We start from the raw sequence: 57671 nt of genomic DNA, 5'->3' as shown, positions 1-57671 counted from the left end.
CCATTCTAACAAGAGGTTTATCCTTTACACTTTTTGAAAGGCTATTGGAAGGCAATTCTAGTTTATCTGATGTAGTAACATTATCTACCTCTTCTTTATTTATATTTAGCTCATCTAATTGCTTTGCTTCTCCTACTCTTAACCCAGGAGCAAAATAGTACACCGCACCTAAGATTGCACCAAGTAAAATGATTACAATGATAAGCTCGGATAATGTAGTGAGTTTTTTTGTTCTTAAAATTTTACCCATTTTTAATTTTTATTATAGTTTTTATTTCGGTTAGTTAGTCAAACATATTCCCAAAACCACCACTAGCTTCTTTATCCTCAGCTGTTAGTTTGTAGTTAGGGTTTTTATATTTTTCAGAATCAGGAATATAGTCTTTCCCTGTTTTAATATTATCTGCCAAAGTATCTAATTGCGAGTATAGCTCATCACTATCCATATCATACTTAGACGTTAGCATATCGATATCTGTTAGATTTTCCTGAGTTTTAGCTATATCCATCGCAATAGTTTCTGTGATCACATCTAATGCATATTCTAGTTCCCAATCTTTAGTAAATAACATAGCAGATTTTGCTCCATCTGTGGCCGCTTTTGCGGATTTTGCAAATTGATATTCTTTTTCCAGCATTTTGATAGTTACTTCAAAATCAGAAATCTTAATATCTATTGCTGTACCAGCAAGAGTTAGTTTTCTATCCAGTTTACCCATTACATTAGCTCTACTACCATATTTCTGGATAAAACTTTTACTTTGCTTTAATTGATGAGCAACTTGCTGTGATTGTGATAATTTTTTTGCTAAAGCACTATGCAGCTCTACGTATTCATCGGTATCCTTACCTGCACTACCTTTTTCAGACACTATCGCTTGCATTTTATTTCTAATCTTCTCTGCCTGTTTTTGTAATGTCACTACATGATCCTGAAATTCTTTAGATTCTTTTTCTGCTTTAGAAGCTTCAAGCTCCATATTACTTTTTAATGCTCTTATTTTGGCTTTAGAATCTTTAAAAACCTTTCTATTCATTAGCATTTTTTGTTTTTGCTCCTGCAATTCTCCGAAAGGGTCATGTTTTATTAAGGACTTATGAATTCCTCTTGTAACTCTACGTAAGAATTTTAATATTACAGGTAACATCATGATAAAAAATATCACAAATACTGCTACTCCTGCAAGTGCTATTACCTGTCCTAATGCTGTAAATAAAGGAGGTAATACATACACCCATGCAGCGTATCCTAAACCTGCGAACAATGCTATTTTAAGAAAAGCATTTAGTCCCTTTTCTCCATTCCTCCAATTATTAGGGTTTAAAGAAATTTCCCCTTTTTCATCATCAAAATGTTTTAAAATAGGTAAGTCTAATAAGTGGCTTTTTGATTCTTGATCCATTAATGTATTGCTTATATATTATTTTTAATGCCCTCTACTACTGCTACTATAGTTTCCAAAATTTTTGATCTTGCTTTATCATTAGCAACAATTTTTTGATCTATCTCTGATACTTCAATATCTGTATCGACCGATTGAAGTAAATTCTTTTTAACACTGATTTGATTCTGAATCTCAATTAATTTTTTTTCTAAGTCAGAAATTTCAGTATTTAAAGTGTCTTTTCTGCTTTTTTGAGAACTCAGAATCTTTGATTTCTTAGAATTTCCTTGATTCTGATACTGCTTATGTACTTTCTCGATTTCTTTAATGTAAAAATCTGCTTGTGTAAGAAGTGTATTTTTGGATACGGTTGAATCTACTCCCTGGGCCATTGTAAAAGCCATTTTGTATACCGATGGGTCATTAGACCCGACTGCTTTTATCGCCTTAAAAAATTCGTAAAAATCATATCCCGGTTTATTAAGAGATTCAAAACCGGATTCGTACATTTCTATAATTGTAGTAAGTACACTATCACTTACCAAAGTTGTTTTTGGAGGGTGTACTGGAAATTTCGAAACTGGTTTACCTGATTCTGGAAAAGAATTAGAACTAGGTTGTACTGGAGTTGTTTCTCTAGGTTTTTCTGCCTCTGAAGTTTCGTCGTTAATAAAAAGACCTTTCCAGTTAAATTTTTCTTTAGCCATTTAAAATGTTTTTGATGAGCTCATTATTGCTAAAATACTGATCCAGGAGGTAAATTTATATAAATTCTTATAAATATTATTGTTTTTTTTAAACCTTACCAAGCCATGAATTAAAAGCATTTAACAAAACAAATGATTTTGTATGATTCCCTTATTGATTAATAGACTTCATTATATTAGTGTAATTAGAACACAATTTGTTACAACTCATATACGATACTCTTAAAATTCTAAAATACGCCTTTTTACACTATTATAACAATAAAAAGGATTACAAATGTCCTAATTCATTTTTATAAACATACTTCAAACAACACTGTATTTATTCTAAAACATATCTAAATCACATTTAATAAAATATTGTTTTTCAAATATTTACATAAACTCCCTGTCTATTTCATCTATTTAAAACCTGAACGTTGACACTTAAAAAAATCTACATATTCTGATTCTTAAATTTTTCACGGTTTACAGTGAAAAATTAATATCATATTCTCTTTATTTTTATCATATCATGATACAATCACTTTTTGATGATCCATTAAAAAAGCAATAAAAGTATATCCATGAAACAAAAATTCATCTATAAAAACACCCCAAAAAACATCTTAAATTCTCGATTAGAATCAATTAAAGATTTTTAAAAAAATGCATGAAGATACAATTGAACTGGTTACCAAAAGAAAAAAACAATGGGTAGATGTAGTTCATGATTTTTACAAAAGAATGTACAATGAGCGTGATATAGAAAGTCTTGAAAATATCTTAAAATTCATTTTTGGAGAATCTGATGAGTTACCGCAAATAACGAAATTAAAAGTAGATACTTTTAATCATTTATCTACTTTACTTAATCCAATACAAGAATGGAGGGTTATTGATCAGCGTCTTCTTGTATTTATATGTAATGATACTTTTTTCTATAAAAAAGGCACCCAATTTGATGGTTATTACGAAGTTTTTTTTAGAGAATGGTTTCTACCTCAACTAAAGACAGAAAAAGAAGGAGAAGACCTCTTTGGTTTAACTTTAAAAGAATTAGACCATTTTAATATAGATATATGGACTGCTCTTTCTGCTTATTTAAATGCAACCAAACAAGTATCTTTCTTAAGAGAAGATAAATCTGTTAATTCTGTAGGAGAAATAATACTCAAACTCATCAAAGAAAATCAGACAAGAACTATACAATTATTAGATAATGAAAACTACATAAAACCACTAATATCATTACTGGGTACTGCGCAACAAAGTTTACTCGATACACTTTTAGAAAACCTTCCTCTATACTATACAAGAAAAGAAGCTCAGAAACATATTCGATTTAGTTGGTTAGAAGAATTATGCAAAATCAATCTAAAAAAATTTGAATCCTTTGTAGTAGAAAAAATGGAAGGTTCTGATTGTATAATTTGTGTGATGGAATGTTACAGGATTCTATTTGCCAATGCTAGAAAAAAATACAGGAAACCAACTGTAATACATATAAAAAAAATGTTGCCCTATATTTTGGAACGCAAAAACTCAAGTGAAGATGGTTATACATTTAATTGGTCTCCTGCTACAGAATTGTTTCGTGATGATACTCCTAAATTTATTGGTTGGGTATGCAAATATTTTAGAAAAGAAATGAAAACCGAATTGTTTTCATATGTAAAAGAGACCAAACAGTTAAATCTTGAGATTGTTAGTCATATTGTTGGTTGTTACAAACAGAGCGCTATAGAAATTGCAATAGAAGCCATAATGAATATAAAAGATAATACCCCTATTGCACATTACAAAGAGGCTTTTGCATTACTCGAGGGGTTGGATTTCTCAAAATATAACGATCTGGTATGGGAGATCGCATGTTCTGAATATCAAGATCTGGCAGATACAGCCGCTTCTTTACTATCCAGATATCCGACAGAAGATATTTTTTATAAGGCAAAAGAATTAACGCTGTCAGAAAAAAAAGAAGAGAGAAGAGCTGGAGTATATGTCTTAAGTCAAATAAGATGTGAAGAAGCTATCGCGTCGTTACAACCTATTGTCGAAAAAGAGGGTTTAGAAGATGTGCGTAATATTGCTGTGCGTTCTTTTTATAGTCACAAAAATCAAAGTAAAGTATCCATTGAAGATATAAAAAAACGTATCAGCCTTGCTTCTCTAAGAGGGAAATTAGAGAAACCCATCGCAGAATGGGCAGGGGAATTACCAGAATTACAATGGAAAGACGGTACTACAGTATCAAAAACTGAATTAAACTACTTGTTTTACAGACAGATAAGCTCTAAAAAGATTAATGTCGATATAGAAGCTGAGCCTATGTACACCCTACTCGATCAAAAAAAGGGAGCTGATTTTGCATATGCTTTGTTTCAAAATATGATAAAAAATACAGGTATAAAAGCAGTTACAAAACCAGGCTTTGCAATTTTAGGAAAATTAGGGGATCAACGATTGGTTATGCCTCTGCAAAATATCGCCATACAGGATAAAAATCTAAATGCCTGTGCTATTCTGGGAATTCTAGGAACATATAAAGCCGCACTAGCATTAGAAAAGGTTATTCAACACTTTAATGTAGAGTACCTCAATGTTCGTGGAGCCGCAGAAGAAGCATTTGAATCCATTGCAGAGCAATTGGGATTGACCTATTTTGAACTGAAAGATAATATGATGCCAGATTTCGATTTTATAAATAAAGAAAAAGTAATAAGTAACAGGTATATAATATTTATAAGTCCACAGCTTAAGTTTAGTTTTAAAAATCTACAAGGAAAACAGGTAAAATCAATTACCAAAGCATCTGAAGATATCAAGAAAATGTTGAAAAATCTAAACACTACACTTAAGCAAACAATACAACATTTTAGGCATAGTTTAGAGAATTATCTGGTTATACAAAGGTTTTGGAAAGGAAAGGATTGGAAAAAATTCTTCTTAAACCATCCTATTGCTTTTGCTTGTGGCCAGACTCTGATTTGGCAACAGAATAATGAGAGTACCTTTACTATAACAGCAAGTGGTGAATTAAAAAACCACAAACAACAATCCTTGGATATTAACCATAATGACCAAATACGGCTGGTACATCCCATTCTTATAGGTGCCAAAATAAAAATGAAATGGAAAGAATATTTTGAAACTCAAAAAATAATTCCAGTTATCCAACAATTAGATAGGGATATAATCCAACTTCCCAAGAAATTATATAAAGTAACATTATCCAGAAGTTTTGAAGACAGAACCTTACCAGCAGGAAAATTTAAAAACAGAGCACAAAAAAGAGGCTGGAAAAAAGGAAGTATTGGGGACGGCGGAAGTATTTTATCCTATAAAAAAGCTTTTAAGGAAGGTAGAATAGAAGTTTTTGTAGAAACTGATAATTTGCAAACCCAAGGGATATTTGATGAAGAAATGGTTTTAGGAAAGTGTTTTTTTACACCATTGGGGTTTGTTCAAACCGATAGCTTTTGGTTTTCAGAACCCAGAAATGAAACAGATAATCGTCTTATCACATTACGGGATGTCCCTAAGGTTATTTATTCTGAAGCAATGAATGACCTGAAAGAAATCATGAATGACGTTTCATGAATAAAAAGCAAATTTACAAATAGAAATCAGAAAGCTTTTTAGAGCTAAAATAACAAAGGTATAGTATTAGGGGTCGCCAATTTTCACAACTTTTACTTACAAATCCAATAGAAACCTTTACATAAATCGTTACTCTTCTTCATCAAAAAGAATAATTTCTTTTACTGTTTTTAATATTTCCGGGATATCTTCTTCGGTCAAAGTCATCAATATTTCTTCAGTAATCGGAGTTATCGAAACAATTCTATTGGCTTGGCGTTCTATAATTTTCTCAAACAGATTTCGTATTGTTCTTGCATTTCCAAAACCTCTGTGCCTCTTTTCATATATTCTATCGAGGATTTCCATTAGTTTTTCTTCGGCATCTTCGGTAAGTATAAAATCGGCTTTTTTTGCAAAAAGCTTAAAAATGCTTAACAATGCTTCGGCAGTAAAATGATCAAACTCAAAATATCTGTTAAATCGAGATTGAAGTCCTGGATTAGTCTGTATAAACTCCTGCATTTCATCTGGATACCCCGCTACAACAATGACTAAATCATCCCGCTGATCTTCCATTCGTTTTAGTAGAACTTCTATCGCTTCGCTTCCAAAATCATTAAACCCACCAGAAGTAAGTGAATATGCCTCATCGATAAACAAAACACCACCAATGGCAGATTTTATAATTTCGTCTGCTTTGATTGCTGTCTGCCCTACATAACCTGCTACCATACCTGCCCTATCTGTTTCTACCAAATGTCCTTTCTCCAGGTAACCAAGGTGTTTATATATTCTTCCCAGCATACGTGCAACTGTAGTTTTACCTGTACCAGGTGGCCCCATAAAAACAGCATGTAAAGAATTAGAAGAGGTTTTTAATCCTTTTTCTTTTCTTATTTTTTGAATCTTTAGAAAATTCGTAAGATCTTCAATATTCTTTTTGATATCCTTAAGACCAATAAGTTCATTAAGCTCCTGAAGTACAATCTCGAGTGTATCATTTTCTGGTACTTCATTATACCCTGCTTTTTTCACAACTATTTTTGGATGATTTGTCTTATGTGATACACGTTTTAAAAAATCTCGTTCTTTCTCTGTAATTATTCCATCTGCATTAACAACCAGTGAAGCTATTCTACTTAAAAAAGAACCTATACTTAGTAATTGCTCACTTTTGAATTTTGCCAAAATTACAGGTAAGGCAAATTCGGTTTTAACCTCATCAATAGGTTCAAAAAAAGAGGTGTTTCTAACAGTAGTAACATTTTTACTAAACTGAGATGATAAAGGAAGTTCATTAAGCTTTTTTAGATCATAAGCTTTACTCAAATCTTTACCTTGTAATTTTTCATAAAAATAAACCAGAATAAATTTCACTTTTGCTGATACTTTGGCGGCGTCAACATGTATATCTTCAAAATCATCAAATACCTTAACAATATCATGCAAAAGGATATGTTCTGCTTTATAATTTACACCTCGAAAACCATCATCTACAATAGTAGTAACTGTGTTTCTAAATTCTTTATTTGTATTTAAATTTTGACAAATTGCCAATGCTTTATTTCCTTCTTTTTTAAGGATGTCAAGATATGCTGAAGAAATTTCCAATACCCCCTGGTTTTTTTAAATAAATGTATACTACTTTTTGAATCTTTTTACCAAAGATAATGAACTGATCCATAATATTACGTTATCCTTCATTCTCTAACCATACTTACTGGTAAAACCCCAGTAACGTAGAACGTAGTATTTCATTTAAAATGGAATGGTGAAGAAAAAGGTACTTCCTCCTTTTACTTTGGATGTAAGCCATATTTTCCCTCCGTGAGCTTCTACGATTTTTTTACAATGAGCCAAACCAATACCTGTGCCTTCATACTGATCTCTAGAATGTAACCTTTGAAAAATTGCAAATATTCTTTCCTGGTGTTCTTCTGGTATCCCAATACCGTTATCTTTTACAGAGAATTGCCAAAAACCTTTTGATGCATCTTCTGGGTCACTTTTTTTGACACATCTAATCTCTATTTCAGGAATAGAACCTGAAGCATTAAATTTAATACCATTACTAATAAGGTTTTGAAACAATAATCGAAGCTCTATTTCTGAACCTCTAACTACTGGTAAATTCTCCATCTTAATTTTTGTCCCTGTTTTTTCGAGAACAACTTTTAGATCCTTTTTTAATTCTTGTATAACAGTAGCACAATCAACATTATCATACTCTTTACTTCTTCCTAATCTGGAATATTCTAATAGAGCATCAATCAGTTTTTTCATCCTTATACTTGCATCCTTAATAAAGGACATACTCTCTTTTCCTGCTTCATCAAAGTTTTCTCCATAATCTTCGGCTAATAACCCTATAAAACTTGATATTGTATTAAGAGGTTCCTGGAGATCATGACTTGCTATATATGCAAATTGTTCTAACTCTTTATTTTTTGCCTCCAGCTCTACAGATTGATTATAAATCTCAAGGTTTTTATCCTCTAACTCTTTATTATATTTCTTCTTAGCCAGGTAATTCCTGTAAATGAAAAAACTAACGATAAGAGTAAGAAGTACCAGAGCAATGAGTAAAAAGTTTACTTTTTTATGAGCATCAAGTTCTGAAGCTTGCTGGTTTAACACACGCTCCTGTTCTTTGATCTTTTCTTTCTGCTCTCCAAGAAATTCATTTTGCATACTAATTTCCTGGTTGCTTTGTATAATTTTTTCTTCCTGACTTTTTATAAAAGCAACTTGCTCCTGGATGTTTTTTTCGAGTTCCCTTTCGATTACAACCTTTTCTTTATATTTTTTTTGTTGTATTTCACTCTCAGTATAAAGGCTTTCTATCTTTTTATTTCTTTGGTTAATTTCCCCTTCCTTATTGTCAATTTTTTCTAATTGATCTGTTATTTTTTCTTCCTGAGATTGTATTTGCTGTTCTTTATCTTTTAATATAGCCTCTTGTTTATCTTTATCCTCTTGTACTTTGTTTAAGGTTTTTTCTGTTTTTCGGTATAAACGTTTCCATTTTTCTGAAGAAGTAATAGCATGTTTTCCTAATGAAGAAGCAATAGTAAATCCTTCTTTTTCTATTCGGCTTTCATTAATCTCATATTCAAAAGAATCCCCTACATTAACCATATTAATCATAGAGGCATTAAAGTTATAATCCTCTCCAACAAGCATTATGTTTTTTCCCGAGATCTTACTAAGGATATAATGCATATCATAGTTATACTTATGATTTACATATAATAGCTGAACATCTTTTACATTTTTAACAAATTGAAATCGAACAATCTCTACAGGTTTACCTTGGATCTTACGCCTTAGAGACATGGCTTTCAGATCTAGTATTGTTCGGTCAGGTCCCAGTACACCTATTTTAAAATTTGGTTGTTCTTCTATAGTTGGCCAACCTATTTGCTGTGCGAAGTTAAAAACAAATATAGCGCGCTGTAATCTTTTTACTTCTTCATTACTTGTTTCCTGAGCTTTTATTTGTAACGAAAAACTCATTGCAATAACATATAAAAATATAGCTATCAAATTAGTATATGCTGTCGATATATATTGACGCCTATACATCATAACCTAAGTAATAATCTTAAATAATAATTGGATCCATTAACACCAAACTGCTGCACTCTCCTACTATACATAAAATTTCCATCTTCTGTATTAGCGGCATGTTTATGCTTATCTGGATAGACATTAAAAACATTATTCCCTCCCAGAGTACATTTCATATAATCACTAATCTGATATGATATTGCAATATCTGTTACGAGTTTAGGAGAAAACATCTGATCTCTGGACTCTATATTTCCTGTAAAATCATTTACCACCCAATTTACAGAGTCTCCATCATTTGGGTGAATAAATTTAACCTTTCCAAAAAGTGTATTTACTACCTGAAATCCAAACTGTTCAAAATCATAAGAAAGCAATGAATTTATTTTATAATTTGGTTGTGCAAACTCTACTCTGGCGATTTCTTCTCTGTTAAACAGTACTTCCTCTTGTCCTTCTAATGTTTGTGAAACCTTAATTGGACCTTTTACTTTGGTCTTAGTAAAATTACCTGCTAATGAAGCATTAAATTCTCCTGTACCAAGAGTTGTTTTAAAAAATAATGATAGATCAACACCAGATGTTCTGGAATCTATTGCATTTGTAAAGAATTGAGCAGCACCAACATTAAAGGGTTCCAGTATTTCCTCATATCCTTCTGCAAATCTTCCTGAAAGAACAATTCTATCCTGTATATTAATTAAATAATAATCTAAACTAAAAGTAATATTATCGTTTAGTTTCCCACTGAAACCAGTATTAAAATGACTAGATAATTCGGGTTTTAATTTTTTGATATCAAAAGCTTCTGTAGCAACAGCACTTTCGTTATTAAAGGTACCTACTTGTACACTTTCTCCATTAATAAACTGTGTACTTATATTCTGGAAAAATACCTGATGAAGAGAAGGCGCTCTAAATCCTGTAGAAAACCCTGCTCTTATGCTAATTTCATCTCTAACTCTGTATCTACCCGACAATTTCCAGATCGCCTGACCTCCAAAATCATTATATGCTTCATATCTGGCTGCTCCTCTAATTAAAAGTTTCTCTGTTATATTTGCTTCTATATCCAGATAACCAGAGCTATTTGTTCTAAAACGATTTAATGCATTTTCTGGCTGAAAACCTGGGAAAACCTGTGCCCCAACAATTCTAGGCAATTCTATTCCTAAACTATTGGTATAAGTACTTCCTCCATCAACATAAGAAGCTTCTTCTCCTGCAACTATCTCATAATTCTCTACTCTTAGTTCTGCCCCAAAAGCTACATTTACACCCTCAAGCCAATCAAATGTTCTTGAAAGATCAAGATTTGTCGTATTTTGCTTGTAGATAAACCCTCCTGTATAAAAAGTTCTAGGGGATGTTACTCCTAAGGAGGCATTATTAGAATTATTTACAGTATAATCTAACCTATTAACCCCAATAGAATGGCTAAAATCCACATCCCATTCATTTTTAATTCCTCTTATTCCTCCCGTAATTGCATCATCCTGAATATCGGTAAGGATCTCTGGAGAAAAACCATTTGGAAATAACTCTAAAACTACCCTGTTTTGATCTTTAGGAAAACGATAGAATCCTTTTGATGTTCCTTCTCGGTAGTTTCTACCACCATGCATATAAAATGTTGCATAGTCAGACATTATTATTTCACCATTAAATGATAATGCAAGGTTCTGGGTTTCTGCGCTTCCGATCTCCATTACTCGTTTGTTAGAATACCCTGTCTGTTCAAAAAAATTATTTTCCTCGATTAGCGTTTGATCAGTTGTTATATCATTAGAATATACTGTACCTGTATAGTCTCCGGCTCTGTTTATAGATTCTCTATCTCTATATTCTGCTGTAACATTTATATAACCTTCTTTTCCTATTTTTAACCCAAAATTTGCAGAAGAATACACATTAAGCCCATCTCCCTCGGTATTTATTGCTACTCTATTATCGAGTTGAATAATTTCTGTTTGCTTTTTTAGGATAATATTAATTACTCCCGCAATAGCATCAGAGCCATATTGAGAAGTCGCCCCATCTCGTAATATTTCGATACGTTCTATTGATGCTATGGGTATTGCATTAAAATCAGTCCCTACCGATCCTCTGCCCACAGTACCATTTACATTTAATAAAGAGCTATTATGCCTGCGCTTACCATTAACCAATACAAGCACCTGATCTGGCCCTAATCCTCTAAGTGTTGCTGGATCTATATGATCTGTACCATCTGCTATCGTTTGGTGTGTAGAATGAAAAGAAGGAATCAAATAATGAAGAATGTGACTCAATTCTACCTGAGAAGAATTTGTTAACTGTTGCGGTGAAATAATATCTACCGCCGCTGTATTCTTTAATATTGATTTTGGCTTGGCCCTTGATCCCAAAGAAACTGGTTGATCTATTGAGAATCCAGTTTCTAGAACAAAATCTACCTTTGCAGTATCTCCAACCTTAACTAATACTGTTTTAGAAACAGAAGTATACATCAAAAATTCTGAAGTAACTATATACTCTCCCTCATCAACATCGAAGTTATAATTACCATTAACATCTGTTGTTGTATTTTTATCTGTACCTTCTATAACTAATCTGGCTCCTGGCAGATTACCAAATTGGTCAGAAACATTACCTGATATAACCGCCCTTGATTGAGAAAATGCTCCAGAAATAAAACAAAGAAATAGTAAACCAGTAAGGTATAACCTATACTGAACTAACAAAATAGGGGGGCTTTTTTTAGTCCGCGTCTTAATATGTTTTTTAATTTAGATTTTAAATAGATTGCTTTGTGTGTAGCCAAAACTATCATAAGTTCATTCAAAATACAAATATATATGGGGGCAATATCTGAAGTTATATAATCTTTTTATAAGATTCTGAGCAAGAATCCGACTCTGACCGTTTAAAATACTTTGTCACAATCTTGCAAACACTCTCTTTAGTCAACATTTTTTGTGCATATTCTTTTATTTCCAAAATACGCTCTGCTCTTTCTTCATCTTCCTTACTTAAATCTGTTCCCAGCATAAGTATTATAATAGATCCCTTATATCTATCATCTAATTTCTGATATTCGGCAATAAACTCCCAACCATCCATGACCGGCATATTAATATCCAAAAATATAATCTCAGGAATAATTTCGGATTGGATATGATCTAACGCTTGTTTTCCATTTTCTGCAATAAAAACCTCTTCTACACACTGTACTTTTTCTATAATTGTTTTATTAAAAAAGTTAGTTGCTTTACTATCATCAATGAGAAGAAAACGTTTTAATTTTTTCATAATCAAAAATGGTTTTTTAGCACATCATCCAATAAATCCATAGATAAAGGTTTATTGATAAAGTCATCGACCGAATGATTTTTGGCAGATGCTCTTACATCATCTGGATTAGACGAAGTTGATAACAAAATCACTTTAATACCAGCTGTTACTTTTTGATCCAGTTTAGAAAACTCGGTCAAAAATTCCCACCCATTCATTGCAGGCATATTGATATCCAAAAAAATAAGGTCAGGTTTTATTGCTGCATTATTCTCTACAGCATTAAGATAATCTAGAGCTGCCAAACCACTTTGCACAGTATTAACCTGATAAAAGTCTTCGTGTCTAGTAACAACTCTTTCGTTAAAGAAATTTGTGGCCTTGTCATCATCTATAAGCAAGACACAATCCACCAATGTATTCATTTAATTTCCCAATTACACTCAAAGGAAATAAACTTATTTGATATGACCATAACAAAACTAAATTTTATGAAATAGTTTTCGTTTAACAACACAAATTTAACGGTAAAATGTATTCTCTAAAATTAATTTTCTGAAATAAAGCAATTTATGCTTTAAAAAAACTAATACAAAAACATGTAGTTTTAACTAAATTTTAAGTCAATAAAAACATAGCCACTTATTTCTAAGAAATAAGTGGCTATGTTTAAGCTTATGTTGTCTGTTTTTTTTATTCTATAATAAGCTTTTCGAACTGTTTTTTTCCTCCCGATTCAACTTGAACCAAATAAAACCCTGGTTTCAGTTTATATGAATTGAATTCGAAAACATATTCTGTATTTCCTACTTTTGTATCTTCAAGTATTTTTCTCTTATCTACCAAATCAAAGATTTGTATTAGTACAGGTAATGGTTTAACAGAAGAGACATTCACACTAAATCTTCCGTTTGGTGATGGATTGGGATAAATTGAAGTTTCAAATAGCTTTGATTCTTTATCCGATAGCACACTTAATAACTCTTGATTATCTGTCAAGACAATATTCTCATTCGATTTATTAGCATCTATGCTTTGAGTAACAGTTATAGTTGCATAACCACTATTTATTCTCCGTTCGTAGATTTCATTTTTTGTAAATTCTTTGTAAAAAGATGGAGAACTAACACTTACTAGTTTTTGACTTCTTCTACTTCTACATCTAAAAGCTTTTCTAATTCTAGAAACAGATTTAAACTTTACTCCCACCAAACGTTTACTCTCACTATATATCTGAGAAAAGGAATAATTTCTATTTATAAATCGTATTCCCTGTGAATTACTAAACAAGAAATCTTCTGAACCATCATCAAATACGGCTGTTATTGATTGTAAACCTTCTAATGATCCACAAGAAGATGGACCTGAACCTATATACCCACTTACGGTCAATTGGTAGTTCTGTGCAAATGTGGTAAATGTGATGGATAACATCACTAATAATAAAAATTTTCTCATGGTTTTAAGTTTTAAAAGTTATACTAAATTAATTTGTTTACTCTTTCATTACACTTCTCAAGATATGTCTATAATGTAATCTCATATTCTTCAGTAGTTTCAAAAATACTTTGAAACTTTTATGAAGATCTCACTGTTTTCAGGGGTTTTCACTTCTAGAGAAAAAAAATCATAACAACCTGATTATAAACAAAATCCTATTTTTTTTATTTTCTAAAATGAAATAATAAACTAAACCCTCCCTACACTAAAAATCAAGGAATTTCATCCTAATCTAAGGTCAACAGAGTCGTATAAGATTTAAAAAACTTATTTTCCTATTCAATATCAGTTTTGACATACTTTTAATAAAGACTATAAAAAATAAATGTAAATTTGAAATACATTCAGATGATGGTTTTACTTGTCAAACCTATGGGAATAAAATTATATGTAAGACACACCGACCCGATTCCAAATAGATTTTTTAAACCTTTGATTAAATTGATTTCGAACAGTACATATGAAATCAGAAACTCTTTTAAACTTCAATAAGATTAATGGATTCATTAACCCAAATTGTATTAGGGGCTGCAGTAGGAGAAGCTACTCTAGGTAAAAAAGTAGGCAACAAAGCTATGCTATGGGGAGCTATCGCAGGAACTATTCCCGATCTAGACGTGTTATCCAAACTTTTTGTTGATCATGTTACGGCAAACGAATTGCATCGCGGGTTTTCGCACTCCATACTCTTTAGTTTGCTTGCCGCTCCGGTATTTGGTTGGATGATCTCTAAAATCTATCGCAATAATGAAGCAGACTGGAAAGATTGGTCAAGACTTATGTTTCTGGGTCTTTTTACACATCCCATATTAGATGCATTTACCACATGGGGGACTCAGCTATTCTGGCCTTTTGATTATAAAGTTTCTTTTAAAAATATCTTTGTTGTAGATCCTTTGTATACCATACCATTTTTGATGTTTGTGACTTTGGCTATGTTTTATAAACGTACACATCCTAAAAGAAGAAAGTTCAATACCCTTGGATTATACATTAGTAGTATTTATATGTTTATAACATTGGGATTAAAATGGTATACGTATGGGGTGTTTCAGACCAATCTCGAAAACCAACATATTCGATATAAAGAGATTCAAACAAAACCAACTCCTCTCAATAGTATTTTATGGACTGCTAATGTAGAAACCGAATATTCTTTTTTAATAGCATATTACTCCTTATTAGAAAAAGAAGATATTATTGTTTTTTCAGAATTCCCAAAGAATCATCACCTGTTGGGTAAGATGATAGATGATCCTCTTATTCCTAGATTAATTAAATTATCAGAAGGTTGGTATACTATCGAAAAAACGAATGACAAATTATTTTTTAATGACCTCAGATTTGGGCAAATGGGAGTAGGTGAAGAAGCAAATAGATTTGTATTTAGCTATGAACTATTTTATGATGATAATGGTATTCTAACCGCTAAAGAAATAGAAAGAAATATGGATGATGCTTCTCCCCTGCTTAAAAAATTATTTAGCAGAGTATTAGGAAATAAATCATAAAAAGAACGTATCAAAATATCCCCAACCCTATTGCGTAACCTTCTATAAATGACATGAGCATAAATATGAGTATAAAATTCTCGTAAATATAATATCTATTTTTATCTTGCAAATCAAATATTCACACTTATGAGTAGCGCATATAAAGTTAAGGTAAATAAGATTTTTGATTTTGAATTTACCGAAGAAGATATTTCAAAAATAGATATTGTAAGTAATTCAAAATCGACCCACCACATTCTTCAAAACAACAAATCTTTTCATACAGAAATTGTACAGTCGGATTTCGATACTAAAAAATATACTGTAAAAGTAAACAACAACAGCTATCAGGTTAGCATTACTAATGAATTAGATACCAGAATTGCAGCAATGGGATTCTCTTTAGGGTCTTCTAAGCAGGTAAATGCTATCAAAGCTCCTATGCCAGGTTTACTGTTAGATATTCAGGTTGAAATAGGTCAGGAAGTAAAAGAAGACGATCCTTTACTTATTTTGGAAGCCATGAAAATGGAAAATATTATTCTATCTCCCAGAGATGGAGTTATTAAGTCTATTTCTGCCACTACAGGAGATGCAGTAGATAAAGGACAATTATTAATTGAATTCGCTTAGCCTATCATAGGCATTAAACAGAACCATGTGTTCTAATATAGTTTAATATGAAAAAAATACTAGTAGCAAATAGAGGTGAGATTGCAATTCGGGTGATGACAACAGCTCGCAAAATGGGAATCAAAACCGTTGCCATATACTCTACCGTAGACAGAAACGCTCCACACGTAAAATTCGCAGATGAAGCTGTCTGTATTGGTGAAGCTCCTTCTAACCAATCCTACTTATTAGGATCTAAAATCATTGAAGTAGCTAAACAACTACATGTAGATGCCATACATCCTGGATACGGATTCCTTAGTGAGAATGCAGATTTTGCAGAAGAAGTAGAGAAAAACAATATTATATTTATAGGTCCAAAATCCAAAGCTATACAGGTTATGGGAAGCAAATTAGCAGCCAAAGATGCTGTTAAAGCCTATGATATCCCTATGGTTCCCGGTATAGACGAAGCCATTACAGATGTTGCTAAAGCAAAAACTATTGCTTCAGAAATAGGGTATCCTATTTTAATTAAAGCTTCTGCCGGTGGTGGCGGAAAAGGGATGCGAGTGGTAGAAGAAGAAAAAGACCTCGAATCACAAATGAATCGGGCCATTAGCGAAGCTACCTCGGCTTTTGGAGATGGCTCTGTATTTATCGAAAAATATGTTGCCTCACCACGACATATCGAAATACAAATCATGGCAGATAATCATGGCAATGTCGTACACTTATTCGAAAGAGAATGTAGTGTACAACGACGACATCAAAAAGTGGTTGAAGAAGCTCCTTCTGCTGTGCTTTCTCCAGAACTACGTTCTGAAATGGGAAAAGCAGCCGTTAAAGTAGCCAAAGCCTGTGACTACCTTGGTGCCGGGACTGTAGAATTTCTTTTAGATGAAAATCACAATTTCTACTTCCTCGAAATGAATACCCGACTACAAGTAGAGCATCCGGTTACCGAATTGATAACAGGAACAGACCTTGTAGCATTACAAATAAAAGTAGCCAGAGGCGAAAAACTACCAATACAACAAGAAGATCTAAAAATAAAAGGACATGCTCTGGAGCTACGAGTATATGCAGAAGATCCGCTAAATGATTTCTTACCTAGTGTGGGGCATTTAGAAACCTACCAAATACCAGTTGGAAAAGGGATTCGGGTGGATAATGGTTTTGAAGAAGGAATGGATATTCCTATCTACTACGACCCCATGCTTTCAAAGTTGATTACCTACGGAAAAACTCGTGACGAAGCCATACAATTGATGATAAAAGCAATTGACAATTATGATATCAAAGGAGTACAAACTACATTATCATTTGGTAAATTCGTGTTTGAACATGAAGCCTTTAAATCTGGTAATTTCGACACACATTTTGTAAAGAAATATTTCACTACAGATATCATACAATCAGCAATGGAAGAAGAAGCTAAAATTGCCTCCCTAATTGCTATGAAACAATACATCGAAGATCAAAAAACGTTACGCATACCAACACTCTAATATTATGGATTCAAAAATAAAAACATTACAAGATAAAATTGCTCAGGCAAAATTGGGTGGTGGTGAGCAACGTATCGAAAAACAACATCAAAAGAAAAAATTAACTGCCCGTGAGCGTGTAGCGTATTTGCTAGATGAAGGTTCTTTTGAAGAAATTGGTATTTTGGTGACACACCGTACTACTGATTTCGGAATGGATAAAGAGATCTATTATGGAGATGGTGTTGTTACCGGATACGGAACTGTAAACGGACGATTAATCTATATTTTTGCTCAGGATTTCACCGTTTTTGGCGGTGCCTTATCAGAAACTCATGCCGAGAAAATCTGTAAAGTTATGGATATGGCTGTAAAAATGGGAGCACCAATTATTGGACTTAATGATTCTGGTGGAGCCCGAATCCAGGAAGGAGTTCGCTCTCTGGGTGGATATGCAGATATTTTTCATAAAAACGTACAAGCCTCTGGAGTGATCCCTCAGATTTCAGCTATTATGGGACCCTGCGCTGGTGGTGCTGTATATTCTCCGGCAATGACAGATTTTACCATGATGGTAGAAGATACCAGTTATATGTTTGTTACCGGACCTAATGTAGTAAAAACAGTAACCAACGAAGAAGTAACATCAGAAGAATTAGGAGGGGCCAGTACCCATTCTACAAAATCGGGAGTAGCGCATATTACTTCTGCCAATGATATAGAATGCCTCGAAGATGTAAAAAAACTACTAAGCTATCTGCCACAAAGTAATAAAGAACAACCAAAAAAATTAGAGTACACTTTAACCGATGAGGTAAGAGACAACCTCTCTTCTATCGTTCCTGATAACCCTAACAAACCTTATGACATGCACGAGGTAATCGGTGGGGTTATCGATACAGACTCCTTTTATGAAATTCATAAAGATTATGCCGAAAATATTATTGTAGGTTTTGCCCGTCTGGGCGGAAGAAGTATTGGGATTGTAGCCAATCAACCTCAATTTCTGGCTGGAGTTTTGGATGTGAATAGTTCTAAAAAAGCTGCACGATTCACACGTTTCTGTGACTGCTTTAACATCCCTTTATTAGTATTGGTAGATGTTCCCGGATTCTTACCAGGAACCGATCAGGAATGGAACGGTATCATTGTACATGGAGCCAAACTACTATACGCATTAAGTGAAGCTACTGTACCTAAAGTAACCGTGATTACACGTAAAGCCTATGGTGGTGCCTATGATGTGATGAATTCTAAACATATAGGAGCTGATCTTAACTTTGCATGGCCTTCTGCAGAAATTGCAGTAATGGGTGCCAAAGGTGCCAGTGAGATTATTTTTAGAAAAGAGATCAAAGCAGCAGATGATCCAGCCGCAAAGCTTGCCGAAAAAGAAGCTGAATATGCAGAGAAATTTGCTAATCCATATCGAGCTGCACAACGTGGTTTTGTAGATGAGGTTATCTTACCAGAAAATACTCGAAGAAAACTAATTAAAGGATTTAGTATGCTCGAAAATAAAATAATTGAGCGTCCTGATCGAAAACATGGGAATATCCCTTTATAAATACATATACAAGCCCTCATAGGCTTGTACTGAACTTGATTCAGTATCCTTGTGAGGGTTCTACTTATTCGAATTTATTTTGAATATGTAATATCAACTGGATTACTCATATCCAGAATTAGAAAAAATGCCATAATAATCATTCTTCTTTCATATAAATCTTTCCTTTTTCCTATAATAAAGGCTATACTTTACCTGTTCTAATTTCAGTAGATCCCATCAAATCGTCAACCTATTTTTTCACTGAAAACAGGGGGTTTTTTGAGTATTAATTCATTTAATTTTACACTTTGTCCCTTTATTTTTTGTAAACAAATCTGTAGAAGAAAAAGTTAACTTCTATTGATTTAACGACGTATCCCAACATTAAATGAAAAGTCAAATGAAAAAAATACTATTATTCTTAATACTTATTATCTCCATTTCTTTAACAGGCCAAACTACCTACTACGTAGCTATAAACGGAGATGATTCTAGCGGCAATGGTTCTAACGATACTCCCTGGGCAACGATCCAACATGCTCTTAATACTGTTACGGACGGGAGTACAATTTTGGTAAAACCCGGCACATACAATGGGCGTGTTAGAGTTCGTGGAAGTTTTACTACTGGTGTTTTGGTAAAATCACAAGTGCCATATATGGCAAAATTACGCAACAATACTGCCGTTATTACCGCATATATAAACCCTAATGGTTGCCACGGTATTACTTTTGATGGTTTTGATATAGCCCATGATAGTTCGGGTGCTGGTCCCTTAGTTATTCATATTGATGGAAATGGTAATGGTGATGTACATGATATTACATTTCAGAATTGTATTATACATGATAGTTATAATAATGATCTTGTAAAGGTAAATGCAGCTTGTTACAATATCACTTTCCAGGGAAATTTATTTTTTAATCAAACTGGATTTGATGAACATATCGATGGTAATAGTGTCGAAAACCTAATTATACAGGATAATATTTTCTTAAACGATTTTGCAAGTAGTGGTCGTATAAATAATAATTCTACAGGTAGTTTTATTGTCATCAAAGATAGTGGTGGCAGTAATGATATTTATACCGGTTCAAGAAATGTAAAAATCCGTAGAAATGTATTTCTGAACTGGGAAGGAACGAATGCAACAAACTTTGTTCTTATTGGAGAGGACAGCGAACCTCACTACCAGGCCTTTGATGTTATGATCGAAAATAACTTAATGCTAGGAAACAGTAGTAATCCTATGCGAGCACCATTTGGTATTAAGGGATGTAGAGATATTACATTCAGAAATAATACTGTTACAGGAGATTTACCTGCTAATGCATATGCTTTTAGATTTAACAGAGAACCTACGAACCCTATTATCAATAATATTAATATTTACAATAATATATGGTCTGATCCTACCGGGACTATGAATGATTTTTCGGATTGTCCTATATCCCATACAGATACCTATACTTTAGACACTAATTTATATTGGAATAATGGTACTCCTATACCTCAAGATAATAATGATAAAATCAATAGTGCAGACGATGCTAATGGTATAGTAGCAAATCCATTGCTAGAAAATCAAAATAATGTAATCATTCCTCATTATAATTCTTCGTTAAACCAATTTAAAGATGGTTCGACAACCATAAGAGAAGCATTTGAGCGTTTGGTAAACGCTTACGGAACACCCGAAGCCAATAGCCCTGTTATTAATATGGCAAGGGCAGATCAGCTTCCTGCAGATGATATCTTAGGTAGGTTACGAGTAAATGCTGATATCGGTGCAGTAGCTCCAGGTGCTGTAGAAAATAATGACCTAGCATTAATACGCCCAAGTAATGCTTCAGAAAATATCTCCACTACTCCTACTTTAGAATGGTCAGGGTCTGCAAGTTCTTATACTTTAGAAATAACAGATTGTAGTCCTATAGATCCCCCTCCTCCTCCAAATCCTACAACCGGTTTGGGTCTGGATAAATTTAATCTTATCGAGGGTCCTAAAACGATTACACAGATTCCTGATGACCTATCCGGGTTAACCTACAATAGTTCTACTAATACAATTTTTGCAGTGATTAACGATCCTCCCAGACTGTATGAATTGAGTTTAGATGGTGATGTTATAAGAGCTATCCCCCTACAGGGTTTTAATGATACAGAAGGCTTGGTATGGGTTAATGGTACAGATTTTTTTGTTATTGAAGAAAAAAGAGGGCGAGCTGTTAAAATTACCGTAGAAAATACAACAACAACCATTTCTTACCCAACAAATTATATTCAACTACCCGGTAATTGGGGAGCAAATAATGGGCTGGAAGGAGTATCTTATAACCCAAATACAAATGAATTGATCCTGGTGAAAGAAAAAAGCCCCTTAACTATATACTCTTTAGAGATACCTGTAGATTTATCAACTCCTCCTACGGTTATCAATCCATTCAATATTGCTACAAATAATTTTGGATTTAGAGATTTGTCTGGTTTACATCATTTGGGAAGTAATACCATACAGCAAGAAACTCATTTTCTTGTATTAAGTCATGAATCCAGAGCATTAGTAGAAACCGATATGACAGGAAAAGAATATAGTCGTTTAGATCTTGGTACTAATGGTGCAAATGGTACATTACCCAATAGAATTCTCCAGGCAGAAGGCGTAACTGTAGATAATCAAGAAACAGTCTATATCGTAAGTGAACCCAATACTTTTTACAAATTTTCTAAATCAGCTTCTGCAAATGCTAACAAAATGGCTCCCATATTTACAGCGTCTAACATATCTGAAAAATCATTTGTTGTTCCAGAAAACACACTTACTATAAATACAGAATACTGTTGGAGAGTAAAAGACAATGATACAGGAGATTGGACTTCTTATTTTTCGTTTACTACAGGAAGTAATGAAAATCCACCTCCTCCATTGCCTGTAGAAACTACCAATACTATCCAAGTTTTTCCTAATCCGGTAGATACCTACCTTAGTGTTTTATTTGATTTTGATGAGCTTCCAGAAAATATACAAGTTTTCATGTATGATATTTCAGGAAAAGAAATATTGAGGCAATCTTCTGTTAGTATTTTAGACAATGAATTACATATAGATGTTAGCCGCTTCTCTAAAGGCTGTTATTTCATAAAAATCAAATATCCTAAAGAGGATATCGTTAAAAGTTTTATAAAGAAATAATTTAGGTAAATACTTTAAACCTGAGTTCGGTCTCTAAGCTATACTGTTATAAAAAAGCGTCAATTCGAGTGGTTTTTCAGAATGAAATGGAGAAAAACTGTATCGAGAATAGCTTTTTTAGATAGAAAACCACCATTCTCGATACAATCTTCCAGCCCGTACTGAGCTATATCGAAGTATCAGATCACTCGAATTGACGTGATTTTCTTACGTCGAACTCAGGTTTTAAATACATCTAAAAGACATCACCAACGAGGCTTTCTAGAATAGCTTTTTTGATTCGAAATCTTTTATAAGATATAAAATCACCGTATACAAATATTAGTAATCTATTGCTATTACTAGCCCCCGCACAGGATTGATGTGTCCCTGCAGCGAGGGAGCCTCATCATGTTGCGGGGATTGGTTTCCTTCTTGCGGGGGAAAGTATCGATATGCCGATGGTCGATAAAAGGAGTGTGGGGAAGGGTATTCCTATTGTGCTGATCCGTATCTATGTACCTATGGCCGATAAAACTACTGTGCGGAAGACATTTTTGCTCCGATGCTAGATGCTAGTATACCGCAATCGCTAATACTATGTCCTAAAAACAGTATGATTATTATGTTTGAATTATCTAACATGATACACTACCTGAGTTAAAGTTAGATACGTTATGAGTTAGAACACCATTTATCGTATATCGTATCGCTATCAAAAAGGTAATCTTTATTTTGAATATTAAATTTTAGATTTTACCTTAACCGCCACAATTAATCATATTAAATAAAGAATAGTTGCCCTACTATGAGTAATCGACAATCCACCAAGTATGCTATCTACGCAGTAGCCGTTTTATCTGCAGCATTAATCAATGAGTATATCTTAAAATATGTAAAGAAACATATCGATCAACAGGGGTATCTTCTGGTATTAATAGATATGCTAGTTATCGTTTTAATTTTTGCCCCAGCTTTTGCTCTGGTTACCAATTATGCAAAAAAGATTTCTAAGGCATATCTAAAGACTTCTAAAAAGATTTCGAGCAAGAATAATGGAATCTTTTTAGGGTTTATAGTTGCTATACTTATTTTATTTATCCTCTATGCAAACCTTAGGCATAATATCAACGTAATTAGTGATTTAAAATCTTTAGTTTCATAGTAAAACCTATTTTTTACAGCATATTCTTATACACAAACACCCGTCAGATTTTTGAAATTTGACGGGTGTCTATATATAAAAACAACCCCCAGTGGTTAACAACTCCTCTGGGGGTCTAGGCTGAAGCGAAAAAATCAAACTAACTCAACTTACACTCAATTAAATATACTTCAGCTTCTCTTCAATATCATTAAGATATACCTTTTTATTAACATTTTCAATTTTTTATTTAAGAACTATAAACTAATCCTATAGAGTAGCTTGTGTTCCAATATAATTCACTTGTTTTTCGAAAGTATTGTTCCCTCAAACTTCCTCTAATTTCTTTTTTATTTTGTTAAGACATAAATTATTAATACTACCACTATGGCTATGTTTTGTATTCTTTTCGGGGGTATATTGTCCATTCTCAATGTCTAACCCTATTTTTACATAGGCATCTCTAAACGACATACCCTGCATCACTAATTCATTTAATGTATCTACGCTAAACAGATAATCATACTTATCGTCATCCAAAATATTTTTGTTCACCTTTATATTTTTGAGTGCATACATAGTCATCTCAAGAGATGCTTTTAAATCCTGAATAGCAGGTACAATTCCTTCTTTAAGCAATTGTAAATCCCTGTGATATCCACTCGGTAAATTATTGATTAGCAAATTTAGTTCGTAAGGCAGTGCCTGAATTTTATTACATTTTCCTCTTATTAATTCAAAGACGTCTGGATTCTTCTTATGTGGCATAATACTGGATCCAGTAGTAAATTCTGATGGAATACTCATAAAATCAAAATTCTGACTCATATACAAACACACATCCATTGCTAATTTAGATAAAGTCGCGGCTACACTGCTCATGGCAAAAGCGGTAGATTTTTCAGACTTCCCTCTACTCATTTGCGCAGCAACTACATTATACTTAAGAGTTTCGAACCCTAACTCTCTTGTCGTAAACTCTCTATCTATTGGAAATGAACTACCATATCCGGCAGCACTTCCCAAAGGATTTTGATCAACAACTTTTAACGCTGCATTTACAAAATACAAATCATCAACAAAACTTTCTGCATAGGCAGAAAACCAAAGTCCAAAAGAAGAAGGCATTGCTATTTGCATATGCGTATATCCAGGAAGTAATACATCCTTATACGTTTCTGCACTAGTTAGTAAATTCTGAGATAGTTCATTAACAAGAGATTTAATTTGGAGTAATTCTTCCTTCATATATAGATGCATCGCTACCAAAACCTGATCATTACGTGATCTGGCGGTATGTATTCGCTTACCCGCATCTCCTATTCGTTGAGTTAATTCATACTCAATTTTAGAATGTATATCCTCAAATCGGTCTTCTATCACAAAAGCTCCTTTTTCTATTTCCCGCCCCAATATATTCAATTCTTTTTCAATTTCAGAAATTTCTTTGTCAGAAAGTAAATTAATCTTATACAGCATCTTAGCATGTACCAATGTCGCCTGTACATCATACTTGGCAATTACCAAATCCAATTGCCTGTCATTACCCACTGTAAACCTATCTATTTTTTGATCTGTCGGTAATCCTTTATCCCAAAGTTTCATTAGTTATTTTTTTATTGAAGCGGTTTAAACCTCTTCATTATTTATATTATACCTTCTAAAATTTTTATATATAATTCTACTCCTTCTTTGATCTCATCTACATAAATAAACTCATTTGCAGAATGTGATCTGGTCGAATCTCCCGGTCCTAGTTTTAATGAAGGGCAACTCAATACTGACTGGTCAGATAATGTCGGTGATCCATACGTATTTCTTCCTAGTGCAATCCCAGATTTTACAATGGAATGATCTATAGCAATTGATGAAGATCCTAAATCCAGAGATCTGGGGGTTACCTCTGCACACCGAGGCATTTGTTTTTTTACAATTTCCAGAATCTCTTCATTATCATACTTATCATTTACTCGTATATCCACCACCAGGTCACAGCTTGCGGGCACCACATTATGTTGTTTCCCAGCATTAAGCTGCGTTACTGTAGCTTTTACTTTACCCAAAGTTTTTGATGTTTTTTCAAATTCATATGTTTTAAACCACTGAATCACTTGCAGAGCATTATAAATTGCATTATCCTCATTAGGATGAGCAGCATGACTTGCTGTTCCTTTTACCGATACATCTAATACCAATAAGCCTTTTTCTGCAACGGCTAATTGCATTAGTGTTGGTTCTCCTACAATACCAAATTCTACATTTTTAAGGTATTTTAATACGCTTTTTAATCCCAAGGGACCACTACTCTCTTCTTCTGCAGAAGCGACAATAACAAAATTGTATTTTAATCCTTCTTTACTATAGAAATAAGTAAATGCAGCTAACAAAGAAACCAGACACCCCCCTGCATCATTACTCCCTAAACCAAACAGTTTTTCATCTTCTACAAAAGCTTTAAATGGGTCATTAGTATAGTTTCCATTTGGTTTTACCGTATCATGATGAGAGTTTAATAAAATAGTATGTTTAGATTCATCAAAATACTTATTGTATGCCCATATATTATTATTTTCTCTCTCGAAAGGAATATCATTTTGGATGAACCAATTCTCGATCAATTGAGCTGTTTTTTCCTCTTCTGAAGAGAAAGATGGCGTTTCTATTAAATGATGTAAAAGCTTAATCGCTTCATTTGTTAGTTTTTCCATTATTATTTATAGACTTAAAGTCGTATGTTTAGTTGTGTTATCCTTTATAAAATCTGCATTAGCAATATGTACTTTACTTACTTTTTTTTGTAAAGCATCAAAGCAATTCTGAAGTTTTGGAAGCATTCCTTCTGTAATTATTTGTGCATCCCTCAATTCGGTATATTTTTCTAAATTAATATGTTCGATTACAGAATCTTTATCTTCTATATTTTCAAGAACACCTTTTAATTCGAAACAATAAAATAACGACACTTCATAATCAGCACTCATTTCAGAAGCAATTTCTGAAGCAATAGTATCTGCATTTGTATTAAACAATTGTCCATGACTATTATGGGTAACGGCACAAAAAACAGGTGTAATCTCTTGATCCAAAAATGTTTTTATAATGTTACTATTTACCTTAACCACATCACCAACATATCCATAATCCACAAATTGCACAGATCTTTTCTTTGCAAGAATCACATTTGCATCTGCCCCTGTTAATCCCAAAGCATTACAATCATAATGCTGTAAACCAGCAACAATGGTCTTATTTAATAACCCGGCATAAGTCATCACAACAATATCCAGATTCTCTGCAGAAGTAATTCTTCGACCATCGATCATTTCGGTCTTTACTCCTAATTGAGCTGCAAGTCGAGTAGCAGATTTCCCTCCTCCATGAACCAAAATTTTTGGACCTTCGATTTTAGAAAAACCTTCTAAGAAAGAAGTCAATGCTTCTGGATCTTCTATTATATTTCCGCCAATCTTGGCTACCAATAATCTCTTTTTCACATGTTCTCTCATCACATTAAGATTTTTCAAGTATTTTCTTTAAAACCAACTGAGCAGCATATGTTCTGTTATTTGCTTGTTCGATAACAATAGAATTATTACTATCTAATACTACATCATCTACGACTACATTTCTCCTTACGGGCAAACAGTGCATAAGCTTAGCGTCATTGGTCAATTTCATTTTTTTGTTTGTAATTTTCCAGGAAGGATCATCATTTATGACTTTACCGTACTCTTGATAAGCACTCCAGTTTTTCACATATACAAAATCAGCATCTTTTAATGCATTTTCCTGGTTGTAATCAATGGGCACCTGTTTAGTAATCTGACTGGCTAACTCAAATCCCACAGGATGGGTAATTACAAAATCTGCGTCCATACGCTGCATCATCTCTACAAAAGAATTAGCAACTGCCTGTGGTAAGGCTTTTGGATGCGGTGCCCATGATAGTACAACCTTTGGTTTGTCTGTTTTTTTATATTCGGTAATAGTTATGGCATCTGTTAGTGCTTGTAATGGATGTCTAGTAGCACTTTCCATATTGATAACCGGTATTGAAGCATGGTTTATAAAACCATTAAGTACTTTTTCGCTGTAGTCATCATCTCTATCTTCTAATTTTGCAAAAGCTCGTACTCCTAGTATATCGCAATATTGAGAAACTACCTGAGCAGCTTCTTTTACATGTTCAGAATTTCCCTGATCCATTATGGTTCCGTCTCCGTACTCGAGCGACCAGCCTTCTCCTGTAAAGTTCATAACCATGACATTCATTCCCAGGTTTAAGGCTGCTTTTTGGGTACTCAAACGTGTACGAAGGCTTGGGTTAAAAAATAACAATCCTATCGTCTTATCTTTACCCAAAGTCTTATTGGATAAAGGGTTTTTCTTTATCGCTATAGCTTCTTCTACCCAACCGGGTAATGAATCTATATCTTGTATTGAAAAGTAGTTGTTCATTTTTATCTTTTAAATCATTGGTTTTTCTACCAATACACTTTGTAATGCTTTAATAAATTGATCGATTTCTTTTTTCCCAATAGTCAAAGGAGGAAGAATTCGCAATAGTTTTTTATTCATTGCTCCTCCTGTAAAAATATGTTCTTCATAGATCAGTCTTTTTCTAAGTTCGCTAACTTCAAAATCAAATTCTAATCCTAACATTAGTCCTTTTCCTTTTACTCTTTCCACTCCGGGAAGATCATGTACTTTAGACTCAAAATATGCTCCTGTTAATCTTGCATTATCAATAAGATTTTCAGTTTCAATTACCTCAAGAACCGATAATGCTGCAACGCAAGCCAGATGATTACCTCCAAAAGTGGTTCCCAGCATCCCATAATCGGGTTTTATATGTGGGGCAATTAATATGCCTCCTATCGGAAAACCGTTACCCATACCTTTTGCTATAGAAATAATATCTGGCGTAATCTCATGGTATTGATGTGCAAAAAAATTACCACTCCTGCCATAGCCAGATTGCACTTCATCAACTATTAAAACAGCACCAAACTCATGACATAAGGTTTCTAAAGTTGTAAAAAAGGCAGTAGTTCCTTCATCCAGTCCTCCTACTCCTTGTATAGGTTCTATAATCACAGCACACACGTCACCTTTTTCTAATTCAGTTCTTACGAGCTCAATTTGGTTTAACGGCAAAAAAGTGACGTTTTGCTGAGTATTTAATGGTGAATTGATTCTAGGATTGTCTGTTGCAGCTACAGCAGCAGATGTTCGTCCATGAAAACCATTATGAAATGCTATAACTCTTGATTTTCCTGTATAAAAAGAAGCTAATTTCAGTGCATTTTCATTGGCTTCGGCACCAGAGTTACATAAAAACAGTTGATAGTCATCATACCCCGATAATGCTCCAAGTTTTTTTGCTAATTTAGTTTGTAAACTATTTTGAACAGCATTAGAATAAAAGCCTATTTTTTCTATCTGTTCTTTTATTTTTTTCACATAATGAGGGTGGGAATGACCTATTGAAATCACAGCATGCCCTCCGTACATATCCAAATACTCTGTTCCATTTTTATCCACTACGATAGCGTCATAAGCATTTATAGGCTCTACATCATATAAAGGATATACGTCAAATAATTTCATAGTATTAGTTATTGGTTGATCGTTGCCAGTGAATATCTATCTACAGGCAACTATCAACTATTTAATTGTATTTATTTTTTCATAAGAAGCCATCACTCCTTTTATTACAGATGAGCTTAAGCCTTGATGCTCCATCTCATTTAGACCTTCTATAGTACATCCCTGAGGCGTTGTAACCTTATCGATTTCGCGTTCGGGATGAGTTCCATTCTCTGCTACTAACGTGGCGGCTCCTATTGCGGTTTGCACAGCGATAATTTGAGCCTCATGAGGGTGAAACCCCATTTGAATCCCTCCTTGTATCATAGCTCTTAAAAACCTAAGAAAAAAGGCTATTCCGCTAGCTCCTAAAACTGTAGCAGCCTGCATTAGACGTTCTTCTATAACCAGCGTTTTACCAATAGTATCAAACATCTTTTGTACTGTAGCTAATTCTTCTTTTACATCTTCATTAGCAGCAATACAGGTCATAGATAGTTTTTTGGCAGCCCCTGTATTTGGCATTACCCGTATTACTTTATTATTTGGGACTACCTCATTGATTTCGGTAATTGACGTACCGGTTACAGTAGAAATCAATACTTGATCTGTTGTTACTATATTTTTTATTTCCTGTAAAACAACATCCAACTGTCTTGGTTGTACGCAAAGAATTATCCATTTTACATTTTTTATGGATGCTACAATATTTTGCGATGTAGATACACCTAGCTTTTCTTCAACTTCTTTCAGGTTATATTTTGACTTATCTACTACTGTAATGTCCGTAGCTTCAAACAAATCACTATTAACCAATCCAGAAATTATTGATTTGCCTAAGTTTCCTCCTCCTATAATTGTTATTCTATTCATTTTATATTTTGTTTTGTCGGTCTTAATCTGTTAAAGATTCCTCTTCATCGTGGATTCTTAAACACTCTGATAAGCCTGCATGACATTCATCTGTTAGTATTAAAATGCACTCGCCTTTAATTCTAATCCTGTTTTTTCCTTTAATCCTAGCATTAAATTCATATTATGAATAGCTTGTCCAGATGCTCCTTTAATCAAGTTATCGATTACTGATGTGATAAGTAACACTCCATTTTTCTTACTAATGTGTAGTATGCATTTATTCGTGTTTACTACTTGTTTCAAATGAATTTCTTCATCAGAAATCACAGTAAACTCAGCCTTCTTATAATATGATCTATACAGTTCTTTTGCTTCTTCTTCGCTACCTTCATATTTTGTGTACATAGTGGCATAAATTCCTTTACTAAAATTTCCTCTATTTGGGATGAAGAAAACCGGAGCTTCAAAATCATTTTGTTCCTGTTTAAGGCTTTGTTTAATCTCTCCCAAGTGCTGATGTGAGAATACTTTATAACTAGAAAAATTATTATCTCTCCAGCTAAAATGAGTGGTTCCTCCTGGCATCACACCTGCTCCCGTACTTCCGGTAGTAGCATTAATATGAATTGTATCCTTAAGTTTACCTGCAAAAGCCAATGGTAATAACCCTAACTGTATGGCAGTGGCAAAACATCCCGGATTTGCAATATTCTTTGCTGATCTAATCTTTTCTTTTTCTAATTCTGGCAGACCGTATACAAAATCTCTTTCCAGAAATTCCTGATCATCATTCAATCTAAAGTCATTTCCTAAATCAATTACTTTAGTCATTTTTGAAAACGTATTGGTTTCTAAAAACGATCTTGATCTACCATGACCCAAACACAAAAACAGTACATCTACATTTGGGTTTATCGTATCTGTGAACTTAAGATCTATTTCTCCTATTAAATCAGGATGCTGTTTATGAATCAATACACCAGCATTTGTTGTACTGTATACAAAATCCAGCTTTACTTCTGGGTGATGAACTAATAGCCTTAACAGTTCTCCCGCTGTATATCCTGATCCTCCTATTATTCCTACTTGTATCATGATTCACTTGGGTTTACATTATGATATATCTTATTCGCATTACCATAGATTTTTATAAACCCTTTAGCATCATCAGATGTCCAGGAATTATTCATCTCGCCATACTGCCCAAAATTCGATTTCATCATGTCAAAATCTGATTCGATTCCTTCTAAGGTAAAATGGTAGGGTTTCAATTTCACTTTTACATCTCCTGTTACTGATTTTTGAGAATCTTCCATAAATACTTCTATATTTCTCATTACAGGATCCAGGTAATTTCCTTCATGTAACAACATACCATACCAGTTAGCTAGTTGCTCTTTCCAATATTGCTGCCATTTGGTTAAAACATGTTTCTCTAAAAGATGATGAGCTTTAATGATTACCATTGGTGCTGCTGCTTCAAATCCTACTCTTCCTTTAATACCAATAATTGTATCTCCAACATGGGTATCCCTGCCAATGGCAAAAGCACTTGCCAGTTCCTCCAGTTTCTGAATAGTATTCACCGGGATATCCTTAACCCCATCTAACCCTACGAGTTCTCCTTTTTCGAAGTTTAACGTGATGATTTCTTCTTTTTCTTTTTGAAGTTGACTGGGGAATGCTGTACCTGGTAATGCACTATGAGAAGAAAGCGTTTCTTTTCCCCCTACACTGGTTCCCCAAATACCTTTATTGATTGAGTACTGTGCTTTTTCCCAGCTGTAATAGACCTCATGCTTTTCTAGATATTCTACTTCGGCCTGACGAGAAAGTTTTAAATCTCTAATCGGAGTAATAATTTCGATCTCTGGGGCTAATGTTTGAAAAATCACATCAAACCTTATCTGATCATTGCCTGCTCCTGTGCTTCCGTGTGCAATATACTTTGCTCCTACTTTTTTGGCATATTTAATAACCTCTATGGCCTGAAAAATTCGTTCGGCACTTACAGAAAGTGGGTACGTATTATTTTTTAATACATTACCATAAATCAAATACTTAATAGCTTTTTCATAAAACTCATTTAGGATAGTCTTATTCACATGAGATGAGCTGCCCAATTCATAAGCTCTTTTTTCTGTATCCTTTAATTCTTCTTCAGAAAAACCACCTGTATTCACCAAAATGGTATGCACATCCAGGTTTTTTTCATGAATAAGATATTTTACACAATATGAGGTATCCAGTCCTCCGCTATATGCTAATACTACTTTTTCCATAACAACAATTGTTTATTGCTTGCAAGCATCGTTTGTTTAATATTTTTTAATCTTTTTAGTACTTTTTTATCGTACCATTTTTCTTTTTTCTTTACTTTCTGCGAAGGGTCATATAGCATCCCGGTACACAAACACATTTTATGTTCTTTAGAAGTTAGAATATCATAATTTGTACACGTTTTACAACCTGCCCAAAACTTAGGATCATTTGTTAATTCTGAGAATGTAACGGGTTTATATCCCAAATCAGAATTGATTTTCATTACAGCTAATCCTGTTGTGATACCAAACACTTTGGCCATTGGGTATTTTTTCAAAGAATAATTGAATGTAAATTCTTTGATTTTTTTTGCCAGACCTTGATTTCTAAAACCAGGGTGTACTATTAAACCAGAATGTGCTACATGTTTTTCATTACCCCAGATTTCGATATAACAGAATCCTGCAAATTGATTGCCGGATACGGCAATAACCGCATTCCTGTTGTGCATCTTAGTTTGTATATATTCTGGGGTACGTTTAGCAATACCGGTTCCTCTTACTTTGGCAGAGTCGGATATTACTTCGCATATTTCCTTTGCATAACGAAAATGGTTTTCGTTAGCAATTATTATTTTTACTTTTTCCATAAACGAATCCCGCTTATTAAAGAAGCTTTTCTATTAAAATTAGTGTTGATTTTTCTGAATCCAGGCTGAAGTGCGAATCATATCTAGCTATTTGGCGTGATAAGAATTGCTACCAAATACTTTAACTATGTTGTTTGAACAACAAAATTTAAAAATTCAGTTTTTCTAAAATGGATTCGATGTCTCTAGGGGAAGTAGGACGCACCTACTTCAAAAGAATGTTAGACCCCCAAGGGGCGACGAAAGCGGCGTGCGGGAATACTTGGATTACCAAATTTGTTCAAATATTGAACTTTACTCTCTGTAGATATGTAATTTGCCGTTTTCATAATAGTAACTCTAAATCGTCGGCCGTAGCCCCTTTCGTTAACTAGATGGTACAATATTACATAAAAAATTAATACATAAAACAAAAAAAAGGTAAAACTAATTAACTTTTATCGTTTTAATAAAATCATGAACCTTTAACTATCAAATTGATATTCTATACCTTAGGTTTCTAATAAAAAAATATTGATAATAAAGTAAGTAGATTAAACTAAATGCTACTTCTATCGAATCATATCAAAAACTGAAACAGATCAGGTTTATCATTTAGGTAATCCCCAAAGAAATTAAGTGCCTTCATTCTAGAGACCAAAGGCTCAAGATCTTTCTTATCTTTTAGTTCAATCCCAACAACTGCAGGGCCATTTTCTCTACTTGATTTTTTTGAATATTCGAAATGAGTGATATCATCATTCGGTCCTAGTACTTCTCCTACAAATTGTTTTAATGCACCTGCTCGTTGCGGAAAACGAACTATGAAATAATGTTTTAAATCTGCATATAACAACGCCCTTTCTTTAATCTCTGCAGTACGAGTAATATCATTATTACTACCACTCACAATACACACTACATTTTTGCCTTTGATCTTATCTTTATAAGACTCAAGAGCAGCCAAGGTTAATGCACCTGCTGGTTCAACTACAATAGCATCTCTATTGTATAAATCTAAAATAGTCTGACACACCAACCCTTCAGGAACTGTATACATATCAGAGAGGTATTCTTTACAAATATCAAAGTTAAGATCTCCTACTTTCTGAACTGCTGCACCATCGATAAACTTATCAATATTAAAAATCTCTGTATTCTTATTATTTTGGATAGATGATAACATAGAAGGCGCTCCTTCTGGTTCGACACCTATAATTTTTGTTTTTGGAGATAAGGCTTTGATTGCTCCGCATAAACCCGAAGCTAATCCACCACCACCAATAGCAACAAAAATATAATCGATCGGTACATCACTCTGCTTAAAAATCTCAAGTCCAATTGTTCCTTGTCCTTCAATAGTTTTTGGATCCTCGAATGGATGTACAAAAGTTTTTCCTTCAGAAGTACAAGTTTCCTTTGCTGCTTTATAAGAATCATCAAATGTATCACCTTCAAGAACAATCTTTACATGATCACCACCAAACATTTTTGTCTGCTCTACCTTTTGTTTTGGTGTTACCGAAGGCATATAAACAGTACCTTCTATTCCTAAATGATGGCAGGCGAATGCTACTCCTTGTGCATGATTACCTGCACTGGCACAAACAACTCCTTTTGCTAGTTCTTCTTTGGTAAGTGAGCTTATTTTATTAAAAGCACCTCTAATTTTATAGGAACGAACACGTTGAAGGTCTTCTCGTTTCAATAAAATATTAGCATCATATCTGCGAGAATATCGAATGCTATTCATAAGAGGAGTAACCATAGCCACTTCTTTTATTGTTGAAGCTGCCTTCTGGATATCCTCTAATTCAGGAAAATATGTTGTGGTTATGGTGCTCATAATTTAAGTTTACGCTCTTCTTTTATATTATCCATTTTAACTTTGAAATAGCACTAATAAATAGTTTCTTTTGCACCTATTTTTCGTTAAAAAATATAACCGTAGCTATGCTATGGCTATGCTAATATTTTTTGTCTTGAATACGTGCAAAATAAATTCAATTTCTATACGCACGATTTCAAAGTTAAACTGGTATATTTTTGCCGGCTCAGACCCATCAAAGGTTACACAATACACATCTCAAAACTTTAACAGATCCGGCCTAACAAAATTAAATGTACTATACTATCGGTTTCATTGCTGTCATCGATGCTCTTAATCGAGAACCAATAACTTCTATAGGATGATTTCTTAAAATTGCATTTACTTCTATTAGTTTAGCATTATCTACTCCATTATTCTTCCCTTCATCATATGCTTTTCCTATAACATCGGTATCTATTTTTTTCATGAAATCTGCTAATAAAGGCTTACAAGCATGATCAAATAAATAACAACCATATTCTGCCGTATCAGAGATCACTCGATTCATCTCAAACAATTTCTTACGTGCAATAGTATTGGCAATAAGTGGAGTTTCGTGTAGCGATTCATAATATGCTGATTCTTCAATAATTCCAGAATCTGTCATCGCTTCAAAAGCTAGTTCAACTCCTGCTCTAACCATAGCCACCATCAATACTCCATTATCGTAGAATTCTTGTTCAGAAATTTCAATATCTCCTGCAGGAGTTTTCTCGAATGCCGTCTCTCCTGTTGCTGCTCTCCATGATAATAGATTTTTATCATCATTAGCCCAGTCTTCCATCATAGTTTTTGAAAAATGCCCTTGCATGATATCATCCATATGTTTTCTAAACAACGGACGCATGATATCCTTTAATTCTTCAGAAAGCTCAAATGCTTTAATCTTTGATGAATTTGATAATCGATCCATCATATTAGTGATCCCACCATACTTCATCCCTTCGGTAATGGTTTCCCAACCATATTGGATTAATTTAGAGGCGTATCCTGGATCTATTCCTTTTTCTATCATTTTGTCAAAACATAAAATAGATCCGGTTTGCAGTAATCCACATAGAATAGTCTGCTCTCCCATAAGATCTGACTTTACTTCGGCTACAAAAGAAGATTCTAACACTCCTGCTCTATGACCACCTGTTCCTGCTGCATATGCTTTTGCCTGATCCAAACCATGCCCTTGAGGGTCATTCTCTGGGTGTACTGCTATTAATGTAGGTACTCCAAATCCTCTTTTATACTCTTCTCTAACTTCTGATCCCGGGCATTTTGGTGCTACCATAATCACAGTAAGATCATCTCTCACCTCCATACCTTCTTCTACAATATTAAACCCATGTGAGTATGATAAAGTAGCTCCTTTTTTCATTAGTGGCATTACTGTGTTTACCACTTGAGTATGTTGTTTATCTGGTGTCAAATTAATAACAACATCAGCATTAGGAATCAATTCTTCATAGGTCCCTACATTAAATCCGTTATCAGATGCATTTTTGAAAGATTGTCTTTTTTCTTTGATCGCTGCTTCACGAAGCGCATACGAAATATCCAAACCAGAGTCTCTCATGTTCAACCCTTGGTTAAGTCCCTGGGCTCCACACCCTACGATAACCATTTTTTTCCCTTTTAATGCATCTACACCTGCCGAAAACTCTTCGGCATTCATAAACCTACATTTTCCTAGCTGTGTTAATTGATCTCTTAATGATAGCGTATTAAAGTAATTTGCCATTTCTTTCTTAATTTGTTGTGATTTCCGTTAGGAAATTTGATTTAATTTTGATTTTTAGTTGTTTCGATTTTTATAGTGTATCCCTGATCAAATTCAGGGTCGGGCTATTCGCTATATCTTTTTGATTGACTCCTTCGACAAGCTCAGGATGACAACCAAAAAGGATGTCACTACTATCCCTTACACTGCTTCCATTCCAAAATTTTCTAATATTTTAGAAATATGTAGCTTTTCTTTTGTTATTGAAATTCTTCCCGAACGTACAAATTGCATTAAACCATAAGGTTCTAATTGATTATACAAAGCTTCGACATCTCTTCGTCGCCCTGTCTTTTCTAATACAAAAAACTCTGGAGTTACAGTAACGATATTAGCATTACTGTCCTTTATTACATTCTGGATTTTACGTTCCTCAAATAGTAATTTTGAAGCGATTTTAAACAAAGCAGTTTCCTGATAAATGGTCTCATCATCTTTATGATAAAAAGCTTTAATCACTTCTATTTGTTTTTCAATCTGCCCAATAATCTTTTTTACCTGTTCTTCAGTTATATTCACCACGATTGTAAAACGAAATACATCCTTAATCTCTGATACCGAAGCTGTAAAGCTTTCAAGATTGATATGACGTCTTAAAAATATTGCCGAAATCCTGTTCAACAACCCTATATTGTTTTCAGTATATACTGATATGGTATAATTTTCTTTTTTCATTACTAGTATATTGTATCATTGTATAGATTCTAGCCAAAGTCTATACTAGGTGTAGACCAAGTGCCAGAATAACAAAAATTCTATTATTCTAATCTTATATCTGAAACTGATGCACCTGTTGGAATCATCGGAAACACATTATTTTCTTTTTCAACACATACTTCTAAAAAGTATGCTTCTTTTGACGCTATCATCTCTGCGATTGCTTCTTGTAAATTCTCTCTTTTGGTAACTCTGGTAGACTTGATATGATACCCTTCTGCTATTTTTACAAAATCTGGATTTACCATCTCTGTAGAAGCATATCGTTTATCAAAAAATAGTTGTTGCCATTGACGTACCATTCCTAGGAAATCATTATTTAGCACTACGATCTTTACCGGTACTTTGGTCTGAAAAATTGTACCCAACTCCTGTATTGTCATCTGGTATCCGCCATCTCCTATAATCGCTACTACTTCTCTATCCGGGACTCCCATTTTTGCACCAATTGCAGCAGGTAATGCAAATCCCATTGTGCCTAAACCTCCAGAAGTAATATTACTCTTAGATTTATTAAACTCGGCATATCTACAAGCCATCATTTGATGCTGTCCTACATCAGATACAATCACTGCATCTCCTTTGGTTTCTTCATTAATTCTTCTAAGCACTTCGCCCATAGATAGGCCTTCATTACTAGGATACAATTCTTCTTTAATTACTTTATCATATTCTATTGTATCATAATCTCTAAACTCCTGTAACCATGAATCATGAGAATTTGACTGCACCATCGGAGTAATTTTTGCTAATGTATTTTTAACATCACCCATTACTGCAACATCAGCTTTCACATTTTTATTTATCTCTGCTGGATCAATCTCAAAATGTATGATTTTGGCCTGCTTGGCATAGGTTTCTAAATTACCAGTAACTCTATCATCAAAACGCATTCCGATCGCTAGTAGTAAATCACATTCGTTAGTCAGCTTATTTGGCCCGTAATTACCATGCATACCAACCATTCCTACATTTAATGGATGTGATGTTGGTAGTGCAGAAAGTCCCAAAATAGTCCATGCAGATGGGATTCCTGATTTCTCTATAAAGTTTTTCAACTCTTCTTCTGCTTCTCCCAGGATTACTCCCTGACCAAAGACAACCATCGGTTTTTTTGCTTTGTTTATCAATTTAGCTGCCTCTTCCAGGCTTTTTAGATCTGTTTCTGGTACGGGCTTATAACTACGTACACCTTTACATGTTGAGTATGCAAAATCTAATTCACCAAACTGTGCATCTTTTGTAATATCTATTAATACAGGGCCTGGTCGACCAGAGCGAGCAATATAAAAAGCTTTAGCTAATACCGCAGGAATATCTTCGGCCTTGGTAACCTGATGATTCCACTTGGTGATTGGTGTAGAGATTCCTATAATATCTGTTTCCTGAAATGCATCTGATCCCAGCAAGTGTGATCCAACCTGGCCTGTAATGCATACCATAGGTGTAGAATCTATTTGCGCATCAGCGATTCCCGTTACAAAATTAGTAGCTCCGGGTCCAGAAGTAGCAATAGCAACTCCAACTTTACCACTTGTCCTTGCATATCCTTGTGCCGCATGGGTTGCTCCTTGCTCATGCCTTGTTAATACATGATGTAATTGATCTCTATATTTGTATAGTTCATCATAGACTGGCATTATGGCCCCACCAGGATATCCATAAATTAAATCTACTCCTTCTGCCAACAAGCATCGAATTACTGCCTCTGCACCTGTCATACGCTTTGTTGATATTTTGGTTTCTTTTTTTAACGTTTGCGTTTGTGTTTCCATACACTCTTATTTTAGAGGCTAGACTTTTAGAAACTAGAGTCTAGACTTTTTTTAGATTCTGATCTTCATCAGAATGATAATTTATCGTTTATCAGCATCAAATGCTGTCTTATTTTAGATTCCAGCGTTCACTGGAATGACAATTCACTTGAAACCAATGCTTCGCATTGGAGTACTTTTAGAATTCATCAGTTACACATCCTTGTGATGCAGAGGATACTGTATGTGCATATTTATACAGCACTCCTTTATCAAACTTTAATGCTGGTTGAACCCAAGAAGCTTTTCTCTTCTCAATCTCAGCTTCACTAATATCTACAGTAATCGAATTTGTTTCTGCATCAATAGTAATGACATCTCCATCTTTTACTAAAGCAATCAGGCCTCCTTCTTGCGCTTCTGGTGTGATATGTCCAACAACAAACCCATGTGTTCCTCCCGAAAATCTTCCATCAGTAATTAAGGCTACATCTTTACCTAAACCGGCTCCCATAATAGCAGCAGTAGGCTTCAACATTTCTGGCATTCCTGGTCCTCCTTTTGGCCCTTCATATCTTATGACGACTACATCTCCTTTTTCTACTTTTCCATCTCTGATACCATCATTAGCATCATATTCTCCTTCAAAAACCTTAGCTTTTCCTTGAAAACGCAATCCTTCTTTACCTGTGATTTTTGCAACACATCCATCTTCAGACAGGTTACCAAACATGATTCTAAGGTGCCCTGTTGGTTTAATTGGATTCTCTAAAGGCTTGATAACATCCTGCCCTTCTGCAAGATCAGGAACGTCTAATAGGTTTTCTGCAATTGTTTTTCCGGTAACGGTTAAACAATCTCCATGTAGTAATCCTTTCTTTAAAAGATATTTTAATACGGCAGGAATTCCTCCAACTTCATGCACATCTTCCATTAGGTATTTTCCACTTGGTTTAAGGTCTGCCAAAAACGGAGTTTCATCACTAATTCTCTGAAAATCTGTTAATGTAAAATCTACATCTGCAGCCCTGGCAATTGCCAAAAAGTGTAATACGGCATTCGTAGAACCCCCAAGTACAGTAACTAATCGTATTGCATTTTCGAGTGATTTTTTGGTTACTATATCTTTAGGTTTGATATCCTTTTCTAATAAGGCTCGCATAGCACGACCCGCCTGGATACTTTCTTCTTCTTTATTTTTACTTATTGCAGGATTCGAAGAATTATAGGGTAAAGACATTCCTAACGCTTCGATTGCCGAGGCCATCGTATTTGCAGTATACATCCCTCCACAAGCTCCTGCTCCCGGACATGCTTTCTCTATAACACTTTTGTACTCTGTTTGTGTTATTGTTCCTGCCACTTTTTCTCCCCAGGCTTCAAAAGCAGAAACTACATCTAATTTTTTACCTTCGTGACATCCAGATGCTATGGTTCCTCCATAGACCAAAATCGAAGGGCGATCTAATCGAAGCATTGCCATTAATGCTCCTGGCATATTTTTATCACAGCCAACAACAGTTACCATTCCATCATAAGACATTGCCTGTACTACAGTTTCCATAGAATCTGCGATTACATCACGGGATGGCAATGAAAAACGCATTCCTGGTGTTCCCATAGAAATCCCATCGCTTACTCCTATAGTATTAAATATGAGTCCGACGACATCCTCTTCTAATGTTCCTTTCTTAACCAATTTGGCAAGATCATTAAGATGCATGTTACATGGATTCCCTTCATAACCTGTACTGGCAATCCCGACCAATGGTTTATTAAAATCTTCATCGGTTAAACCAATTGCGTGAAGCATTGCCTGTGCCGCAGGTTGCGTGTCATCTTGAGTGACTTGTTTACTATACTTATTGATGCTCATTTCTTTTTGAATATCAGTTTTTACGAATTATTTAAAATTTTAACTTTTACCCTATGATGTATGCATTAGATTGAATAAACCACAGTATAAAATTATTTTGTTGCAACTAAACACTTATACAATATTCAATACCCTTACAATATCCAATTGTGCCTTTACATGCTTTACATGCTGATTTACAAGTATTTATGTTTTGAAAATTTACAATCACTATTTGATAATTTTATTTAAGTATTCATTATATGAACTTATCTTGAGTAATACTTTGACCTACAAAATTTACATTTTGCACTTTAATTTTGTTTATTTTTTTAACCGTAGCTATGGCTATGCTGAAAAAAATCATCTTCATTATAGCACAAAAGCCAAACTTTCCGGTTGAAAACCACTACTCAAGATGAGTTCTATATCAAAAAAAAACTCCCTTCATTTTCTGAAGGGAGTCTGTATTTACTTTTATACAATAATGTCCCTTCATCATGGTGAAATAATCACAATAATGACAATGACATTACTAATTATATTACTAAATATTCTCATTTCTACTTTTCAGAATTAATTTTAGATTCTAATCTTAATACCTTTTTATACAAAAAAAATCCCTTTACTTGAGTAAAGGGATTTTAATATCATATATATAGTATTAATACATCCCTTATCGAGGTGAAATAATCACCTCAATACTAATGACTGTATTAATATTTATGTTTCTAGTATTCATTTATGTCTTCAAATATAGGAAAATATTTTTGTGAAATACAAATACTAAATTATTTTTTTATAATGAACTCTTCTTGCTTTTTTTGATTCAACCTAAAAAAGGTGGCTATCTTCAAAGCATTTTCAGGAAAAACCAAAAAATCTATTTGTAAAAATTTAGTTTAAAAAATAAGGCCCTTCATCAACAATGAAAGGTCCTATTTTTTTCAAATCCTGAGTTTTGACTACTTAGAATTTAACTTTATACTAAAACTTAATAAGCCTTAAGGTTTCTGTATATTTATTAGCTTGTATTTTTACAAAATAATTTCCAGATGATTTTATTTTATCTCCTAATAATATTGTCCCCGGATTTTTACTATACTCTTCATTGATCAATTCTTTTCCTAATATATTATATACAGTTATTGTAAATGTATCGCTTTCTAATCTTGATACATCTATAGTAACAGTTTCTTCAAATGGATTAGGGTATATGCTAACCCTATTTTCTGAGGTTCTCTCTTTTTGTCTGGTTGGTCTTTTTGTAAGCAAACCTTGATCGGTCGTAGTATTATATGCATAATCCTTGATCGTGTATGACAATCCATCATTAGCTACCGTAGCATAAAACCACCCATAATGTGTGTTTCCACCTATTTTAAAAGTAAACCCTATGTAACCAGATTTACCTCTCCAATCTGTATATGAAGATGAGCTCACCACAAAACTATTAGAATTGGCAACAAAATTACTAGCTGCACCAACCTCTACTCCTTCCTCAATAAATGTAGCGTTACTAGTTGTTCCTTCGCAAACAACATCTTTTCCGTAATTCACTAATCGAAGTGAATTACTGGTGAACCATCCTCCAAAACCATTATCATCACCAACCTCTATTCTAAAGAAATTCCAGGTACTTGAAGAGTTTGTTGTTTCGTCACTCATATCTACATAAACTACAGTTCCATTAGTAGCACAAGGACTGCAAGATCCTCCGCAATCAACTCCGGTTTCATTACCATTCTGAATTCCATCATTACAGGTTGGTGTAGTTGTACCTCCAATTCTTATGGTGTAATCCTCTACTTCGCCCAAATAAGTATCAGTACCGCAAGGTGTTATTTTTGCTTCAGACCCATATCCTACTCGAACTCTCATGCGCAACGAAGTATTAGAAACTGCTCCAGAAGGAGGAGTAATATTAGCCGAATAAGGACCCGCAGCAAATCTAGAATACACTTTCTCTCCAGCATCAGTAAAATCACCATTATTATTCCAGTCAATCCATACTCCTACTGCATTATATGTCCAACTATTATTATTTAATGTAACGGTTAATCCCGTTGCTTGTCCGCTAGTAAGATTTGTAGACTGATTGGTAAAATCATTATATGCAGCATTTGTGGAACTATTATTTATAGATCCTAAGCTAACATTGGTAATGTGTAAGGTAGTATTTTGAGTGGTCGAAGCTGCACAGTAGGTTACATTTGTATTACAAGGGTTACAATCAGGTCCACCACAATCTACACCGGTTTCATTACCATTTTGAATACCATCATTACAGGTTGGATTGGTGGTACAAGGGTTACAATCAGGCCCACCACAATCTACACCGGTTTCATTACCGTTCTGAATACCATCATTACAGGTTGGATTCGAACTTCCTCCTTTAATGAACACAAAATAATCTTCTACTTCATCACCATTAGTTCTTGCTGTTCCACAAGGCTCAGGGGCAGTATGTATTTTATAACGTACTCTTAATCTGGTCGCGCCACTTTTTGCGGTATTAGGAACTACAACAGTTGTTGTTACACCACCGGCACCATTGGTTGTTAATAAAACTTCTTCACCTGAATCTGTAAAATCTCCATCTTTATTCCAATCAATCCAAGCTCCAAAATAATTAGGATCCCAGAAATCGATTCCTGGATTAACGGTTAAAGCAACAGACTCGCCTTTAGTAATGTTGGTTCCCAGGTTAGTAAAATCAGAATACCCACCATTTCCACTTTTATTATTGATAGCTCCAAAGACAACTTCGTCTATATAATTATTACCTTGATAACCCGCAGCACAATAATTTGTAGGCATAGGATCCAAATTTCCATTGGTAATACTAAAATTAGCATTTGTAACATCGAAAAAGATATTATTCGTACCTCTTACCATAATTCTATTTACACCTCCTTCATTGTCTGGTATTGTAATTTGTTGAGAACCATCGTTAGGTACTGCAGAAGCTAATGTTATTGGATATGTATTTCCACCATCTGTGGATAACAAAATATCAACAGTTGCTGCATTTACCCCATTCCCTGTGGTTCCTGCTACATTCCAGGTTACTGTTTGTGTAGAGCCTATAGGCGCATCAAACCTAGTGTTTTGAGAAGTGATCACAAAAGGACCAGCGGTCCCACTTACCGTAATAACAGCATCCTTAGAATCTGTATTACCTCCTCCTGGATGGTTATCTCTTACAGTGAATCTAAAATTCATAGTTCTGGAAACAGAAGGTGTTACCTCCCATTCAGAAGAAGCATTTCCTGCTTTTATTGTAGTCAGGTTAGGCATATATCGATTTGGAGATGTTGAAGGTGGTTGATAACGGAATACAGGACCGTTAGTTGACGTAGCCCGAGGAGGCATAGGAGCTATTTCCTTATCCATTTGGTTCCAGCTATACGTTAGTTGATCGGCTGAATTAGCATCAGTAGCTGACCCTTCTAATATAAATGGAGTAGATCTTGGAATCGTATAATTACCTCCTACACTAGCTGCTGGCGCACTATTACCTATTGATTTTGTTGTACCGCAACCTGCTGTACTTACAATATGATTCCACATTTCATCTATTTGTTTCGCATGAAAAAATAGATATTGCGTATTTGCTGTATTAGGAGCACAACCTGTATATGCCATGATCGTATTACCTCCTCCTGGTTCAACGGCACCTTCGTCCAAACGATTACCTCCACATGAGTTGTTAAACGAATGGTTAGCACCGAATTGATGACCTATTTCGTGAACGAATGTGACAAAGAAATAATCATTGACAGATGTGAAAGGATGTGCACCAGTAGCTCCTTCAGCTTTTTTACTATCAACACATACAGCCCTTAAAGCTCCACGTCCAGTCCCATCTGAATCTAAAACATGACCAATATCATAGTTAGCGTTACCAATTTTAGCATCAAGAATAGCTTGAACCTCATTTACTGATGCTGAAGTATTACCATGCGTAAAACCGTCAGTTACTGGGTCAAGAAAAATGGAATTGTCCATATTAGGTACTAACTCAAACGTAATTCCAAGATCTCGTTCGTAAATCGCATTCACTCTTGTCATGAGTACATTCAACTCGGAAAGTACTGCGGCTTTCCTTTGTTGAGTTGAACCATTTGTAACGTTTGCCTTATCAGTATAAATTTTAGACAACTCTCCCGTTACTGCTATAGCCATTCGGTAGACTCTAACACGACCATCATTAGCATCTTTTCTTGCTTTGTTTGATTTTTCAGCTTGCTTTGTACTTTTTTCTAAAAAAGGTCCGACTGCGTGATCAATTGCTTGACAGTTAATTGATGCTGATCCCTCAGTTTTTGAAGTAACCACATACGTTTTACTATTACTAGTAGAAGGTTTGATATTCGTTATTGTAGCATCAGGCTTCATAATCATAGCCCTAAAGTTATTATACCCCAAACTAAAATGTACTACTCCACCTTCTCCACTAACCGATGTACCGACATAAGACTTAATGTCGGGAAACTTCTTAGCTAAATCCGGATGTAAAACACTTGATTCCTTTACGCGGTATTCTTTAAATTCTCCACGTTCGGTAGGAAGTGTGATAATGACATTTGATTGACCAAATGAATTGAATCTTTGAGGACAATGAGATAAAACTTCCTTCAATTTTTCAACACTAAGGTGGTAAGTGTTTTGGTTTGAAGTTTTTGTATTCTCCTTAGCAGAAGAAATGTTTTCGTTTTCAATAGGGTTCATATTTTTTTTCCAAAAATTATTATTGGTTTGTGAAAATCCAAATTGGAAAACAAATAAGCCTATAAATAAGACAAGTTGATTTTTCATGATTTAATTTTTAATAACTGTCAAAATATCATAAAGAAATTAGTACATCCTTCTCGATTTGATTTCGAGAGGGGTTTTAAGAGATATTAGACAACTGGTTATACTCTTTAATTTAATTTTATAATTCTAAGTGTTTGGTTTACTTCTTTAGATAGAATTCTAACGAAATAGTTTCCAGTAGCATCAATTTGTTCACCAACAACTATTTTACCTGGTTTTCTTTGTATTTATGACGGATTAATTCTTCCCCCAGGATATTGTATATATTAATGTGAACTCATTATTATCTATAGATGAAACATCAATAGTAATTTGATTTTTAAATGGATTAGGACATAAAGACATTCCTATCTCTTTTTGAATAAACCCAAGGATTTACTCTTTTGTAATGATTTTTGTGAATTCATAACTTAAGTTTAATAGTGGTTAAAAATTGAAGTATTTAAACAACCCCTCTTGATTTGATTTCAAGAGGGATTGTATTAGATTAAAACCACTCGTTATGTTCTATTTATACCTTACTGCTAAGGTTGAAAATAAATAGTCTATTTCAGTTAAGGGTTATTCAACAATAACTCTTACCGAGTCTGTTCTTTTTCCTAATTTAACTGTTACCAAATACAGTCCTGCACTTAATTGATTTGCATTAAATTGAACTGTTTTGGTTTGTTCTGCTTCTTTTAATGTACTAAACTCTGCTGCTTTCATACCATAGATATTATACACATGTACTCTTGCAATTCCGGTTTCAGGAGTATTAAACGTTATATTTAATTTACCTTCAGATACTGGAATAGGTGCAACAGAAAATAATTTCTCTGAAGGAGTAAAAGAAGATTTATTGGCTACAACTCTAACTGTATAATCTTCATACTCTCCATAACGAGCATCATTCGTACCTGTATCACAAGGATTATTTTCTATATCATAGTAAGAAACCAATACACGCATTCTTGTATTACCCGCTTTGGCATTTTGTGGTACTGTAACTGATATATTTCCTACAGTATTTGTTGTTTTAGTAAGTTTAAAATACTCTCCGGTATCAGCAAAATCTCCATCAATATTCCAATCAAACCAAGCATATATTTCATCTGCCGCTCCTCCATTATAACCCTCAATAGTTACTTTAAGGTTATGGCTTGTACCTGCATTTACACTTGTTGAAGTACTGGTAAAATTATCATAACCAGAAGCATTTCTTATCGAGGTTTTATTAATTCCTACAAAAGTAACATTTGTTACTCCCTCGGGCCCAGAATTTCCTGTTGCAGCACAATATGTAACCACTGGACAGGCTGGACAAGAACCACCACAATCTACTCCTGTTTCATTCCCATTTTGAACACCATCTGAACAAGTTGCTCCTGTATCACAAGGACTACATGATCCACCACAGTCTACTCCGGTTTCATTACCATTTTGGATATTATCACTACACGTTGGGCCAGTAGTACCCCCAACTGTTACTGTATAATCTTCAACTTCTCCTATATACGTATCTGTACCGCAAGGAGTTATTTTACTTTCTGATCCATATCCTGCTCGTACTCTCATACGTAATGAAGTCCCAGAAACTGCACTTGCCGGTGGAGTAATAGTACTTGTATATGGACCTGCAGCAAATCGAGAGTATACTTTTTCGCCCGAATCGGTAAAATCACCATTATTATTCCAGTCAATCCATACTCCTACTGCATTATATGCCCAGGTATTATTATTCAATGTTACGGTTAATGCTGTAGACTGGCCTTTGGTAAGGTTGGTAGAGATATTGGTATGGTCAGAATATGCAGTATGCGCAGTAGCATTATTTATACTTCCAAACGCTACTGTAGTAATATGTAATGTATTTTGTGTAGTTGATGCAGCACAATACGTCACATTAGTTTGGCATGGGGAACAAGATCCACCACAATCCACTCCGGTTTCATCACCGTTCTGAATCCCATCGGTGCAGGTTGGTATCGCACAGGGCGAACATGATCCTCCGCAATCAACTCCTGTTTCATCTCCATTTTGAATCCCATCATTACAAGTTGGCCCAGAGCCTCCTGTAACGGTAACTCTATAATCTTCTACTTCTCCAATCGATGTAATAGTACCGCAAGGCTTCAACACATCCTGATAGTACCCAGATCGTACTCGCATACGTAATGAAGTATTTGTTGCTGCCGATGCAGGTACCGTAACTGTACTTGAATATGAACCTGTTTGTATTCCTTTTACATACAAAACTTTCTCTCCATCATCTCTAAAATCATTGTCATTATTCCAATCGATCCACACTCCAACTGTAGTAGGCTCCCAGGTGTTTTTTGTTGTTACCGTCAATGCCAGTTGTTGTCCCTTTGTAAGGTTTGTAGAAACATTAGAATAATCGGTATACTGAGCATCTCCTGTAGAACTATTACTTATACTACCAAAAGCAACCTTATTAATATCTATTCCTTCTCCTGTTCCGGTTGCTGTTGCCGGGCAAATTTCTGTAAAAACCTCACAAGGTTCACAAAATTCACCACCACAATCAACTTCAGTTTCATCTCCATTTTTAATACCATCATCACAAGTTGGGTCAGGAATACAATCACTACAAGATGATCCTCCACAATCAACTCCTGTTTCATCTCCATTTTGTTCTCCATCGGTACACGACGCATTAGCAATACCAATACTTACCTGGTAATCTTCTACCTCTCCACGGCTTCTATCCCCACAATCAGCATTACTTGCTCTATCATCTACCCGTAACCTCATTCGTGTAACTCCTAATCTAGCATTTGTAGGTATATTTACTGTAATCTCCCCAACTGTATTAGATGTTTTTGTCACTTCCATATATTCTCCAGAGTCTCTAAAATCGTAATCATTATTCCAATCAAACCATGCATAAACTCTTGCTGCAGAACCTCCGTTCCATCCTACAACATTTACTTTAAGAGGATAACTTTTTCCTTGAGCCACAAAACCAGTATTGCCCGTATAATCAGAATACCCCGAAGCATCTCTAGTAGAGGATTTATTGATTCCTGCAAATTCGACCTTAGTAATTCCTTCGGTACCATTATTACCTTTAGCATCACAATATGTCTTTACATCATTAGAATCTTTTGTTCCTGCTTTTATAGAAGCTTCGGGAATACCTTGCATTCCATATTCTAAAATCTCATACGTTCTTCCATTAGTACCTACCCTTAATTTTAACCATCCATAATGCATTCTACCGGATCTGTTAACTCTAATTCCGACATAATTTGTTCTCCCTCTCCAAGCTCTATACGTTTCAGAATCGACCATATGTTGCCCTCTTCCGCCGTTATATTCTTGTCCATTTTTCCATGAACTATTTGGTCCAATAACGGTTCCTGCACTTAATGGAGTAAGTTCATAATTAGCATTTGCTACTGCATCCATTCTTAAGCTAATAAATTTTACACCCGGAAAATCATTTTGAGAACCTGTATAATCTTGAAATTGATACCCTACGGTTATAAAATCTAAATTGTAAGTCCATGGCATCACAACTGCCCAACCTCCATAGCTTCCATCTCCAGTCGTAGTAAATCTATTTATGGGGTTTACTTCTTTAGAATATGCAGTTCCTATATATTCTACATTAAGAGGGAATTCTTTGAATTCTACCTGAGCACCAGCTCCATTTGCAAAAACAGAACTTTTGAATTTCAATTTAATATTTTTCACAAATCCATTACTAGGTTGTGCCCAATCACTTTCCGTAGCAATACCATTCATTGTTAATTTAAGTCGTCTTGAGTTTACCACTTGAGCCGAAAAGCTTAATCCCTTAGGAACATTTTGTATATTATAATGGGTTCCAGAAACCAAAGTACCAGACACAGCGAGTGTCGCATCTTTAAGATCCACTGTTATTTCATTACCTATTGTACCATCATTCTTTACAGATTCTAAAAAACGATCGGTAGAATACTCCAAATTTGGTACTGCAACTTTTGCCGGAATAGATTTACCTGGATCTGGATTCAATCCGAAAGAAACTAATTCTCCGTACCCACCATTTGATGAAACTCTAACTTTTAACCAACCATAGACATAATCACCTGTCAAAGTAGGGACTCTAATTCCGACATATCCTGTTCTACCAAGCCAGGCATTATAACCTGCTGCAAATATTTTTGGAGGTGATGTTGCTACTGCTTGCCTACCCACCCATATTCCTGAGGAGTTTGCGCTAATATTTGTTCCTTCAGACAGATTTCTTACGTTTATGGTACCCGTATTACATAATACATCAAACTCCATAGCATTGTTATCTACGGTAATTGTATTACCATCATATGTACGTAATCGTGTTCTAAATTGACCACCAATAACTAAGGAATTGAATTTTGAACCGGTAGCATCAACCGCAGTCGGAACCGATTGTCCAGCTACCAGAGTCGGAGAATACATTTCATAATAAGGCTTGTATGGATCTATAAAATTTATATTATAAATTCCTGTTTTAGAATATAAAGAACCCACTCCTCCAACGATAGCTGGATTTAATAAGGTAATCTTAATTTCTTTAGAATCTGCTTCGCTATGATTAACTGCATTACCTGTAAATGTGATAACGGCATTTTCATTATCTTCTACAGTGATCTTAGTTGTTAAACCGCTTGGGACATTTGTAGTAGAAAAATGAACTCCTTCCTGCATTTGGCCCGTTACAGCAAACTTAGCTCCACTTACTGCCTTGATTCTTTTTTTATTGAGTATATCCCCATTGTTATTCTTAAAACCTTCAATAAATGCTAATGCTTGATCTACTGCACTATCATCACTTTTTTGATATGTAAAAATCACTCTTGCTCCTAAATCAGCTTGTTTCGTTCCTGTTGCAATAAGATTAGCATCTGCCCATAATGTTTTACGCGCATCATGAGTCATAAATCCCTCCATTCGGGTTACTTGACCTTTGGTAAACATAGATTCACAAGGATTATAATCCATATGATTCTGATGATTTATCAATTGACTAAAACAATTTTTCACACCAGTTTTACAAGATCTGCCTCCAGGTTCTGAAGCTAAACCTTGCGCAGTAGGAGGAGTATCTGCCACTTTATCTCCATTATCATCACCAGATACACAACCTCCATTAAAAGTGTGATGTAAACCAAGAAAATGCCCAAACTCATGTGTTAATGAAGAAGCTGGTGGAGAATAAATGATATACTTACCATTATATACTACTCTTGCTGTGCCTTCTTCAGACATGTTAACAGCAGGAAACCAAGCTATACCAGAGGAGTTTTTACTACCAGAATTAACTACTTCTTGTATATGAACATTCATATACTTAAAGTTATCCCAGGCATATTTTGCAATTTCTGCATCATTACTACTTAGACCGAAGCCTTCCTTTCTCTCATGGTAAATAATCCCGGTAGTCGTATTACCATTTGGATCTACCTGAGCCAGTCTAAATACGATATTCATACCGCCTTCAATATTCGAAAAACTAGGATCTACAGCATCATTAAAACCTTTAAAATCTTCATTAATGTCCTTTAATGCCTGTATGACTCTGGCATCAGTAACATTTCTTGATTCTCCAGTATCTGGATTATCAGGATATTTGGCATCATAAATATGAAAAACTACAGGTATAACATAGTTAGCTGCTGCTTTGCTTGGGTTTAGCTTTTTTAGTAAGGCTTGTTTTTGAATTATTTTTTCAAATTCTTTAGCTTTTTTTAAAGCTTCTGGGTTCTGCTCGTAGTACTCTTGTTGAGTTTCCTCAAACGAGCAACTCTTTTCCTGTTGTTGACCCATGATTGGCCAAATTATCAACCCCATGAGAATCGATAAAAACGTGTTAGTTGTTTTCATTAGATAGTTAAGTTTTGTGTTAATTCACAAAATTAGCCCTATTCTAAACCTCTGAAATATACTATACTAACAACACTTAATACTATTTTACCCAGAATATCATTTATTTCAATATTTTAACATTTTAAATCCAATATTCTCTAAAATAAATTGTGTTTTAATACGTTTTTATCAATTTAAGTGTTAATTGATTTAATAATCACCATCAAGACTAACACTTCTCCTTATACTTCATAATACTTGCAAAAGTTGTACGAAATGAAATCTACTTTTCAAAGCAAAAACAATGGACTCCACTAGATACTGAAACAAGTTCAGTACTGGGTAGGATTAGTTCAATCTACTATTTTGAATGCGCTTTATACCATTTTCAAAACAAAAACATTATTAACTACTAAATGGACCCAGTCTTCAGCATAAGTTTAAGATAGTAATATCAATCGAATATTTTGTTTTCTCACAAAAACCTAATCTCGATACAATTTTTTTTCATTATCATTTCAAAAAATCACTCGATTTGACGGCTTTTGATTTTTAAACTTTTACATTGAAACCAGATCTACACCGGAATTGGTTCAACCAACTATTTTGAATACGCTTTACACCCTTTTCAAAACAGGGTCTCACTCAATCTTAAAAAGTTTATTTTTCATGCAATAGATTACAAGACCTACCCTGGTTTTTACTTCTAGCTTCTTAAAAACCGTTTCTCTATAATTCTCTATCGTCTTAGGACTCAACCCCATTTCTCCGGCGATACTTCTGTAGGTAAGTTCTGAGCATGCAAATTTTAAAAACACTCGTTCCTTATCTGTTAATTTCTCTTGTAGGTTTTTACTACCTCCGGCTTCTTCAGAATTACGTAGTGCTGTTTCGATCTTGCCCGAATAATAAAATCCTTGTTCTATCACCATCTTCATAGCAAATTCAAAATTTTCGGGATGTATATCTTTTAGCAAATATCCTTTGGCCCCCGCCCTAAGCATTCTAATAATGGTTTCTTCATCATCCTCCATTGTTAGTGCCAGTACTTTTTGATCTGGTCGATTTTCTTTAAGCCATTGCATCGTTTGCACACCATCCATCACAGGCATTTTTACATCCAAAAGAATAAGATCTGGTGTCTTTCTTTTATGTAAGTAATATTGAGTAAGCTCTTTTCCGTTTTTTAGAATTGCTAGAACCTCATATTCCTCAAGTTTAGATATTAAACTCTCCAGTGATTGTGCAAATAAAAGATGATCATCGACAATAACTATAGTCTTCTTCTTCATCTGTTTTTTTTTATCGAAGTAATTTAAGCTTTTTTCAATTCGCTATAAAAATGCTCTTTTTCACTCAATTTTTGTCTTTTTCTTACTTCGTAGCCCTGCTATGAAGTGCAAAAAAAACTTCAATTGATCAAAAAATAGCTATTTTTCGCCAGAATCAAAAAAGCTTAAATCACTTCATTGTTTATTAATTCTCAGATCAAATTCGCCATTATATTTTGGATGGTATGGATATTAGTTAAGAATGGCTCCTTTTATCTGTATTGATTTTTTTGTATGTATAGTATTTAATTATCCATTTTTTCAAACATTTAAATCTTATAAGTATCTACATTGAAGCATCGCTTCGTATTTAAGAACTCATCTTGAGTAATGTTTTTGCCTACAAAATTCACATTTTCTACCCTAATTTTGATATTTTTTTCAACGTAGCTAAGGCTATGCTGAAAAAAATTAACTTCATTATCGCACAAAAGCCAAACTTTTCGGCTTAAAACCACTACTCAAGATGAGTTCTAATACAAATGTATTAAATCAATCCGTAAGTTGTATAGGATATGACAAGGTAAGTACAACTCCTTTTCCTGGTGAAGATGTATAATCCAGTTTTGCTTTTACCAGAGATGCACGGCTTTTCATATTTAACAAACCAGAATTTGCCTGAACTGATTTGGGATCAAACCCAACGCCGTCATCCTGAACTCTAATATTGAGTGCCTCTGGAGTATATTCTAAAACTACTTCGAGGTTTGACGCTTCTGCATGTTTTATAGTATTAGAGAAAAACTCCTGAACGATACGATATAGAATAATCTCATCTTTAGGGTTTATATATACTTCTTCCCCTTTTACCGTAAGTGAAGGTGTTAAAAAATTAAGTTTCTCAAAACGTTTGAGCTCTACATTAATAGATTTTTCTAGTCCTACATTTTGAATCACTTCATGATTTAGAGTTTTGGATAAGGTACGTATTTCTTGCAGACTGTCACCCACTAATTTCCTAACATCCTGCAGGGATTCTGACGCTGTATCATTTATAGTAGCTCCCATAATATTAATTTGCATCACTGCAGTCGATAGCAATTGCCCAATATTATCATGAAGCTCCCAACTCACATTCTTAAGTGCCTGTTCCTGGATCTCTATCCGGGATTTAAAAATCTCATCTTCAAAGCGTTGTTCTGCTCTTAATTTATCAAGAAGTAGTTTGTTTTTTCGACGCTGAAAAGCCATAAAGAATATGATACCAAATACTACAAAAAATAGAATAATAATGGTAAAATATATAATTAATAAGATTTGTTCTTTCGCGAGCATACTAGAAATCCAATCGTATAACAAGAATACATAAAAATATTCGCTGCAGTAAGAATTATTTGATAAACCTGAACAAATTCTGGGCTTTTTTCAATTTTATAATATTTACTATAAATAAAAAGAGGGGTTACGCATAAATGAAAGATTAAAGTACCTATTGAAATATAAAAAACTATAGTTTTATGAAAATTTAATATCTCATCACTTTTCAATACTTCAAAAAAATAAAACAAAACACTCAGCATAAGTAGTAATGACCCTGTAATATAAGTATAAGAAGAAATTGTTACAAAAAATACTTTAGAGAAAATTAAATTAATTACTGTTGATATTAAAAATAAAAACATTCCAAAAATCATTATATTCCTTAATTCCCTTTTTTTAAGAAAAAGATTGAAATAAAAAGTATAAAACAAAAATTTGGTAATAATATAAATATTATAAATCCATTCATTATTTGAGAGTATCGAATTCTCAAGAAATCTTAAAATTTCCATTCTTCCTATTACCCTAGGTAACCAACCAAATATTAATTCTATAAATAAAGTAAAAAAGAGAAAATAGAATAAATATCGAGAAGAATTATCTTCTCGATATTTATTGACATATATAGCTCCTGAGATAACAGCCATTATCTCTACAACATTAATAATCAATTGATAAATCATAAGTATTTAGTAAATCACTGGTGGATTTCCAGCCCCACCTTCATTAAAGGGCTCAATACCGTAATTATTCGGTGCACTATCACCTCCTTTACCCATCTCACCCGCAGGTGCTCCTGTAGGTGCTAAAAACACAGTCGAATACCCTTTATCCATTTTACATTTTCCTTTAGGGTATGCTCCTAAATACACTCTGATACCCGGATTATCAATCCCTTGTTTTTTAGATTTTTTCTTTACATATTTAAGATATTCCTGCAATTCCTCTACACTCCAATGAAATTCTCTGGTATCTTCGAATCCTATACATTTATCGATCTCTGGTGTTCTGGTACAGCACCACACATGTTGAAGCTCTTTCGCTTCTTCCTGGGTAATGCATTTCGCAGGTCTTTTTTTTCCTTTTCCTCCTTTTTTTGGTAGTTCTTTTCCCATAACATTATATTATTTTAGATTAAATTAGATTAGATTGATGCTAATATATCCAAAAAACATGCAGCAAAGCAAATACACCCTACCTTAAAATCAAAAACCACATACACCCCAAACAGTAACAAACTCCTGTTTACCAATACTTTAAATCGCTTAAAAAAAATCCAAAAAATATTGCAAGGGGCATTTACCCCTACTACTAAAAGGGTGTTTTCCCCCTATTGAAGGATAAATGGATTCTAGCCCTGTTCTTCAACGGGATGACAAATTACTGGGATGATAAAACAGAACTTTAAACCTAAACTAAGCAACTGATTTACAAATACATTAAAAATATCTTCTTTTTCTTTTTTTCATTGCCAACCCTTCGACAGGCCTGTCCTAAGTTTACCGAAGGGCTCAGGGTGACTAAACAAAAAATGCTAGTCTTAAGAAAATTCAACTAAAAATATCGTTCTCTTCACTAAATTAAATGAAACATTTCCACTAGCATGATTATTTTCACTATCCATGATCTATGATAACATTTTAATCATTTCGATTCTTAAGAATTTAATTTCACGTTACGTTCGCTTCATTTTTTTTACGTTGAATTTTCTTAGGACATTTTCAAAAAACCATTTGTATGAAAAAGTTAAACATAAAATAGCACCTACCCTTCGACAGGCTTGTCCTGAATTTACCGAAGAGCTCAACAGACCTATCTAAACTCAATTGTGGTAATAGGTTTTATTGCATCTCGATACAATTTTATCAACCGCTATTGCTATTGATAAAATCACTCGATGAGACGTAAGAATATATAGATAAAAATCAACAAATTAGAGAATACGTCAATGATAGTGCTTCTTTCTAAGTTCTTCGACAAGCCTGTTCTTAGTTGATCGAAGGATTCAAGCAATGCCGTTTAGTTAACATAAAAAGATATCCGAGTGTCACATTGAGCTTGTCGAAATGCAATTGAAAACGTCAATTTTACTGGTCTTCGACAAGCTCAGATTGACACTATAAAAACTAAACGACATTGCTAAATCTGAGTGACATACGCTTCACAACTACCAGGCACTCCTCCTTTTTCTCTGATACCAGAGCACACCTATACAGAGTATTATCAACACTCCTAGTCCCATAACCCAATACACCATTGTATCATCTTTAAAAAGAATTGGAGACGAGTCTCCAACCAAATAGAACCCACCCCAATAAAAGGGATCAGTTCGATTGATATTTGCGGTATTGAGGTATTGTAATTTAGCTTGTTGTAGTGCTTTGGCTTTATGCATTCCCGCTTTAAGATTAGTATAGAACAATCTCATTAGCTCAGGAGTAGTTTGATCTGAGATTTCCCAACTACTCAATAATAAACTTTTAGTTCCTGCATATTGAAAAGCATTACCCAGGCTCATAATCCCTTCTCCCTGGGCTATTTTCCCTGATCCGGTATTACATGCACTAAGCACAGTGAGTTCTGCAGGGATATTCATAGCAAACAATTCATGGCTATACAGATAACTATCTTCTATAGTATCGTTACCTTTGGTAAATAGGAGTTTGGAATTTTCGGGATGCTCGTTGTCTACATCACCGTGCAACGCCAAATGCAGGATATTATATTGACTGGCATTTTTCTTAAAATTAGCTTCTATCGCTTGTGACCCAAAATAATATTGCCCATCGATAATATCTGAGATTGCTTTGATCTCTTTACGAGTTCCCGGTAAATCATAATTAGCAGCTCTTAGTGTAGCCAAACTCATTGTTTTTGCATCTATAATCTCACTATCAGAAAAAGAAAACGCAAGACATTCTTGCCGTTTTTCGGATTGTAAACCACTTTTAGAAGGAGCAAATAACAGATTTGCAGAGCTAGCATAACTTACAGCATATTCTTTAAGAAGGTATGACAGCACTTTAGGATCGTATGATAGATCATTTTGAGTTAGCAATACATCAAAATTAAGATGCCATAACGAACCATCAGGAACAATAATAAGTTGATCTCCTTTAATTTTATCTTTAACAGGAGCAATTAATTGACCGTACAACTTATAAGAAATTGTCTTAAATACTATCGTATTTTTAGCAATAATAGCAGCTCTTAACGCTTCAACATCCTTGCTGAGTTCTAGTGCGTGTAGTGTAGTTACTTTTATCTCTTTTTTAGAAATCGTAAACGCATAGATACTGTTATCTGACACAAAAAACTCCAACAGTGTGGTATTCTCATTTAATTTTTTCTGGATACCAGCAACAGATATGATCTTGCTTTCATGTTTTAACTGGTAATATTTGGGATAGTTTTTTTCTATAATCCAAGTAAGAGAATCTTGTTTTCTATCAAGATCAAATAGTATATTTTCATAGGTTGTGATTTTAGTAGCATCCACAATCTGTTTAGATCGTTCTTGTATCATTTCAGAAATACAGAAAGAACGTTCTGATTTCAGTTGTTGTTCCAGATCGAGGATTGCTTTTGGCAAACCTGCAAAGCTCTTTGCATTAGAGTCTGCTAATAATTCTTGGCTCTAGTTTATATTTGCGTTGATATT

36 protein-coding genes (1 of these 36 running past the window's edge) are annotated in these 57671 nt (G+C 34.2%); 7 read left to right on the top strand and 29 right to left on the bottom strand.

Annotated features, from left to right (window positions below):
* The 3 genes in view from Z054_RS30420 to Z054_RS0117555 are tightly spaced (at most 34 nt apart) and all read right to left on the bottom strand, a layout consistent with a single transcriptional unit that may run on beyond the window.
* Nucleotides 1-250, bottom strand: partial view of an OmpA family protein gene (locus Z054_RS30420; RefSeq protein ID WP_024771353.1) — the 5' portion only. Its footprint begins 1565 nt before the window's first position; the window shows 250 of its 1815 coding nt (coding positions 1-250); its start codon is at nt 248-250; its stop codon lies beyond the left edge, outside the window.
* A gap of 34 nt (nt 251-284) precedes the next feature.
* Nucleotides 285-1403: a TMEM70/TMEM186/TMEM223 family protein gene (locus Z054_RS0117560; protein WP_024771352.1), complete on the bottom strand. Its 1119-nt coding sequence runs from the start codon at nt 1401-1403 to the stop codon at nt 285-287.
* An 11-nt stretch (nt 1404-1414) separates the two neighbouring features.
* Entirely contained in the window at nt 1415-2092 is a 678-nt protein-coding gene (locus tag Z054_RS0117555; protein ID WP_024771351.1) for a hypothetical protein, read from the bottom strand.
* A gap of 648 nt (nt 2093-2740) precedes the next feature.
* On the opposite strand from Z054_RS0117555, the gene Z054_RS30415 reads away from it, so the two are divergent.
* Nucleotides 2741-5674, top strand: a complete 2934-nt coding sequence (locus Z054_RS30415; protein ID WP_024771350.1) for a DUF4132 domain-containing protein — start codon at nt 2741-2743, stop codon at nt 5672-5674.
* A gap of 129 nt (nt 5675-5803) precedes the next feature.
* On the opposite strand, the gene Z054_RS31355 is transcribed toward Z054_RS30415, so the two are convergent.
* From Z054_RS31355 to Z054_RS0117520, 6 genes are all read right to left on the bottom strand, one after another.
* Nucleotides 5804-7267, bottom strand: a complete 1464-nt coding sequence (locus tag Z054_RS31355; protein ID WP_024771349.1) for an AAA family ATPase — start codon at nt 7265-7267, stop codon at nt 5804-5806.
* Between the two features lie 147 nt (nt 7268-7414).
* Nucleotides 7415-9244, bottom strand: a complete 1830-nt coding sequence (locus tag Z054_RS0117540) for a YfiR/HmsC family protein (RefSeq protein ID WP_084050438.1) — start codon at nt 9242-9244, stop codon at nt 7415-7417.
* Complete coding sequence (locus tag Z054_RS0117535; protein ID WP_024771347.1) at nt 9241-11949, bottom strand: TonB-dependent receptor; 2709 nt, start codon at nt 11947-11949, stop codon at nt 9241-9243. The genes Z054_RS0117540 and Z054_RS0117535 overlap by 4 nt, the downstream gene beginning before the upstream one ends.
* Before the next feature lie 133 nt (nt 11950-12082).
* Complete coding sequence (locus Z054_RS0117530) at nt 12083-12517, bottom strand: response regulator (RefSeq protein ID WP_024771346.1); 435 nt, start codon at nt 12515-12517, stop codon at nt 12083-12085.
* A 2-nt stretch (nt 12518-12519) separates the two neighbouring features.
* Nucleotides 12520-12924 carry a response regulator gene (locus Z054_RS0117525; protein ID WP_024771345.1) on the bottom strand — a complete coding sequence of 135 codons (405 nt, stop codon included), beginning with the start codon at nt 12922-12924 and terminating at the stop codon, nt 12520-12522.
* 268 nt (nt 12925-13192) lie between these two features.
* Nucleotides 13193-13957: a T9SS type A sorting domain-containing protein gene (locus Z054_RS0117520; protein ID WP_024771344.1), complete on the bottom strand. Its 765-nt coding sequence runs from the start codon at nt 13955-13957 to the stop codon at nt 13193-13195.
* A 539-nt stretch (nt 13958-14496) separates the two neighbouring features.
* On the opposite strand from Z054_RS0117520, the gene Z054_RS0117515 reads away from it, so the two are divergent.
* The 6 genes from Z054_RS0117515 to Z054_RS0117490 all read left to right on the top strand — a co-directional run bounded on the left by Z054_RS0117515 (nt 14497) and on the right by Z054_RS0117490 (nt 23480).
* A complete protein-coding gene (locus Z054_RS0117515) occupies nt 14497-15510 on the top strand; it encodes a metal-dependent hydrolase (RefSeq protein ID WP_024771343.1) in 1014 nt (337 codons plus the stop codon).
* Nucleotides 15511-15639: 129 nt separating this feature from the next.
* Nucleotides 15640-16125 (top strand): acetyl-CoA carboxylase biotin carboxyl carrier protein subunit, encoded by a 486-nt coding sequence (locus Z054_RS0117510; protein ID WP_024771342.1) that lies wholly within the window; start codon nt 15640-15642, stop codon nt 16123-16125.
* A gap of 47 nt (nt 16126-16172) precedes the next feature.
* Nucleotides 16173-17615: an acetyl-CoA carboxylase biotin carboxylase subunit gene (gene accC, locus Z054_RS0117505; protein ID WP_024771341.1), complete on the top strand. Its 1443-nt coding sequence runs from the start codon at nt 16173-16175 to the stop codon at nt 17613-17615.
* 4 nt (nt 17616-17619) lie between these two features.
* Nucleotides 17620-19161 carry an acyl-CoA carboxylase subunit beta gene (locus Z054_RS0117500; protein ID WP_024771340.1) on the top strand — a complete coding sequence of 514 codons (1542 nt, stop codon included), beginning with the start codon at nt 17620-17622 and terminating at the stop codon, nt 19159-19161.
* A 382-nt stretch (nt 19162-19543) separates the two neighbouring features.
* A complete protein-coding gene (locus Z054_RS0117495; RefSeq protein ID WP_161635303.1) occupies nt 19544-22336 on the top strand; it encodes an SdiA-regulated domain-containing protein in 2793 nt (930 codons plus the stop codon).
* A gap of 787 nt (nt 22337-23123) precedes the next feature.
* A complete protein-coding gene (locus Z054_RS0117490; protein WP_024771338.1) occupies nt 23124-23480 on the top strand; it encodes a hypothetical protein in 357 nt (118 codons plus the stop codon).
* A gap of 306 nt (nt 23481-23786) precedes the next feature.
* Here the strand turns inward: Z054_RS0117490 and argH are convergent, their stop codons facing one another.
* From argH to Z054_RS0117380, 20 genes are all read right to left on the bottom strand, one after another.
* Nucleotides 23787-25064, bottom strand: coding sequence for an argininosuccinate lyase (gene argH, locus Z054_RS0117485; RefSeq protein ID WP_024771337.1), 1278 nt, complete (start codon nt 25062-25064; stop codon nt 23787-23789).
* Between the two features lie 41 nt (nt 25065-25105).
* A complete protein-coding gene (locus Z054_RS0117480) occupies nt 25106-26167 on the bottom strand; it encodes a M20 family metallo-hydrolase (protein ID WP_084050436.1) in 1062 nt (353 codons plus the stop codon).
* 6 nt (nt 26168-26173) lie between these two features.
* Nucleotides 26174-26965 (bottom strand): acetylglutamate kinase, encoded by a 792-nt coding sequence (gene argB, locus Z054_RS0117475; protein ID WP_035092524.1) that lies wholly within the window; start codon nt 26963-26965, stop codon nt 26174-26176.
* A gap of 4 nt (nt 26966-26969) precedes the next feature.
* Nucleotides 26970-27917: an N-acetylornithine carbamoyltransferase gene (locus Z054_RS0117470; RefSeq protein ID WP_024771334.1), complete on the bottom strand. Its 948-nt coding sequence runs from the start codon at nt 27915-27917 to the stop codon at nt 26970-26972.
* 9 nt (nt 27918-27926) lie between these two features.
* The gene (locus tag Z054_RS0117465) at nt 27927-29069 is read right to left on the bottom strand and encodes an aspartate aminotransferase family protein (protein WP_024771333.1); all 1143 of its coding nucleotides are present in this window, start codon (nt 29067-29069) and stop codon (nt 27927-27929) included.
* Nucleotides 29070-29126: 57 nt separating this feature from the next.
* A complete protein-coding gene (gene proC, locus Z054_RS0117460; RefSeq protein WP_024771332.1) occupies nt 29127-29921 on the bottom strand; it encodes a pyrroline-5-carboxylate reductase in 795 nt (264 codons plus the stop codon).
* A 99-nt stretch (nt 29922-30020) separates the two neighbouring features.
* Nucleotides 30021-30998 (bottom strand): N-acetyl-gamma-glutamyl-phosphate reductase, encoded by a 978-nt coding sequence (gene argC / locus Z054_RS0117455; RefSeq protein ID WP_024771331.1) that lies wholly within the window; start codon nt 30996-30998, stop codon nt 30021-30023.
* The gene (locus Z054_RS0117450; RefSeq protein WP_024771330.1) at nt 30995-32185 is read right to left on the bottom strand and encodes an argininosuccinate synthase; all 1191 of its coding nucleotides are present in this window, start codon (nt 32183-32185) and stop codon (nt 30995-30997) included. Before Z054_RS0117450 ends, argC begins: the two co-directional genes overlap by 4 nt.
* Nucleotides 32173-32814: a GNAT family N-acetyltransferase gene (locus tag Z054_RS0117445; protein WP_024771329.1), complete on the bottom strand. Its 642-nt coding sequence runs from the start codon at nt 32812-32814 to the stop codon at nt 32173-32175. Before Z054_RS0117445 ends, Z054_RS0117450 begins: the two co-directional genes overlap by 13 nt.
* Before the next feature lie 559 nt (nt 32815-33373).
* A complete protein-coding gene (gene ilvA / locus Z054_RS0117440) occupies nt 33374-34639 on the bottom strand; it encodes a threonine ammonia-lyase (RefSeq protein WP_024771328.1) in 1266 nt (421 codons plus the stop codon).
* 280 nt (nt 34640-34919) lie between these two features.
* Nucleotides 34920-36395 (bottom strand): ketol-acid reductoisomerase, encoded by a 1476-nt coding sequence (gene ilvC / locus Z054_RS0117435; RefSeq protein ID WP_024771327.1) that lies wholly within the window; start codon nt 36393-36395, stop codon nt 34920-34922.
* 180 nt (nt 36396-36575) lie between these two features.
* A complete protein-coding gene (gene ilvN, locus Z054_RS0117430; RefSeq protein WP_024771326.1) occupies nt 36576-37109 on the bottom strand; it encodes an acetolactate synthase small subunit in 534 nt (177 codons plus the stop codon).
* A gap of 83 nt (nt 37110-37192) precedes the next feature.
* Nucleotides 37193-38926 (bottom strand): biosynthetic-type acetolactate synthase large subunit, encoded by a 1734-nt coding sequence (gene ilvB, locus Z054_RS0117425; RefSeq protein WP_024771325.1) that lies wholly within the window; start codon nt 38924-38926, stop codon nt 37193-37195.
* Nucleotides 38927-39104: 178 nt separating this feature from the next.
* The gene (gene ilvD, locus Z054_RS0117420) at nt 39105-40781 is read right to left on the bottom strand and encodes a dihydroxy-acid dehydratase (protein ID WP_024771324.1); all 1677 of its coding nucleotides are present in this window, start codon (nt 40779-40781) and stop codon (nt 39105-39107) included.
* 966 nt (nt 40782-41747) lie between these two features.
* A complete protein-coding gene (locus Z054_RS30410; protein ID WP_024771323.1) occupies nt 41748-45581 on the bottom strand; it encodes a GEVED domain-containing protein in 3834 nt (1277 codons plus the stop codon).
* 561 nt (nt 45582-46142) lie between these two features.
* The gene (locus Z054_RS0117405; protein ID WP_084050434.1) at nt 46143-51437 is read right to left on the bottom strand and encodes a GEVED domain-containing protein; all 5295 of its coding nucleotides are present in this window, start codon (nt 51435-51437) and stop codon (nt 46143-46145) included.
* 623 nt (nt 51438-52060) lie between these two features.
* Nucleotides 52061-52711 carry a response regulator transcription factor gene (locus Z054_RS0117400; protein WP_024771321.1) on the bottom strand — a complete coding sequence of 217 codons (651 nt, stop codon included), beginning with the start codon at nt 52709-52711 and terminating at the stop codon, nt 52061-52063.
* A 531-nt stretch (nt 52712-53242) separates the two neighbouring features.
* Nucleotides 53243-53941 (bottom strand): sensor histidine kinase, encoded by a 699-nt coding sequence (locus Z054_RS0117395; RefSeq protein ID WP_241461422.1) that lies wholly within the window; start codon nt 53939-53941, stop codon nt 53243-53245.
* A 758-nt stretch (nt 53942-54699) separates the two neighbouring features.
* Nucleotides 54700-55125, bottom strand: coding sequence for a hypothetical protein (locus tag Z054_RS30405; RefSeq protein ID WP_024771318.1), 426 nt, complete (start codon nt 55123-55125; stop codon nt 54700-54702).
* Between the two features lie 1052 nt (nt 55126-56177).
* A complete protein-coding gene (locus Z054_RS0117380; RefSeq protein ID WP_024771317.1) occupies nt 56178-57602 on the bottom strand; it encodes a CHAT domain-containing protein in 1425 nt (474 codons plus the stop codon).
* Nucleotides 57603-57671 lie beyond the last annotated feature (69 nt).

Source organism: Aquimarina macrocephali JAMB N27, assembly GCF_000520995.1.
In the GTDB taxonomy this organism is placed as follows: Bacteria; Bacteroidota; Bacteroidia; order Flavobacteriales; family Flavobacteriaceae; genus Aquimarina; species Aquimarina macrocephali.
This window is presented reverse-complemented; position numbering and strand designations above follow the sequence as displayed.

Bases quoted from the DNA above. Each gene is read 5' to 3' on its own strand.
- Z054_RS0117560 (WP_024771352.1), bottom strand. From the start codon at position 1,403: ATGGATCAAGAATCAAAAAGCCACTTATTAGACTTACCTATTTTAAAA.
- Z054_RS0117555 (WP_024771351.1), bottom strand. From the start codon at position 2,092: ATGGCTAAAGAAAAATTTAACTGGAAAGGTCTTTTTATTAACGACGAA.
- Z054_RS30415 (WP_024771350.1), top strand. From the start codon at position 2,741: ATGCATGAAGATACAATTGAACTGGTTACCAAAAGAAAAAAACAATGG.
- Z054_RS0117540 (WP_084050438.1), bottom strand. From the start codon at position 9,244: ATGATGTATAGGCGTCAATATATATCGACAGCATATACTAATTTGATA.
- Z054_RS0117530 (WP_024771346.1), bottom strand. From the start codon at position 12,517: ATGAAAAAATTAAAACGTTTTCTTCTCATTGATGATAGTAAAGCAACT.
- Z054_RS0117525 (WP_024771345.1), bottom strand. From the start codon at position 12,924: ATGAATACATTGGTGGATTGTGTCTTGCTTATAGATGATGACAAGGCC.
- Z054_RS0117520 (WP_024771344.1), bottom strand. From the start codon at position 13,957: ATGAGAAAATTTTTATTATTAGTGATGTTATCCATCACATTTACCACA.
- Z054_RS0117515 (WP_024771343.1), top strand. From the start codon at position 14,497: ATGGATTCATTAACCCAAATTGTATTAGGGGCTGCAGTAGGAGAAGCT.
- Z054_RS0117510 (WP_024771342.1), top strand. From the start codon at position 15,640: ATGAGTAGCGCATATAAAGTTAAGGTAAATAAGATTTTTGATTTTGAA.
- accC (WP_024771341.1), top strand. From the start codon at position 16,173: ATGAAAAAAATACTAGTAGCAAATAGAGGTGAGATTGCAATTCGGGTG.
- Z054_RS0117500 (WP_024771340.1), top strand. From the start codon at position 17,620: ATGGATTCAAAAATAAAAACATTACAAGATAAAATTGCTCAGGCAAAA.
- Z054_RS0117495 (WP_161635303.1), top strand. From the start codon at position 19,544: ATGAAAAAAATACTATTATTCTTAATACTTATTATCTCCATTTCTTTA.
- Z054_RS0117490 (WP_024771338.1), top strand. From the start codon at position 23,124: ATGAGTAATCGACAATCCACCAAGTATGCTATCTACGCAGTAGCCGTT.
- argH (WP_024771337.1), bottom strand. From the start codon at position 25,064: ATGAAACTTTGGGATAAAGGATTACCGACAGATCAAAAAATAGATAGG.
- Z054_RS0117480 (WP_084050436.1), bottom strand. From the start codon at position 26,167: ATGGAAAAACTAACAAATGAAGCGATTAAGCTTTTACATCATTTAATA.
- argB (WP_035092524.1), bottom strand. From the start codon at position 26,965: ATGAGAGAACATGTGAAAAAGAGATTATTGGTAGCCAAGATTGGCGGA.
- Z054_RS0117470 (WP_024771334.1), bottom strand. From the start codon at position 27,917: ATGAACAACTACTTTTCAATACAAGATATAGATTCATTACCCGGTTGG.
- Z054_RS0117465 (WP_024771333.1), bottom strand. From the start codon at position 29,069: ATGAAATTATTTGACGTATATCCTTTATATGATGTAGAGCCTATAAAT.
- proC (WP_024771332.1), bottom strand. From the start codon at position 29,921: ATGAATAGAATAACAATTATAGGAGGAGGAAACTTAGGCAAATCAATA.
- argC (WP_024771331.1), bottom strand. From the start codon at position 30,998: ATGATACAAGTAGGAATAATAGGAGGATCAGGATATACAGCGGGAGAA.
- Z054_RS0117450 (WP_024771330.1), bottom strand. From the start codon at position 32,185: ATGGAAAAAGTAGTATTAGCATATAGCGGAGGACTGGATACCTCATAT.
- Z054_RS0117445 (WP_024771329.1), bottom strand. From the start codon at position 32,814: ATGGAAAAAGTAAAAATAATAATTGCTAACGAAAACCATTTTCGTTAT.
- ilvA (WP_024771328.1), bottom strand. From the start codon at position 34,639: ATGAGCACCATAACCACAACATATTTTCCTGAATTAGAGGATATCCAG.
- ilvC (WP_024771327.1), bottom strand. From the start codon at position 36,395: ATGGCAAATTACTTTAATACGCTATCATTAAGAGATCAATTAACACAG.
- ilvN (WP_024771326.1), bottom strand. From the start codon at position 37,109: ATGAAAAAAGAAAATTATACCATATCAGTATATACTGAAAACAATATA.
- ilvB (WP_024771325.1), bottom strand. From the start codon at position 38,926: ATGGAAACACAAACGCAAACGTTAAAAAAAGAAACCAAAATATCAACA.
- ilvD (WP_024771324.1), bottom strand. From the start codon at position 40,781: ATGAGCATCAATAAGTATAGTAAACAAGTCACTCAAGATGACACGCAA.
- Z054_RS30410 (WP_024771323.1), bottom strand. From the start codon at position 45,581: ATGAAAAATCAACTTGTCTTATTTATAGGCTTATTTGTTTTCCAATTT.
- Z054_RS0117405 (WP_084050434.1), bottom strand. From the start codon at position 51,437: ATGAAAACAACTAACACGTTTTTATCGATTCTCATGGGGTTGATAATT.
- Z054_RS0117400 (WP_024771321.1), bottom strand. From the start codon at position 52,711: ATGAAGAAGAAGACTATAGTTATTGTCGATGATCATCTTTTATTTGCA.
- Z054_RS0117395 (WP_241461422.1), bottom strand. From the start codon at position 53,941: ATGGCTTTTCAGCGTCGAAAAAACAAACTACTTCTTGATAAATTAAGA.
- Z054_RS30405 (WP_024771318.1), bottom strand. From the start codon at position 55,125: ATGGGAAAAGAACTACCAAAAAAAGGAGGAAAAGGAAAAAAAAGACCT.